At 64.9% G+C, this 57671-nt stretch carries 43 protein-coding genes; 29 read left to right on the forward strand and 14 right to left on the reverse strand.

All coding sequences use genetic code 11. The features are described 5' to 3' along the window. Positions 1-104: 104 nt before the first annotated feature. From surE to gap, 4 genes are all read left to right on the forward strand, one after another. A complete protein-coding gene (surE, locus tag Q4I12_RS04150) occupies positions 105-863 on the forward strand; it encodes a 5'/3'-nucleotidase SurE (RefSeq protein WP_168936060.1) in 759 nt (252 codons plus the stop codon). Between the two features lie 61 nt (positions 864-924). Then, a protein-coding gene (locus tag Q4I12_RS04155; RefSeq protein ID WP_302260694.1) for an IS5 family transposase occupies positions 925-1685 on the forward strand; the annotation gives its coding sequence in 2 pieces (ribosomal slippage) (positions 925-1282 and positions 1282-1685; 762 coding nt in all). Between the two features lie 290 nt (positions 1686-1975). Further along, positions 1976-2902, forward strand: a complete 927-nt coding sequence (gene fba, locus Q4I12_RS04160) for a class II fructose-1,6-bisphosphate aldolase (protein ID WP_168936061.1) — start codon at positions 1976-1978, stop codon at positions 2900-2902. A 69-nt stretch (positions 2903-2971) separates the two neighbouring features. Further along, on the forward strand, positions 2972-3973 hold the full coding sequence (gene gap, locus Q4I12_RS04165) for a type I glyceraldehyde-3-phosphate dehydrogenase (protein ID WP_302260696.1): 1002 nt from the start codon (positions 2972-2974) through the stop codon (positions 3971-3973). Positions 3974-4378: 405 nt separating this feature from the next. Here the strand turns inward: gap and Q4I12_RS04170 are convergent, their stop codons facing one another. From Q4I12_RS04170 to Q4I12_RS04180, 3 genes are all read right to left on the reverse strand, one after another. Then, positions 4379-6682, reverse strand: coding sequence for a hydratase (locus tag Q4I12_RS04170; RefSeq protein ID WP_204674526.1), 2304 nt, complete (start codon positions 6680-6682; stop codon positions 4379-4381). A 428-nt stretch (positions 6683-7110) separates the two neighbouring features. Next, positions 7111-8937, reverse strand: a complete 1827-nt coding sequence (gene glmS / locus Q4I12_RS04175; protein WP_168936065.1) for a glutamine--fructose-6-phosphate transaminase (isomerizing) — start codon at positions 8935-8937, stop codon at positions 7111-7113. 518 nt (positions 8938-9455) lie between these two features. After that, the gene (locus Q4I12_RS04180; RefSeq protein WP_297159422.1) at positions 9456-11408 is read right to left on the reverse strand and encodes a SurA N-terminal domain-containing protein; all 1953 of its coding nucleotides are present in this window, start codon (positions 11406-11408) and stop codon (positions 9456-9458) included. A gap of 153 nt (positions 11409-11561) precedes the next feature. Between Q4I12_RS04180 and larB the strand changes: the two genes are divergently transcribed. The 3 genes from larB to Q4I12_RS04195 all read left to right on the forward strand — a co-directional run bounded on the left by larB (position 11562) and on the right by Q4I12_RS04195 (position 15887). Then, entirely contained in the window at positions 11562-12338 is a 777-nt protein-coding gene (gene larB / locus Q4I12_RS04185; protein ID WP_168936008.1) for a nickel pincer cofactor biosynthesis protein LarB, read from the forward strand. Between the two features lie 335 nt (positions 12339-12673). Next, the gene (locus tag Q4I12_RS04190; protein WP_302260697.1) at positions 12674-13063 is read left to right on the forward strand and encodes a type III secretion system chaperone; all 390 of its coding nucleotides are present in this window, start codon (positions 12674-12676) and stop codon (positions 13061-13063) included. A 283-nt stretch (positions 13064-13346) separates the two neighbouring features. Continuing rightward, positions 13347-15887: an amino acid adenylation domain-containing protein gene (locus Q4I12_RS04195; RefSeq protein WP_302260698.1), complete on the forward strand. Its 2541-nt coding sequence runs from the start codon at positions 13347-13349 to the stop codon at positions 15885-15887. Positions 15888-16169: 282 nt separating this feature from the next. On the opposite strand, the gene Q4I12_RS04200 is transcribed toward Q4I12_RS04195, so the two are convergent. Then, on the reverse strand, positions 16170-17621 hold the full coding sequence (locus Q4I12_RS04200) for a M23 family metallopeptidase (protein ID WP_302260699.1): 1452 nt from the start codon (positions 17619-17621) through the stop codon (positions 16170-16172). A gap of 281 nt (positions 17622-17902) precedes the next feature. On the opposite strand from Q4I12_RS04200, the gene Q4I12_RS04205 reads away from it, so the two are divergent. The 11 genes from Q4I12_RS04205 to fmt all read left to right on the forward strand — a co-directional run bounded on the left by Q4I12_RS04205 (position 17903) and on the right by fmt (position 33814). After that, the gene (locus Q4I12_RS04205; protein WP_302260700.1) at positions 17903-19138 is read left to right on the forward strand and encodes an MFS transporter; all 1236 of its coding nucleotides are present in this window, start codon (positions 17903-17905) and stop codon (positions 19136-19138) included. Positions 19139-19425: 287 nt separating this feature from the next. Next, a complete protein-coding gene (locus tag Q4I12_RS04210) occupies positions 19426-20790 on the forward strand; it encodes a DnaA/Hda family protein (protein WP_302260701.1) in 1365 nt (454 codons plus the stop codon). Positions 20791-20892: 102 nt separating this feature from the next. After that, positions 20893-22047: a DNA polymerase III subunit beta gene (gene dnaN / locus Q4I12_RS04215; protein WP_168936014.1), complete on the forward strand. Its 1155-nt coding sequence runs from the start codon at positions 20893-20895 to the stop codon at positions 22045-22047. Beyond that, entirely contained in the window at positions 22047-24446 is a 2400-nt protein-coding gene (gene gyrB, locus Q4I12_RS04220) for a DNA topoisomerase (ATP-hydrolyzing) subunit B (RefSeq protein ID WP_300645597.1), read from the forward strand. Before dnaN ends, gyrB begins: the two co-directional genes overlap by 1 nt. A gap of 18 nt (positions 24447-24464) precedes the next feature. Continuing rightward, complete coding sequence (locus Q4I12_RS04225) at positions 24465-24776, forward strand: hypothetical protein (protein ID WP_168936016.1); 312 nt, start codon at positions 24465-24467, stop codon at positions 24774-24776. A gap of 104 nt (positions 24777-24880) precedes the next feature. Beyond that, on the forward strand, positions 24881-27436 hold the full coding sequence (gene gyrA, locus Q4I12_RS04230; protein WP_204674512.1) for a DNA gyrase subunit A: 2556 nt from the start codon (positions 24881-24883) through the stop codon (positions 27434-27436). Positions 27437-27768: 332 nt separating this feature from the next. After that, positions 27769-29178 (forward strand): amidophosphoribosyltransferase, encoded by a 1410-nt coding sequence (purF, locus tag Q4I12_RS04235; protein WP_168936018.1) that lies wholly within the window; start codon positions 27769-27771, stop codon positions 29176-29178. Between the two features lie 15 nt (positions 29179-29193). After that, on the forward strand, positions 29194-30465 hold the full coding sequence (gene hisS, locus Q4I12_RS04240; RefSeq protein WP_168936019.1) for a histidine--tRNA ligase: 1272 nt from the start codon (positions 29194-29196) through the stop codon (positions 30463-30465). Then, on the forward strand, positions 30465-32321 hold the full coding sequence (gene aspS, locus Q4I12_RS04245; RefSeq protein WP_168936020.1) for an aspartate--tRNA ligase: 1857 nt from the start codon (positions 30465-30467) through the stop codon (positions 32319-32321). The genes hisS and aspS overlap by 1 nt, the downstream gene beginning before the upstream one ends. Positions 32322-32333: 12 nt before the next feature. Beyond that, positions 32334-32846: a peptide deformylase gene (gene def / locus Q4I12_RS04250; RefSeq protein WP_297137788.1), complete on the forward strand. Its 513-nt coding sequence runs from the start codon at positions 32334-32336 to the stop codon at positions 32844-32846. After that, entirely contained in the window at positions 32825-33814 is a 990-nt protein-coding gene (gene fmt / locus Q4I12_RS04255) for a methionyl-tRNA formyltransferase (RefSeq protein WP_297137789.1), read from the forward strand. Before def ends, fmt begins: the two co-directional genes overlap by 22 nt. Positions 33815-34189: 375 nt before the next feature. Here the strand turns inward: fmt and Q4I12_RS04260 are convergent, their stop codons facing one another. Beyond that, positions 34190-36058 (reverse strand): heavy metal translocating P-type ATPase, encoded by a 1869-nt coding sequence (locus tag Q4I12_RS04260; protein WP_302260706.1) that lies wholly within the window; start codon positions 36056-36058, stop codon positions 34190-34192. 179 nt (positions 36059-36237) lie between these two features. Next, on the reverse strand, positions 36238-36513 hold the full coding sequence (locus Q4I12_RS04265; protein WP_168936177.1) for a metal-sensing transcriptional repressor: 276 nt from the start codon (positions 36511-36513) through the stop codon (positions 36238-36240). 585 nt (positions 36514-37098) lie between these two features. Between Q4I12_RS04265 and Q4I12_RS04270 the strand changes: the two genes are divergently transcribed. Then, entirely contained in the window at positions 37099-37944 is an 846-nt protein-coding gene (locus Q4I12_RS04270; RefSeq protein WP_168936178.1) for a DUF116 domain-containing protein, read from the forward strand. A gap of 5 nt (positions 37945-37949) precedes the next feature. Then, positions 37950-39467: a transcription antitermination factor NusB gene (locus tag Q4I12_RS04275; protein WP_302260710.1), complete on the forward strand. Its 1518-nt coding sequence runs from the start codon at positions 37950-37952 to the stop codon at positions 39465-39467. Between the two features lie 259 nt (positions 39468-39726). Here the strand turns inward: Q4I12_RS04275 and Q4I12_RS04280 are convergent, their stop codons facing one another. Continuing rightward, positions 39727-40740 (reverse strand): ParB/RepB/Spo0J family partition protein, encoded by a 1014-nt coding sequence (locus Q4I12_RS04280; RefSeq protein WP_300705564.1) that lies wholly within the window; start codon positions 40738-40740, stop codon positions 39727-39729. Positions 40741-40820: 80 nt separating this feature from the next. On the opposite strand from Q4I12_RS04280, the gene Q4I12_RS04285 reads away from it, so the two are divergent. Then, the gene (locus Q4I12_RS04285; RefSeq protein WP_302260712.1) at positions 40821-41222 is read left to right on the forward strand and encodes a hypothetical protein; all 402 of its coding nucleotides are present in this window, start codon (positions 40821-40823) and stop codon (positions 41220-41222) included. Positions 41223-41351: 129 nt separating this feature from the next. Here Q4I12_RS04285 and Q4I12_RS04290 read toward each other — a convergent pair whose 3' ends face one another. Next, a complete protein-coding gene (locus Q4I12_RS04290; RefSeq protein WP_168936181.1) occupies positions 41352-42137 on the reverse strand; it encodes a ParA family protein in 786 nt (261 codons plus the stop codon). Between the two features lie 270 nt (positions 42138-42407). On the opposite strand from Q4I12_RS04290, the gene Q4I12_RS04295 reads away from it, so the two are divergent. Then, positions 42408-42809, forward strand: coding sequence for a response regulator (locus Q4I12_RS04295; RefSeq protein ID WP_168936182.1), 402 nt, complete (start codon positions 42408-42410; stop codon positions 42807-42809). A 9-nt stretch (positions 42810-42818) separates the two neighbouring features. Further along, a complete protein-coding gene (locus tag Q4I12_RS04300; RefSeq protein ID WP_302260714.1) occupies positions 42819-43634 on the forward strand; it encodes a DsbA family protein in 816 nt (271 codons plus the stop codon). Between the two features lie 582 nt (positions 43635-44216). Here Q4I12_RS04300 and Q4I12_RS04305 read toward each other — a convergent pair. The 3 genes from Q4I12_RS04305 to Q4I12_RS04315 form a co-directional block, all read right to left on the reverse strand. Then, positions 44217-44699: a C40 family peptidase gene (locus Q4I12_RS04305; protein ID WP_168936184.1), complete on the reverse strand. Its 483-nt coding sequence runs from the start codon at positions 44697-44699 to the stop codon at positions 44217-44219. Between the two features lie 474 nt (positions 44700-45173). Then, positions 45174-46736, reverse strand: a complete 1563-nt coding sequence (locus tag Q4I12_RS04310) for an ammonia-forming cytochrome c nitrite reductase subunit c552 (RefSeq protein ID WP_168936185.1) — start codon at positions 46734-46736, stop codon at positions 45174-45176. Continuing rightward, positions 46729-47196, reverse strand: a complete 468-nt coding sequence (locus Q4I12_RS04315) for a NapC/NirT family cytochrome c (protein WP_006006938.1) — start codon at positions 47194-47196, stop codon at positions 46729-46731. Before Q4I12_RS04315 ends, Q4I12_RS04310 begins: the two co-directional genes overlap by 8 nt. Positions 47197-47507: 311 nt before the next feature. On the opposite strand from Q4I12_RS04315, the gene Q4I12_RS04320 reads away from it, so the two are divergent. From Q4I12_RS04320 to tnpA (Q4I12_RS04340), 5 genes are all read left to right on the forward strand, one after another. Beyond that, positions 47508-49847, forward strand: coding sequence for an ATP-binding protein (locus Q4I12_RS04320; protein WP_302260716.1), 2340 nt, complete (start codon positions 47508-47510; stop codon positions 49845-49847). Between the two features lie 287 nt (positions 49848-50134). Further along, positions 50135-51574: a sigma-54-dependent transcriptional regulator gene (locus tag Q4I12_RS04325; RefSeq protein ID WP_297159552.1), complete on the forward strand. Its 1440-nt coding sequence runs from the start codon at positions 50135-50137 to the stop codon at positions 51572-51574. Between the two features lie 110 nt (positions 51575-51684). Continuing rightward, positions 51685-51945, forward strand: a complete 261-nt coding sequence (locus Q4I12_RS04330; protein WP_006006945.1) for a hypothetical protein — start codon at positions 51685-51687, stop codon at positions 51943-51945. A 407-nt stretch (positions 51946-52352) separates the two neighbouring features. Continuing rightward, positions 52353-52808: an IS200/IS605 family transposase gene (gene tnpA / locus Q4I12_RS04335; protein WP_072333439.1), complete on the forward strand. Its 456-nt coding sequence runs from the start codon at positions 52353-52355 to the stop codon at positions 52806-52808. A 271-nt stretch (positions 52809-53079) separates the two neighbouring features. Further along, positions 53080-53535 carry an IS200/IS605 family transposase gene (gene tnpA, locus Q4I12_RS04340; protein ID WP_072333439.1) on the forward strand — a complete coding sequence of 152 codons (456 nt, stop codon included), beginning with the start codon at positions 53080-53082 and terminating at the stop codon, positions 53533-53535. A gap of 196 nt (positions 53536-53731) precedes the next feature. Here tnpA (Q4I12_RS04340) and Q4I12_RS04345 read toward each other — a convergent pair whose 3' ends face one another. From Q4I12_RS04345 to Q4I12_RS04355, 3 genes are all read right to left on the reverse strand, one after another. After that, entirely contained in the window at positions 53732-54730 is a 999-nt protein-coding gene (locus tag Q4I12_RS04345; RefSeq protein ID WP_302260718.1) for a glycosyltransferase family 2 protein, read from the reverse strand. Between the two features lie 186 nt (positions 54731-54916). Then, positions 54917-55186: a GtrA family protein gene (locus Q4I12_RS04350; RefSeq protein WP_302260720.1), complete on the reverse strand. Its 270-nt coding sequence runs from the start codon at positions 55184-55186 to the stop codon at positions 54917-54919. A gap of 93 nt (positions 55187-55279) precedes the next feature. Continuing rightward, positions 55280-56422, reverse strand: coding sequence for a DegT/DnrJ/EryC1/StrS family aminotransferase (locus Q4I12_RS04355; RefSeq protein ID WP_168935319.1), 1143 nt, complete (start codon positions 56420-56422; stop codon positions 55280-55282). Between the two features lie 281 nt (positions 56423-56703). Between Q4I12_RS04355 and Q4I12_RS04360 the strand changes: the two genes are divergently transcribed. After that, positions 56704-57618: a DMT family transporter gene (locus Q4I12_RS04360; protein WP_040369675.1), complete on the forward strand. Its 915-nt coding sequence runs from the start codon at positions 56704-56706 to the stop codon at positions 57616-57618. The last annotated feature ends 53 nt before the right edge of the window (positions 57619-57671 follow it).

Raw genomic sequence — 57671 nt, forward strand, 5'->3', positions numbered from 1 at the left:
CAAAGGCCGCCTGTCTTGTATGTTCTGAGGTCCCGGGGTATCCCCGCAGGCCCGCGGGGGCCTGTTTATCCATAAAGATTCCCTTGTTTCAGAGGTATTGTCAAATGCGTGTCCTCCTGACCAACGACGACGGCATCCGGGCCGAGGGCCTGCGTGCCATGTACCGGGCCCTGCGCGAAGCCGGGCATACCGTGCATGTGGTGGCCCCCATGCATGAGCAGTCCGGCGTGGGCCATTCCCTGACCTTTTTCGATCCCCTGCGTGCCCACAAGATCGAGGAACCCGACTTCGAAGGTCTGGGCCTGTACGGCACCCCCACGGACTGCGTGAAGCTGGCCCTGGGCAACCTGCTGAAAAAGCGGCCCGACATGGTCATCTCGGGCATCAATGCGGGCAGCAACGTGGGCCCGGACATCCTCTATTCCGGTACCGTGGGCGCCGCCACCGAAGCCGCCCATGAAGACCTGCCCAGCATGGCGCTCTCCTGCGATGCCGGCGGCGGCCACCCGGACATGGATGCCATCGCCCGCCACGCCGTGGAGCTGGCCACGCGCATCGACTGGAAAAAGGTGGCCCACCGCCGCGTCATCAACGTCAACTATCCCCGCGGCCCGCTGTCCGAGGCCAAGGGCCTGCGCATCTGCCCGCAGACCAGCGCCGTGTGGAAGAACGCCTACGCCGAACGCAAGGACCCGCGCGGCGAGCCCTACTGGTGGCTGGAAGGCGAGATCCCGCCGCACACCATCAACGCCGGTTCGGACAAGGACCTGCTCAATCGCGGCTATATCACCGTGACGCCCCTGCGTTTCGAGTTCACGGACCACGAAAGCCTGCGCAGTCTGGAGGACATGCTGCTTTCCTAGATAGTGTCGTCAAATTCAAAAGTATGTTATAATCTCTTCACTTACAATGAGGAGAGACCATATGGCGGCACATCGGAGGCATGATATTTCCGACAAGGTATGGGCAAATATTGAAAAACTTCTTCCCGGTTCCAAAGGCTCTGTCGGTCGTCCTTCCGCCGATAACCGATTGTTTATCAACGCCGTCTTCTGGATACTGAGAACCGGGGCTCCGTGGCGGGATTTACCCCCCGATCTTGGCGACTGGAAAAATACACATCGCCGCTTCTGCCGATGGCGAGATCGGGGAGTTTGGGAGAAAATACTCGAAGCTCTCATTGTCGAACCTGATTTTGAATGGCTCATCATTGATGCCAGTCATTGCAAAGTACATCCCCATGCGGCGGGCGCTGCGGGAGGTAATGAGGCCATGAGCCGCACAAAAGGGGGCTCAACTCAAAAATACATCTGGCCGTGGATGCGCATGGTATGCCGGTCAGAGTTATTGTTACAGAAGGTACCCGAGCTGATTGCAAAGAGGCCTGTGCGTTGATTGACGGGTTGAGTGCCGTGGCACTTTTGGCTGATAGAGGCTACGATACGGAGAGTATTCTCCGCAAAGCAGGTGAATCCGGTTTCCAGGTTGTCATCCCGCCAAAGAGAAGTCGTAAAATATCACGCAACTATGACAGAGAGCTCTACAAAGTCAGGCATCTTGTCGAGAATGCTTTTCTCCATCTCAAGCGCTGGCGGGGAATTGCCACACGATATGCCAAAAGATGTGCATCTTTTCTTGCTGCCGTTCAAATCAGATGTATATCTTTGTGGGCAAACATAATTTGACGACACTATCTAGACAGCATACGGCCCCTGCGGGTGCCGATTTTATGAATTTTTCCACGACCGCCCCAAAGTCATTCCCCTTTGGGGCTTTTTTTTATATAATGAATCGCTTCGTTGCGGCTGCCCCACAACAGACCTTCCGGCATGCATCCCTGCCGGATCAGACGGCGGCCGCCGCTACATCAGACAGGCCGGCCGGACAGGCTTTTTCTGTCCGCCTTCCCATTTTATCCCACACTCGCGCATGGTGCGCGCAGTGTGTCGTATCGCACTTGGTGCAGGAGGAATCCATGCCGCTTATCGGGCCTAAGGAAATGTTCGCCGCCGCCTATGCGGGCCGGTATGCTGTGGGCGCGTTCAACGTCAACAACATGGAAATCGTGCAGGGCATCATGCAGGCCGCCTCGGAGGAAAAATCCCCCGTGATCCTTCAGGTCTCTTCGGGCGCGCGCAGCTATGCCGGGCAGAAATACCTCATGAAGCTGGTGGAAGCCGCCCTGGCCGAGGATCCTTCCGTGCCCGTGGTGGTGCATCTGGACCACGGCTCCAGCTTCGAACTGTGCCGCGACTGTATCGACGGCGGTTTCACCTCCGTGATGATCGACGGCTCGCACCTGCCCTATGAAGAAAACATCGCCCTGACCAAGCAGGTGGTGGAATACGCCCACCCGCGCGGCATCTGGGTGGAAGCCGAACTGGGCAAGCTGGCCGGTGTGGAAGAGCATGTGAGCAATGCCGACCATGTGTACACCGACCCCGACCAGGCCGTGGACTTCGTGGAACGCACGGGCTGCGACTCCCTGGCCGTGGCCATCGGCACCAGCCACGGTGCCTACAAGTTCAAGGGCGAAGCCAAGCTGGACTTCGAACGCCTGGAAGAGATCGGCAAGCGCCTGCCCGGCTATCCGCTGGTGCTGCACGGCGCCTCCAGCGTGCCCCAGGAATTCGTGGAAGCCTGCAACAAGTTCGGCGGCCAGGTGGGCGGCGCCCGCGGCGTGCCGGAAGACATGCTGCGCAAGGCTGCCGGCATGGGCGTGTGCAAGATCAATGTGGATACCGACATCCGTCTGGCCGTGACCGCCTCCATCCGCCAGTATCTGGTGGAACATCCCGAAGCCTTCGACCCCCGCGCGTACCTGAAACCCGCGCGACAGGCCGTCAAGGATATGGTCGCCCACAAGATCCGCAACGTCATGGGATCTTCCGGCAAGGCCTAAACCAGTATCTCACGCCGCCTCCACCGGGGAGGCGGCGTTTTCCATCTCTCTCGCGTGAAGGAGCGCAACATGTCCGTATCTTTGGGGATGAACGGCTTTGGCCGCATCGGTCGTTATCTGCTGCGTCTGCTGGCTGACTCGGAAGACATCCGCATCACCACCATCAACGCCCGCGCCGACAATGCTTCGCTGGCCCACCTTTTCAAATACGACTCGGTGTACGGTATTTTCCCCGGCACCGTCGATCATGACGACAACGGCATCATCATCAACGGCCGTCATATCGAAGTCACCCGTTGCAAGACCGGCGAATGGGAATGGGCCCGCCTTGGCATCGACATCGCCGTGGAGACCACCGGTACCCTGAAAAAGCGCGAGGACGCCGCCCAGCACCTGCAGTGCGGCGCCAAGAAGGTCGTGGTCTCGGCCCCCTGCAAGGAAGCCGACGCCACCATCGTCATGGGCGTCAATGACGACATCTACGATGCCGCCGCCCATACCGTGCTTTCCGCTGCCTCCTGTACCACCAACTGTCTGGCTCCCGTGGCCAAGGTCCTCAACGATGCCTTCGGCATCCGCCACGGCCTGATGACCACCATCCACTCCTACACCATGAGCCAGCGCATCCTGGACGGTTCCCACAAGGACCTGCGCCGTGCCCGTGCCGCCTGCGTGTCCATGATCCCCACCTCCACCGGCGCGGCCAAGGCCCTGGCCCTGGTGGTGCCCGCCCTCAAGGGCAAGCTGGACGGCATGGCCGTGCGCGTGCCCACCCCCGACATCTCCCTGGTGGACCTGACCTGCGAGCTGGAAAAGCCCGCCACCGCAGAAGAGATCAATGCCGCCCTCAAGGCCGCCCATGACGGCGCCCTGCACGACAATATGGGCTACTGCGACGAGCCCCTGGTCTCCATCGACTTCAAGGGCAGCACCCACGGCGGCGTCGTGGACGCCCTGTCCACCCAGGTCATGGACGGCACCATGGCCAAGCTCATCATCTGGTACGACAACGAATCCGGCTTCACCAACCAGCTGGCCCGCCTGCTGCGCAAGGTGGCTGCCAGCCTGTAAGGCTGCCGTACGGTAACGAAGACGACAAGGACGGCCCGCGAGGGCCGTCCTTTTTTCATGCCTGATGGTCTGGAAGGATGTTTGGAGGAAGAGGCTACGCTCCCTCCCACTCTAAAAAACATAGGCGGGAGTTCCCCGTCTCGCAAGGGAGCTCCCGCCGTCGCGGCTGTCAGGCCGGGCAGCCGCAGGGCCGCCGGAGCTGTCCCTTGCCCGTGTTGGCATATGTGTTGGAAGGGCAGGCAAGAAACGCGCCCCGGCGGCAGGATCGAGAGTGCCCTGCGGACGTTCCACCTGATGGAATACAGAAAAATACTTTGGCAAAGAGGGGAGGGCCCCACAAAGAAAAAGGGGCCTCCCGGTGAGGCCCCTTTCCAGATGGCGACGCGGCGGTCTCGTCCCGCAGCGTTAGTTGTGGTTGTAGAAGTTGATGAGGCAGCCGTCCAGAATAATTTGGCGTTCGTCGGCGGTCAGGTCGCCCAGGCGCAGTTCCACGGCCTCCACGGCCCCGGCAGCGCTCACCAGCCAGCCGGTGATGCCGGCGGCATCCTGTTCCACGGCGGTACGGATGCCGGGCAGGACGAAGCAGTCGCCCACGCTGAGCTTCTGCGCCAGAGCGGCATCGGCCAGCAGGGGCAGCATGCCCCAGTTGATGAGGTTGGAACGGTAGCGCTTGGTGGCGTATTCGGCGGCCACGTTGGCCCAGCCGCCCAGCACCTTCTGGCAGGAAGCGGCCTGTTCGCGGGCGGAGCCGTCACCGGGCTTGAGGGCGAAGATGGTGGAACCGATGCCGGTGTCCTTCAGACCGGCGCCCAGCACCGCGGCATAGACCTCAGGCTGCGCGGCCTTGAGGGGGGCCAGCATGCCTTCCAGCTTCGCCAGCAGGGCGGCATCGGCAGGATCGGCCAGACGGGCCTTTTCCATGGCCTGCACGTCCTTGGCGCGGCCCACATAGGCGGGATCCTTGCGCGACAGGGTGAACTCGGAAAGCTTGAGCGGGTTGGAACGCAGGGACGAGGTCTCGCCCGAGGGGATGAGCTCGTCGGTGGTGGTCACGGGGTCGGTGATGACCGAAGCCAGCGGCAGCACCAGGTTCTCCGGCAGGGGGCTCATGGACGGCCAGTCGGCGATGTTGGGGCCGCGCTTGAGTTCCGCGGCGGCATCGGCCTTGCCGAAACCGTTGTAGACGCGGCGCTGGTAGATGCCCGCATCGAAAGTGTAGGTGGTGTCCACGGCCAGCTTGTCCCAATCCAGTTCCGTGGCCGGGGTCAGGCGGCCGCCGTTGGCGGCGGTGGCGGCGATGGAGCGGGCGTCCATGAGGGCCACGGCAGAGATCTGGCCGTTGCCGGGCTTGGAGCCTTCGCGGTTGGGGAAGTTGCGGGTGGAGTGGCGGATGGACAGGGCGCCGTGGGCCGGCGTGTCGCCCGCGCCGAAGCAGGGACCGCAGAAGGCGTTCTTGATGACCGCACCGGCGGCCATGAGCTTGGCAGCGGCGCCGTTGCGCACCAGGGCGATGGCCTGGGGTTCGCTGGCGGGATAGACGGAGAGCGAGAACTCGCCGCAGCCGGTGCTCCGGCCGTCCAGGATGGAGGCGGCCATACAGCAGTTCTCGAACGAACCGCCCGCGCAACCGGCGATGATGCCCTGGTCCACCCAGACGCCGCCGTCATGGATCTTGTCGCGCAGCTTCAGGCCTTCACCGGCCTTGCCGAACTGCTTGCGGGCCTCTTCTTCCACGGCGGCGAACAGCTCGTCGGCATGGCGCACCACTTCGGCCACGGGATAGGCGTTGCTGGGATGGAAGGGCAGGGCCATCATGGGCTCGATGGCGGACAGGTCCACGCGGATGCAGCGGTCGAAGCAGGCGGGCTTGTCGTGACGCAGCTCGGTGTAATCGTCGGCGCGGCCGTGCATGGCCAGGTAATCGCGCACCTTGTCGTCCGTGGTCCAGATGGAGGACAGGCAGGTGGTCTCGGTGGTCATGACGTCGATACCGCAGCGGTATTCCACGGAAAGGCCCGCCACGCCGGGGCCGGCGAATTCCATGACCCGGTTCTTGACGAAGCCGTTCTTGAACACGGCGCCGATGAGGGCGATGGCGATGTCCTGCGGGCCCACGCCGGGACGGGGAGCGTTCTCCAGCCAGACCAGCACCACTTCGGGACGGGCCACGTCATAGGTCTTGCCCAGCAGCTGCTTGACCAGCTCGGGGCCGCCTTCGCCCACGGCCATGGTGCCCAGGGCGCCGTAGCGGGTGTGGCTGTCGGAGCCCAGGATCATCTTGCCGCAACCGGCCATCATTTCACGGGCGTACTGGTGGATGACCGCCAGATGGGGCGGCACGAAGATGCCGCCGTACTTGCGGGCGGCGGTCAGGCCGAAGAGGTGGTCGTCCTCATTGATGGTGCCGCCCACGGCGCACAGGCTGTTGTGGCAGTTGGTGAGCGCGTAGGGCATGGGGAAGCGTTCCAGGCCGCTGGCGCGGGCCGTCTGGATGATGCCCACATAGGTGATGTCGTGCGAGGCCAGGGCGTCAAAACGCAGGCGCAGGGTGGGGTCGTCCCCGGCAGCCGTGTTGTGGGCGGCCAGGATGTTCCAGGCCAGGGTATTTTGACGGGCAGCGGCGCAGTCGATGCCGCGCGCCGCGGCTTCTTCCTGTTCCATCAGGGTGTTGCCCTGCACAATGACCGGTTTGTCGCTCAGTTGGATCATCTTGCTTCCTGCGTAGTCTGTGCTGTGCCGTGATGGCGATAAAAGGCAGGCCCGGCCTTTCCCCGTCCACGGCGACGGGGCGATGCGCAAGCATCCGGCGGGCGTGAAATTTTGCACCAGATACTATGCCACAGGCCAAAATGCTTTGGCAATGCCCGGAAGGGGCGCGCGTTTTTTGGGGTGGGAAGCCCCCCCTTTACTGGCGCGAAAAGGGGCCCTTCCCAAAAAGCCCTCCATCCTCCCCCGAACGCACTCTATCTTGAAGGGTGCCAAGCGGCACCACTCCTATGATTTTTTTGTGCTGAAGGTCCCCAACGGGCCCCACCAGCAAAAAAAGTTCTCTTGAGCTCCAGTGGACGCATGGGGCCAGACGCAAAAAGGACGCCTCACGGCGTCCTTTTTCATATGTCAGGGAAGGAAGAGCGGCCCTATTCCACGGTCACGCTCTTGGCCAGGTTGCGGGGCTGGTCCACGTCCTTGCCCAGATAATCGGCCATCTCGTAGCTGAACAGCTGCATGGCGGGCAGGGCCATGAAACCGGCCAGGGGAGCGGGCAGGGCGGGGATCTCCCAGACATCGTCCACGGCCAGATCCATGCCCGGATTGGTCAGGGCGATGACCTTGCCCTGACGGGCCTGCACTTCCACGATGTTGGATTTCACCTTGGGGAAGAGGGCGTCGTCCAGAGCCAGGGCAAAGGTGGGGAAGGCCGGATCGATGAGGGCGATGGGGCCGTGCTTCATCTCGCCGGCGGCATAACCTTCGGCATGGATGTAGGAAAGCTCCTTGAGCTTGAGCGCCCCTTCCAGGGCCAGCGGGTAGCAGTGGCCGCGGCCCAGATAGAAGAAGTTGCGGGCCTGGGCATAGGCACGGGCCAGCTGGCGGGCCTTCTCGTGCATGGCGGGCAGGGCGGCATCCAGCTGGGAGGGCAGGGATTCCAGCAGGGCGATCTGGCGGGCGCGGGCCGCCGCGTCCATGATGCCCTGACGGCCGCCCCAGTACAGGGCCACCAGCGCCAGCATCAGCATCTGGCTGCACATGGCCTTGGTGGAGGCCACGCTGATCTCGGGCCCGGCCTGGGTGTAGATGACGGCCGAGGACTCGCGGGCGATGGACGACCCCACCACGTTGCACAGGCCCAGCACCGGCACGCCGTGTTCGCGGGCGATGCGCAGAGCGGCCAGGGTATCGGCGGTCTCGCCGCTCTGGCTGATGACCAGCACCATGTCGTCCTTGTCCAGGGGCAGGCTCTCGCGGTAGCGGAACTCGGAAGCGATCTCCAGCTGCACCGGCACCTTGGCCCAGGGCTCGATAAGATGCCGCGCCCAAAGGCCGGAATGGTAGGACGTGCCGCAGGCCACGATATGCAGACGGCGCGGTACGGGCAGGGCGTCCAGCTCGGGCAGGAGCACGGTGTCACGGGCGGCGTTGAGGCGGCCGCTCAGGCCATCCACGATGACCTGGGGCTGCTCGAAGATCTCCTTGAGCATGAAGTGGCGGTAGCCGCCCTTCTGGGCCGCCTGCATGTCCCACTGGATGGTCTGGGGCTCATGCTCCACGGGGGAAAGGTCGGCCAGGCTCAGGATCTCATACTCGGAATTGGTGGCGTGCACGATCTCGCCGTCTTCCAGAAAGACCACCGTGCGCGTGTAGGGCAAAAAGGCCGGGATGTCCGAAGCCACGAAGTGCTCGCCCGTGCCGATGCCGAAGATGAGCGGGGCGGACATGCGCGCGGCCCAGATCTCACCGGGATATTCCCGGCTCATGAGACAGACGGCGTAGGCGCCGTGGGCCCGGCGCAGGGCCGCGGCAAAAGCCTTGAGCAGGTCGGCTTCCTGCTTGTGGCAGTCGGCGATGAGGTTGACCAGCACTTCCGTGTCGGTCTCGGAATGGAAGACATAGCCCTTCTGCAGCAGCTCTTCCTTCAGTTCCTGATAGTTCTCGATGATGCCGTTATGCACGATGGCCAGGCGGCCGTCGTTGGAAGCATGGGGATGGGCATTGCGCTCGGCGGGCACGCCGTGCGTGGCCCAGCGGGTATGGCCCATGGCGCAGGTGGCCATGGAAACAGGCTCCTTGGCCAGCTTTTCCTCAAGGGCGGAAAGCTTGCCCTGGGCACGGGTGATGCACAGCTCGCCGCGCTGCACGCAGGCAACGCCCGCGGAATCATAGCCGCGGTATTCAAGACGCCGCAGGCCTTCGATGACCACAGGCACCGCCGGACGGTGCCCGGCATATCCGATAATGCCACACATGGTGACCTCCTATGCGATAAGGGATGGCGGAGAGGGGAGCTTTTTTGAGGGGGAAGGGAACCTTTTCCTGGCGGAAAAAAGGTTCCCTTCCCCCCTCAAACTCCCCCCATCCTTCCAAAAACCGCTCATATGCTGTTTTGCCCCACAGGGCAATCCCTGCTCCGGGACGTACGGCGCCCGAAAAAATCAGGGAAAAATGCCGCAGGGAACGGCTATTTTGTCAGTAAAGTCCCGGCCCGGCAAGTGCCCCTCAGGAGGGGACGCCGGGAGGGCGGAGACCCGCCCCTTGCATCCCCGGAAAAAGCGTGCTTTTCCCATCCATATGGCCGCCTGGAGACATCTGGTCTGCCTTTCTGTTCCCGCAAGCTAAAAGCCAACCGTCCGCGAGTAGTTATGGTCCCGTGACTTCGGGTCATGCCCGGCAATGTCATACAATAAAAAAGAGGCTGCCCTTGCGGGCAGCCTTTAATAAGCGGGTTTTGGGGGAGGAGGGTTTCCTCCCCCAGCCTTTATCTTTCCTAGATACCGGCGCTTTCCAGCACGCGGCTGTTGTAGACTTCGATCTTGGCCTTCTGCTCCAGCATGCGCATGAAAGTCTGGTACATGCCTTCCACGCGCTTGCGCTGCACCAGCTCGGTGAGCAGGTTCTCCATGCCGGCCCAGCCGTCGGACTTGGGCTGTTCCACGGCGGTCACACGGCAGAGCAGGGCACCGCACTTGCTGCTGTCTTCCTGCTCGTACACGCTGAAGGCCTGGTCGATCCAGGTCTGCGGCGCGGCGCGGAAGATGACCTGGTTCATGGCCGGGTTGGGCACGAAGCCGGCCAGGGCGCCGTCGCGGGTCAGGTCGGCGCTCTGCACGCGGGCGGCGTCTTCAGCGGGCAGCGCGCCGTCGGTCATGGCCTTGCGGATGGCAGTGGCCTTTTCCATGGCGGCCTGCAGGGACTTTTCCGCCACCAGGGCCTTCATGACGCGGTCGCGGGCCTGGTCCAGGCTGGGCGTGGTGGACGGCTCGGAGGTGAGCACCCGCACCACCAGGTAACGGTCACCGGCTTCCAGGGCCGTGTCCACAGGGGAGTTGGCCGGGGCCTTCATCAGGCTGGCCGCCATCTCGTCGCTGATGCCCAGGATCTTCTGCAGTTCGGCCTGGCCCACCAGACCGGTACGTTCGGCCTTGAGCAGGGGCTGTTCCTTGCCGTCGGCATCCTTGTAGCTGCCGGCGCGGGCCGCGCTTTCCTGCAGGGGACGGTTGTTGATGTTGTCACCGATCAGGCTGTCCAGCACGTCGTTGACCTTTTCCACGCCTTCCTGCTTGGCCAGGGTGGCGCGCACTTCGGCTTCCACCTCGGCAAAGGGCTGCACGCTGGCGTCCTTGCGCTCTTCCATCTTGATGATGTGCAGGCCGAACTGGCTGCGCACGGGCTCGGAGATCTGGCCGGGCTGCAGGGCCCAGGCGGCATCTTCGAAAGGCTTCACGGTCTGGCCGCGCTGGATCCAGCCCAGCTCACCGCCGGGGCCGGCGGCATTGGGGCCGTTGTTGGCATTGGCCACGGCGGCAAAGTCGCCCTTTTCCGCCTCGCTGCGGATGCGGACGGCCTTTTCCATGGCCTGCTTCACGGCCGCTTCGGGAGCGTTCTCCGCCAGGGGCACCAGGATGTGGGCCACCTTGACCTGCTCGGGCTGGCGGAAGCGCTGCTTGTTGGCTTCATACCACTTGAGGGCGGCCTCGGCGCTCACGCTCTCGGGGCGCACCAGACCTTCGGGGGCCACGGCCACATATTCCACTTCCACGCGGGGCTGGCTGGCCAGCTCGGCCTTGTGGGCCTCGTACCAGGCGTTGAGCTCTTCCTCGGTGGGCTTCACCGAAGCGGCAAAATCGGCAGCGGGCAGGTACAGGTACTCCACCGTGCGCTGCTGGGTGAGGAAATCATAGTACTTGCGGGCTTCGTCACCGGCGGCCCAGGCGCTGCCGGCCACGGTGCGCATCACCTTGTCACGCAGGATGCTGTCCGCCAGGCCCTGTTCGTATTCGGCCACGCTCATGCGCTGGGCTTCGATGTTGCGCTTGTAGGCCTCGGGATCGAACTTGCCCTGGGCGTCCTGGAACGCGGGCAGCTTGGAGACCACATAATGCATCTCTTCAGGGCTCACGGTCATCCCCACGCGGGCGGCTTCCTGACGGATCAGCTGGGCGCTGATGAGCTCGTTGAGCACCTGACGGCCCAGCTTCTGCTGCACCAGGGCCTCACGGGTCAGGGAGGGATCGTTGCGCATGGCGTATTCGGCGGCCCGCTGATAGGCCTGCTCGAACTGCTGGGCCGTGATGGCCTCACCGTTGACCTTGGCCACCACATTGCTGGAACCGCCGTCGGTCAGGCTGCCGACGCCCCAGAACATGAAGACGAGGATGATGATGGCGAAGGCTACCTTGACGCCAAAGGACTGGGCATTGGAACGGATATAATCAAGCATGGGCACTCCGAAAAAAGGCACGGAATTTATTGCCCGCAAAGATTCGGGCAACGGACAACTATAGGGGCATTCCGGCAGAAACTCAAGAAGAGCGCGGGAACCGGCCCTCCATCCGCTGCTGACAAGCGATGTCCTTTGCCCTATATGCAGGGGATGGATCATACAGCTATCGAAAGCCTGCTGCAGGCCGTGGCCCGGGGGGACATCCCGCCGGAACAGGCCCTGCGGCATCTGGGAGACGCCACTGCGGCCGACAGCCTGCAGGGCCTGCATCTGGATCATGAACGCGCCCTGCGTACCGGCCTGGGCGAGGTCGTCTTCGCCCAGGGCAAGACCGACGGGGCCCTGGTGGGGGCCGTGCGCGGCCTCAGCCTTCGCGGCGCCCCCGTGCTGGTCAGCCGCGCTTCGGAAGCGCAGGGGGCCCTGTTGCAACGCGAATTCCCCGCAGGACGCTACTGGGCGCAATGCCGTCTTTTCTGTCTGGGCGGTGAAGGCCGGGAAGTGCCGGAGCTGGGCCCGCCGTGGCCCGAAAGGGGCGAGATCATGGTGGTCACGGCCGGAGCGGCCGACATCCCCGTGGGCGCCGAAGCCTACGGAGCGCTGCGCTTCTGGGGCCACGACTGCGGCTTCCTCACCGATGTGGGCGTGGCCGGGCTGCACCGCCTTGCCCCGCACATCCGGGATCTGCGCGCCGCCCGCCTCATCATCGCCGTGGCCGGCATGGAAGGCGCCCTGCCCGGCGTGCTGGCCGGGCTGGTGCCCTGCCCGGTGCTGGCCGTCCCCACGTCCGTGGGCTACGGCGTGGGCGCGGGCGGCATGGCCGCCCTCCACAGCATGCTCTGCTCCTGCGTGCCCGGCCTGGCCGTCCTCAATATAGACAACGGTTTCGGCGCCGCGGCCTTCGCAGCCAAACTGCTGCGCCATGCCTGATGCGCACACAGATGTGCACAACAAGCGCAACTATCTGTTTTTAAACGATAATTTTTTAAATTCCGCGCTCTCCGAAAAGAGGGCACCCCCGTATCCCGGGACGGCCCGCAAGGCCGTCCCGGCCGGGCCGCCAACGGCGTTCACGCCAGCGGACGGCCATGACAGCATTTTTCCCACCCCTTTTTCCTCTCTCCTGCGCAGGACGTCCCGAAACACAGCCATGACACGGGCACTGTCCCTGCCGGGAGTGCTGGCACTGTTGATGCATCTGCCCGTACAGACATCACGGACAGGCCGGGCAGGCATCCTTCACATCTTCAACGACCGGAGCAACTATGATACCGCACCAGATGCTGGACGCGCTTTCACGCCAGACCGGGGCCGCCCTGGCATTCAACGGGGACGGTCTGTGCCGCCTGCGCTTCGACGGCCGCTTCATCGTGGACCTTGAAGTCACGGACGACGAGGACGCCATCTATCTGTATGCCCGCCTGGGGACGCTCCCTGCCGGTGAGCAGGGCAGGGAACTGATGGCCCGGATGATGCGGGCCCATTGCCTGGGCCGGGAGAGCGGCAACACGCTTTTCGGCCTGGACGGTGAGGAGATCATGGCCTTTGCCCGCGTGGCGGCGGCCGAAGCCGGGGAAGGGACGCTCTTCACCGCGCTGGAAGATTTTCTGGATGTCCTGGCCCACTGGGCCGATGTGATGCAACAGGGCCGCTAGACGGGAAGGCCCCGCTGCCTGCTGCCGTCTTCCGGCACCATATACCGGGGCGATTTTGGCCGGAGCTCCGCGTCCGGGAGACCTATCTCAGCGGTGACAGCGCCGCAAAGGAACTGTGCGGAACTCCTTGGCCCTGCAGAGCCCCGCACCGGCCCCGTGCCGCACAGGCGACCACAGGGCATCACCGCCGCGGGGAATCCCACGCCCGCCTGCCCGGTCGCGACAGCCGGAGAAGGCCGCCACGCCGCCGCTCACAACCATATTCATAATGAAGGGGGACGCCATGCCAGGACCAGTGCAGGCAACGCAGACACGCTACATCAGTCTCGATACGGATTTCGGCTATGACGCCCTGGGCGGCATGGGCCGCCTTGGCAGGCACAGCATGGAAGTACTGGAGCCGGGCACACGGCAGACCGACCGCATCCCGGGCCCGCCCAAAACGGTGGGGCGCTGGTTCGCCAAGCTGCTGGACAGCCTCACCCCGGCAAGCTGGCGTGCCCAGGGCAAGTTCCGTCGCGGGCTGGAAGACTTCAGCGCCCAGACGGGCAGGATACTGGGCCATCTGCGCAATGCCGCTGCCGGTGCGCCCGACGATCCCCAGCGCCGTGCGGATCTGGAATCGGCCCTGCGGGAGCTGGCCGGACTGCGGCAGGCGGCGCGCCCCATGACCAGCCGGGGCGCGGACTATGCCGAACTGCTCCAGACCCGTGTGCGCCGCAACATGGCCATCCTGCGCGAGGAAGCCCCGCAACGGGCCGTGGAGTTGCGGCAGCTGCAGACGAGCGGCCTGCTGGATGCCGTCATCGCCGACCTCGATGACGGGCAGGCGGACATGGCCGCCGACCTGGCCCTGATCCGGGATGCCCTGCACACCGGCGCGGACGACATGGCCGCCCGGGTGGAGGCTCGGGCCACCGACCTGGGAACGGCTTCCGCCGCACCGGTCGATGACACGCCCCCCGAAACGGCCCCGCACCCCTATCGTTCCCGTTTCAGCCCCGCCGCCCTGCGGGACTTCTTCCTGGGCCGCATCACCTTCAGGGAAGAAGCCCGGCAGGCCTTGCAGGAACGCCAGGCCACCCTGGCCCGTTTCACGGGCGAGGCCCGGGACACCCTGCAAGCGGCCCTGGAAGCCGTGGACGCCGTGCTGCAGGACAGGCTGACGGCTGATGCGGACAGTTTTGCCCACGTCCAGCATCAGGTGGACGAAAAGATGCGCCGGGCCATCCACTGCGCCCTGGACGATGTCTGCGGGCTGGCCCTGCGCCATCTGGATACGCCGGAGAGCCTGGGGCAGGAAGGGCAGGACTTCCGCCGCATCGACGCGGACTTCGTCCGGCAGGAGCTGGCCGCCCTCGAACGCGGCGACCGGCCCGCGAGCGGGGACAGCACCCCGGCGGACACGGTTCGCCCCGATGCGGACCCGTTCCGGCAGGGCATCCGGCAGGCACGCCGGCAGATACGGGACATCTCCCGCCTGTACGGCCAGCTGACGGAAGGTCTGGGCGAACTGGCGCAGCGGGACAGCCGCTGCCGGGCCTGCCTGCTGCTGCACGAGCTGGCCGAAAGCGACCTGCCCCCGGACATGGACCGTCAGGAATGGGGCCGGGCCTGCGACACGCTCATCGAGGCCCTGCGCTCTCCCGCCACGGATGCCTGGGCCGTCAGGGACGCTCTGTCCGTCATCGACCGGAGGACAGGAGATGCCCGGATGCCGGAAGACGTGCGCCGACGCTTCCAGGAAGGGCGGGCCGATCTGCTGCGCCACCTCGAACCGGCCATGGACCGCCCCGTCTTCCAGCTTGCCGGGACCGACCAGGCCGAGAGCCGCCTGGATGCCCTTGAGCAGGCGCGCGCCCTGCATCAGGTGGTGGGCCACGCGGGAGCGCTGTTGCAGCGCGCCCGGCTGCCGCAGGCGGACAGCATCATCTCCCAGGGGCTCCAGATCAGCCGTCTGGCCCTGCGCCTGCGTACCAACGGCCCGCGCGAGCCGGAACACCGGCAGCAGGCCATCACGGAACTGCGCACGTCCGTCGCCCGTTTCATGGCCAACCTGACCCTGGCCCGGATGCAGACGGAGAACCCCACCGTACACAGCGCCCAGCCCGAAGCGCGCGGACTGGATACCGACGGCGCCCGGGAGGGCCTCGACCTGATCCGGCAGAGCGTGGAACGCATCCTTGGCGGTCTGCAGGATCAGGAAGGCGGCGTGGTGGCACGCGCGGCCCTGCAGGACGGCCTGAGGCTGCTGGAAAAGGGCAGGGACGCGGCCGTGGCCTGCGGCAGGCTCCTCGACAACGCCATCCGCAAGGAGACCGGCGTGGCGGAACAGCTGGCCGTCTGCCTGGAATCCGGCCGCGACGATGCCGCCACGGCCCTGCACGGCCTGCTGGAAGGCAGCCGCTGGACCAAGGGCAAGCACGGCGAGGCAAAGGCGGCCATCAATGCCTTTCTGGCAGCCCTGCGCCCCGTGCAGGAAAGCCGGGGGCAAAGCCGGCTGCTGCGCTTCCTCGCCAACCGCCTGTCCGGTGCCTTCACCCCGCACGATGTCTACATGGGCTTCGACGGCAGCATCCACATGCTCATCAATACGGACAGGCAGGGCCTTGGCGGCAGCCGGAAGCTCCAGGGCACCCGCTGGATCACCCTGCCGCCGCCGGACCAGCTCCGGCCGGGCGTCTCCACCGGCGTGCACCGCCTGGACCAGCTGCTGGACGCCGGGGACAACCGCACCACCTTCTACCCGCAGCTCCACCAGCTGCTGACGCGCTATTTCTCCGGCATCCCCTATGATCTCAGCCTTCCCGGAGACGGGCAGTAATCACGTGAAACAGTCCCGGGGGAAGACTTCCTCCCCCGGGCTTCCGCAACAGTTGCGGCTACGGCCCCCTGCTTCAGCAAAAGCCCCTCCACAGGGGCTTTTGCTTTTCAGGAGCGGGACAGGCCCCCTCGGAGAAAGTGCATTTGGAGGGGGATGGAGGGCTTGGGGGGAGGCAACTCCTTTGGGCACTGGTCAAAGGGGGGACTTTCCCCCAAAAAACGAACGCCCCGTGCATGGCACGGGGCGTTCCCATTGGCGTACTGCCCAAAAACATCATGACCGCTACTTGGCGGAAGGCTCCACATCATCCACGGGCACGATGCTGTCCACATCATATTCCAGCAGCGAGGTCTGGCCCAGCAGCAGGGCGCGTTCCTTTTCCACGGTCTTGCGGAAGCGGTCCATGGAGGCCTTGCGCACGCTCTCGCCGCGCGGGTTGATGGCCTTGGCCGGATTGACGAACTTGCCGTTCTGCCGCAGGCGGAAATCCAGATGCGGCCCGGAAGAAAGGCCCGTGCTGCCCACGAAGCCGATGACCTGGCCCTGGCGCACGCGCTGACCGTTGCGCAGGCCGCGGGCATAGCCGGACAGATGGGAATACATGGATTCCAGCCCGGCCGAATGCTTGATGATGACCTGGTTGCCGTAGCCTCCGGCCCAGCTGCGCCGGGTGACCACGCCGTCACCCACGGCCTTGACCGGCGTACCGGTGGGCGCGCCGTAGTCCACGCCCAGATGCGGACGGCTGTAGCCGAGGATGGGATGCTTGCGGTTGTGCGAGAAGCGGGACGTCACGCGGGTGAAGGCCAGCGGCGCCTGCAACAGGGTCTTGCGCAGGTTCTCGCCCTTGGCGTTGTAATGCTGCGGCCGGTTCTTGCCGTCGCGGAACAGATAGGCCTCGTAGGTGGTGCCCGTGTTGGTGAAATGGGCGGCCAGCACGCGGCCATAGCCCTTGTATTCGCCGTCGCGGTAGCGTTTTTCCACCAGCACCTTGAAACTGTCGCCGGGTTGCAGGTCGCGGATGAAGTTGATCTCCGAGCCGAACAGACTGCCCAGGGTCAGGGCCAGCTGCGGGCTTTCGCCGATGTCGGCCACGGCCTGGAAGAGATTGTCGTCGATGGTGGCTTCCACCTGGGCGAGGGTGGTCACATATTCGATGGGCTCCACGCGGGCCACGGGCTCTTCCGCTCCTTCCACCACCAGACGGCGGCTGGCGTCGATCTCGTACTCGAATCGCTTGAGCTGGCCGGAAGCGGGGTCAACCACAATGGTGTAGGGCTGGCCGGTACGGAAGGCCCGCATGGAAAAGACCTGCCGGGCGGCGCTCACATAAGGATGGGATCCGGAAGAGGTGTTGCCCTCGATGATCTTGCTGACGGTATCGCCCTTTTCCACCGTGCCGTGCACCACGGCCTCGCCGTTGATGATCTCGGCCCCTTCGGGCAGGGGCACCGCGGGCTGGGCATCCTGGTCCGTCTCTGCCTCTGCGGCAGTGGCAGCAGTTTCGGGAGCGGCAGGGGCTTTTTCCTGCCCGGCGTCTTCCGTCCCGGTCGCGGGGGCCGTTGCCTCCCCGTCGCGGGCCGGGGCCTCGGCGGCCTGTTCCGTCACGGCCTGGCCGGGAGCCGTATCTGTATCCTCTGAGCTCCAGGGCAGGTGGGCTATGCCCAGCTGTCCGGCCAGCAGGCCAAGGAGGATCACGAGGACGAAAAAGACTGCAAGTCCTGTTTTCTTCATGCGGTACACTCCAAACAGTATGGCATATAGCCTGCGCGCCCGTCAGTTGTCCAGCAAGATGCCCGCCGTCCCCTCCGGACGGGGAACACGGCGCGCACCATGCCCTTCCTGAGGGGTGTTCCTTGTGTCAACATGTGCGTAAATATCATAACATACTGAAAATAAAGATAATAATAAAAACATCCCCTCTTGATTTTCTTGCGCCTGCCGTATAGATGTTGCTCACGCAACAAACAATCATCATCGCAGCAGCGTCACAGGACGCTTTCGTGGGGTTTTCCGTGTCTTTGCATCTTTCCTACAAAAAATGGCTGTTCTTCGTCCTTTCCTCAGCCTATCTGGTGGTCTTCATCCAGAACGTGGCCATCACCGTGGTCACCCCCGACGTCATGCAGGACCTCGGGCTCTCCTCCGGTGACATGGGCCTGCTGGGTTCCGTCTACCTGTATGCCTATGCCCTTACCCAGGTCTTTTCCGGCATCCTCTCCACCCGTTTCGGCCCGCGCCGCCTGCTGAGCTGCCAGTTCTTGGTGGCGGCCCTGGGCGGCTTCCTTTTCGCCACGGCCCACAGTCTGCCCATGGCCGTGGCCGGGCGTCTGCTCAACGGTCTGGGCATGGCCGGGGTCATGTCCTCTTCCTTCACCCTGTTCAGCCGCTGGTTCGCGCCCGAGACCTTCTCCCGGCTCTGCACCCTGTTCTTCATCGCGGGCGGCATGGGCGGCCTGCTGGCCACAACCCCGCTTTCCCTGGCCAACCACTGGGTGGGCTGGCGGCTGGTCTTCCTTGCGCTTTCCGTGCTGACCTGTTCCCTGACCGTCATCATCTATACCGTGGTGCGGGACTGGCCGCCCCATCTGGCGGCCACCTGCAGCGGCATCCGTCTGGCCGACGTGCTGCGTGACGTGGCCGCCATGGCCAAGCAGTCCGACTTCTGGAAGATGGTCGTCTGGTACCTGACCCTGCCGTCGCAGTATTTCGTGTTCCACGGGCTCTGGGGCGCTGTCTACATGGGCGGGACCTTCGGCCTTTCGCCCAGCCTCATCGGCAATATCCTGGCCATGGGCGCCGTGGGCTTCATCGCCGGGACGCCGCTTTTGACCTGGATCAGCGAAAAGCGCCTCAAGTCCCGGCGCAAGGCCATGGTCCTGGCCAGCCTGCTGGCCTGCGTCTCCGGCGCGGCCCTGAGCCTGGGCAGCGCCGGCCTGAGCGTGCCCCTGCTGTTCGTGGTCTCCCTGGGCCTGGGCATCGCGGCCAACGGCCCCTGCCCCGTAGGCTATGCCACCGGCCGGGAACGCTTCGGCAACCGCATGGTGGGCAGCCTGAGCGGCATCCTGGCCTCCTCGGTGTTCGTGGGCGGGGCCCTGCTCCAGCTGATCTCCGGGGCGCTGCTTTCCTTTGCCCAGCAGGCGGGCCTTTCCCAGCCCTGGACATGGGCCTTTGCCCCGCTGGCTCTCCTGGCTGCCGTCAGTGCCCTGGCCGCCTGGCTCCTGCCTGAGACGTTCGTTGATAAAAAATAATAAAAACAATATGTTAATAGAGATACGCACAAAAGTGTCATAAGTGACACAGTTAAGGATCCGGCCCCCGGCAGTCCGTACAGGCAGGCTGCTGGGGGCTTTTGTTTTGCGCTGCCGTATCCCCCCACACAGAAAAAGGCAAAAAGGCTCACCGTCCAAATGCAAGCCTTCCTGACCCATCCGCCGCGCCTGAGAACGAGACGCGGACTTGTTTAGCGGACGTTTTTATGCTATAAAAACATCTTTGCGACGACCGGAAGAAGGTCCCGGATCGCAAGGGGCCGCTCATGACAAATGCACATGTTTCCCTTCAGGATTTTCGCCACCGCCTGCGCCGGCATCTGCTCGGCGGCATCCCCGGTGGCCCGGATGGCGGAGGAGCGCCCTGGCTGGATGGTCTGGTCATGGAATACCTCCCGTCCGGCAATGTGTTGCGGATCACCTTTCCCCATATCTACTTCGCCCGCTGGTTCGCGCCGCACAAAACGGATTTTTCGGCAGCCGTGAAGGCCGCCTGGCCGGACGCCGACGCCCCCCGGCTGGAATATGTCCTGCCCGGGCGGTGCCTGCCCCGGGGCCCGGCGCCGCAAGTGGCCCCGGCCCGCATCCCGGACGCCCTCTTTTTCCATGCCGACGGCAGCAGGGACAAGATGCCGCTGCCGGGCGGCGCCCGCAATGCCTTCCCCCTGGCCATGGCCAGGGCCGTCGCCCTGCGGGAGCCCGGGCACAGCCCCTTCCTGCTCCACGGCGAAAAAGGCACGGGCAAGAGCCATCTGCTGCAGCACATGGCCGCGTCCCTCGCCCGGCAGGGCCTGCGCGTCATCCTGGCCCCGGCGGCCCGTTTTTTTCAGCACTGTCCTCTGGAGGAACAGACGGCCCCCCTGTTCTGGCAACAGGCCGAGGCCCTGTTCCTGGACGATATCCAGACCCTGGGCGGACAGCCCCGTTCCCAGCGCCTGCTGGCGGCCCTGCTGGCGCATCGCCCCGAAAAGGCCCCGGTGGTCCTCGCCCTGGAGGGCGGCCCCGATGCCCTCGGAGCGTGGGAACCCAGCCCCGCCGCCAGCGTCCGGCAACTGTTCTCCGCCGAACTGACCCCGCCGGACATGGAAGCCCGCATGCGTTACCTGCAGCAATGCTGCCGGGAGAACGCCCTGGACCTGCCCCGCGAACATCTGCGCCTCATGGCGCGGCGCGCGGCCCATTTCCACGGCCTGCGTTCTCTGCTGCTCCGGGTCAAGTCCGCCTGGGAAGATGATGCCGCCCGGCATCCCAGCCTGGACGATCTGGAACGTCTGGCCCGTACGGGACCGGTGCAGGCCTGCCATGCCGGCCACGAACAGATCCTGGCCGAGGCCGCACGCTGCTGCGATGCCGCCCCCGCCGACATCACGGGCACGGGACGCCACGCGCGGCTGGTCATGGCCCGGCAGGCCGCCATGTACGTCTGCCGTCGCCATCTGGGCCTCTCCTATCCCGAACTGGGCCGGGCCTTTGGCGGACGCGACCACAGTACCGTCATCCATGCGGTTAAAAAGATTGGAAAAATGCTGGAAAGTAACAAAGATGTGCAACACCTTGTCGCCAGACTGGAGAAATGCGCACATCAGGAACAGCCGGACAGCTCCCCCACGGACGAAGTGTTCGGGGCGTAGACGGGCAGTGCTTAAAGGGATAGTAAAAATTTCAAGTAAAAACAGCCTGTTGCATATGTTCCGCACAAAAGCACAGGCATCAATTATTACAAGGATTCTTTTATGAAACTTTCTGTTAATAAAGAACAGATCATCGAAGGCCTGCAGAAAGCGGCAGCCATCATCCCTGCCAAAGCAGGAGCCGCCTACCTGCGTTCCATCTGGTTGAAGGCCGAGAAGGGCAGCCTGTCCATCATGGCTACGGACGCCAATATCGAATTCACCGGCCGTTATCCTGCCGAAGTGAAGCAGCCCGGCCTCATCGGTGTGCAGGGCCGCGCTTTCGTGGATCTGGTGCGCCAGCTGCCTGCGGGCGTGCTCCAGCTCACGCTGGACGAGAGCACCGGCAACCTGCTGCTGGAACAGGGCCGCCGCACGTACAAGCTGCCTGTGAGCGGGGCCGAGTGGTTCCAGAACTTTTCCGAATTCCCGGCCGAGTCCCCGGTGACCTGGTCGGGCGACTTCCTGCAGGACGTGCTGGATCGTGTGGTCTTCTGCATCAGCGACGACGACGCCACCGACGCCATCACCTGCCTGTACATGAAGCCTTGCGGCAACGGCCGTATCGACGTCTGCGGCCTCAACGGCCACCAGTTCGCCCTGGTCTCCTTCACCCATGACGATCTGGCCGCCCGTCTGCCCGAAGAGGGCGTGCTCATCCAGAAGAAGTACCTGCAGGACATGAAGAAGTGGCTGGGCGTGGACGAGATCGAGCTCAACATCACCGACAAGCGCCTGTACCTGCGTACCCTGGACGGTGCCGAGAGCCTGTCCGTGCCGCGTGCCGGTCATGACTATCCCGACTACACGGTGTTCATGAGCCGTCTGGAAGGCGACGGCGTGAGCCTGCTCACCGTCAACCGCAAGGAAGCCATCGAGGCCCTGGGCCGCATCCAGATCTTCAACACCGACAGCGACCGCTGCGCCTATCTCGACCTGGGCGACAACGAAGTGCGCCTCTCCGCCCAGGGGCAGGACACCGGTTCGGCCAACGAGAGCCTGGAAGTGACCTACCGCGGCGACATCAGCCGCATCGCCTTCCCCACCCGCAACCTCATGGACGTGCTGGGCCACTTCAGTTCGCCCAGCGTGGACATGATCCTGACCGGCGCCGAGGGCCCCTGCGGCATCCGCGGTTCCGAAGACAACGAGTACACGGTCATCATCATGCCCATGAAGATTTCCGAATCCACCTATTATAGCGAGGAAGATGTTTAATGGCTCCTGACATGGCCTCCAGCTACGACGCCTCATCCATTACCATTCTCGAAGGGTTGTCCGCGGTGCGCAAGCGCCCGGCCATGTACATCGGTTCCACCGACGTGCGCGGCCTGCACCATCTGGTGTACGAAGTGGTGGACAACTCCATCGACGAGGCCATGGCCGGCTTCTGCACCCGCATCACCGTCATCCTGCACGCCGACAACAGCGTCACCGTGCGCGACGACGGCCGCGGCATCCCCGTGGACATCCATCCCAAGGAAGGCGTGCCCGCGGTGCAGGTGGTCATGACCAAACTGCACGCCGGCGGCAAGTTCGACAACAACAGCTACAAGGTCTCCGGCGGCCTGCACGGCGTGGGCGTGTCCTGCGTCAACGCCCTGTCCGAGTGGCTGACGGTCACGGTGCGCCGTGACGGCAAGCGCTACCGCCAGCACTATTCCCGCGGCGTGCCGCAGGACCAGCTGACGGTCATCGGCGAGGCCGACGGCCACGGCACCACGGTGCGCTTCCAGCCCGACGAGCAGATCTTCGAGGTGCTGGAATTCTCCTACGACACCCTCAAGAAGCGTTTCGAGGAGCTGGCCTACCTCAACAAGGGCCTGTACATCGAGTGCATCGACGAGCGCACCAGCGAGACCCACGTCTTCCACGCCGAGGGCGGCATCCGCCAGTTCGTGAGCGACCTCAACTCCGGCCAGCAGGGCATCCACCCCATCATCATGGCCGAAGGCGTGGTGGACAATGTGGCCATCGACTTTGCCCTCCAGTACAACGCCGGCTACAAGGAGACCATCCTCACCTTCGCCAACAACATCCATACCAAGGAAGGCGGCACGCATCTGGTGGGCTTCCGTACGGCGCTCACCCGCGCCATCAACGGCTATGTGAAGAACCAGCCCGACCTGACCAAGAAGTTCAAGGGCACGGCCCTGTCGGGCGACGACGTGCGCGAGGGCCTTACGGCCGTCATCAGCGTCAAGCTGCCCCAGCCCCAGTTCGAAGGCCAGACCAAGACCAAGCTCGGCAACAGCGAAGTGGCCGGCATGGTGGCCGGCATGGTCTATGACAGGCTCACGGTCTACTTTGAGGAGAACCCCAAGGACATCCGCCTGATCATCGACAAGGCCGTGGACGCCGCCCGCGCCCGCGACGCCGCCCGCCGCGCCAAGGAACTGGTGCGCCGCAAGGGCGCGCTCTCGGACAATTCCCTGCCCGGCAAGCTGGCCGACTGCCAGAGCAAGGACCCCGCGGAATCCGAACTGTTCATCGTGGAAGGTGACTCCGCAGGCGGCTCCGCCAAGCAGGGCCGCAACCCGCGCAACCAGGCCATCCTGCCCCTGCGCGGCAAGATCCTGAACACCGAGCGCACCCGCTTCGACAAGATGCTGGCCAACAAGGAAGTGAAGGCCCTCATCACGGCCATGGGCGCGGGCATCGGCGAAGAGGACACCGACCTCGACAAGCTGCGCTACCACAAGATCATCATCATGACGGACGCCGACGTGGACGGCGCCCACATCCGCACCCTGCTGCTGACCTTCTTCTTCCGGCAGTATCAGGAGATGGTGGAGAAGGGCTACGTCTACATCGCGCAGCCGCCCCTGTACCGTGTGCACAACGCGCGCATGGAAAAGTTCATCAAGGACGACGCCGAGCTCAACGAGTTCCTGCTCAACCGCGTGAGCGAGGACGTGACCGTGGTGGCCGCCAACGGGCGGGAATACACGGGCAGCGACCTGATCCGCCTCATGGAGACCATCGAGAAGATCGAGCTGCGCGTGGCCGATGCCGAGAGCACCGGCATGCCGCGTCCCCTGTTCCTGGCCCTGGCCACCTATCCCCGCGCCGTGGACCGCGAGCTGCTGGAAGCCCGCGATGCCGACTTCCTGGCCTGGCTGGAGAAGCACGAATACGCCCTGAGCCTGGAACGGGAACACAGCGAGGACGAGGACGAAGGCCGCGTGTTCGCCGTGTTCGAGAACACGGGCAGCCACCACACCCGCCGGGGCATGGAGTTCTTTGCCTCCCGCCTGTACCGGCAGACCTGGCAGCTGTTCAACGACCTGCGCGAGCAGTGCGGCGAGCTGAGCTTCAGCCTGCGCCGCAAGGACAGCAGCAGCCAGGCCGGCGACGTGTTCGACCTGATGCAGATGACCCTGGACGAGGCCCGCAAGGGCATCAACATCCAGCGCTACAAGGGTCTTGGTGAAATGAACCCCGAACAGCTCTGGGTGACCACCATGAACCCCGAGAACCGCGTGCTGCTGCAGGTCTCGGTGGAGGACGCCAACGAGGCTTCGGACGCCTTCGAGGAACTCATGGGCGACCGGGTGGAGCCCCGCCGCGAGTTCATCGAACGCAACGCCCTGAGCGTGCAGGATCTGGACATCTAGCTGCCGGAGGGACGACGCATGCAGGATACCGGCAAGGAAAAGAAGAGCTGCTTCGGCTGCTCCGTCATCGCCGTCTGCGGCTGGCTGGTCTGCGCGGCCATGTGCCTGTGGCTGACCATCTCGCTGGAAGGCTACCCCAAGGCCTACAGCCTGGCCTATCCGGCAGCCATGGCGGTGCTGTTCAGCAACATCTTCGTCTTCATCTTCACCAGCTCCCGCTGCGCGGGGGACGTGCGCCGTCTCCTGCCCGCCGTGATCCGTGTCTGCTTCGGTGAGGGGACCATGCTGCTGCTGGTCTGGCTCTGGGGCAGGTACTGGCTGGCTGCCTGAGGACGTTTCCCGGCGGGGCCGCCCGGCGGCTCCCCCGGTACGACATCCTTTGAGAAAGAACACGGGACCCGCTCCCGACCTGATATTTTACCTGCGAGGCAAACGTGTCTGAACAGAACAGCGGCATACAGCAGCCGCAAGTCAGCATTGAGAAGGAACTCCGCAAGTCCTATCTGGAGTATTCCCTTTCGGTCATCATCGGGCGCGCCATCCCCGACGCGCGCGACGGCCTCAAGCCCGTGCACCGGCGCATCATGTACGCCCAGTACGAGCTGGCCAACAGTTACAACCGTCCGCACAAGAAATCGGCGCGCATCGTCGGTGACGTCATCGGTAAGTATCACCCCCACGGCGACAGCGCCGTGTACGATGCCCTGGTGCGTCTGGCCCAGGATTTCTCCATGCGCGATCCGCTGGTGGACGGGCAGGGCAATTTCGGTTCCATCGACGGCGACGCCGCGGCCGCCATGCGTTACACGGAAGTGCGCATGTCGCGTCTGGCCAGCGAGTTCCTGGCCGACATCGACAAGGAGACCGTGGACTTCCGGCCCAACTACGACAACACCCTGCAGGAGCCCTCGGTGCTGCCCACCAAGGTGCCCAACCTGCTGCTCAACGGTTCGTCGGGCATCGCCGTGGGCATGGCCACCAACATCCCGCCCCACAACCTGGGCGAGCTGTGCGACGCCCTGCAGATGCTGCTGGACGATCCCCAGTGCACCATCTCGGACCTCATGGAAGTGGTCAAGGGCCCGGACTTCCCCACGCGCGGCTTCGTCTACGCGGGCAAGGGCCTGTCCGATGCCTACCACACCGGTCGCGGCACCGTGAAAGTGCGCGGCCGTCTGGAAGTGGAAGAACGCAAGAAGGGCCTGCAGGCCATCGTCATCCGCGAGATCCCCTTCGGCCTCAACAAGTCCTCGCTGGTGGAGAAGATCGCCGGTCTGGTCAATGACCACAAGATCGACGGCATCTCCGACCTGCGCGACGAATCCGACCGCAAGGGCATCCGCGTGGTCATCGACCTGAAGCGCGGCACCATCCCGGACATCGTCATCAACAGCCTGTACAAGTACACGCCGCTGGAGACCAGTTTCGGCATCAACATGCTGGCCGTTGTGGACAACCGTCCCGTGCTGCTCAACCTCAAGACGGCCCTGTCCTGCTTTGTGGACCACCGTCGCGAGGTGGTCATCCGCCGCACCCGCTACGACCTGCAGAAGGCCGAGGCCCGCGCCCACATCCTGGAAGGTCTGCGCATCGCCATCGACCACATCGACGAAGTGGTGGCCCTGATCCGCGCCTCCGCCAGCCCGGACGAGGCCCGCGCCGGCCTCATGCAGCGTTTCGAGCTCACCGAGGTGCAGGCCCGCGCCATCCTGGACATGCGCCTGCAGCGCCTGACCGGCCTGCAGCGTGAAGAGCTCATGGCCGAATACCGCGAACTGCTGGAAAAGATCGAGTTCTTCAAGTCCGTGCTGGAGAACCCCGAAGTGCTGCGCTCCGAGCTCAAGCGCGAGATCCGCGAGATCCGCGAGACCTTCGCCACGCCGCGCCGTACCGAGGTGCTCACCGACGCCCTGGGCGGCATCGACATCGAGGACCTCATCCCCGACGAGGAAGTGGTCATCACCCTGTCGCGCCGCGGCTACATGAAGCGCACCAGCCTGGAGAACTACCAGCAGCAGAAGCGCGGCGGCAAGGGCATCGCGGCCCTGCATACCTCCGATGACGACTATGTGCAGGAGTTTTTGACCACCACCAACCACCAGTACCTGTGCCTGTTCACCAACAAGGGCCGCATGCACCAGCTCAAGGTGCATCAGGTGCCCGAGGGCAGCCGCACGGCCAAGGGCGTGCACATCAACAACCTGCTGCCCCTGGAAGAAGGGGAGTGGGTCACCACGGTGCTGGCCGTGCGCGAGTTCGCCGAGGACAAGTACTTCCTCTTCGTGACCAAGCGCGGCATGGTCAAGCGTTCCTCGGCCTCGCTCTACGCGCGCTGCCGCAAGAGCGGCCTCATGGCCGTGGGCCTGCGCGAGGACGACGAGCTGGTGGTGGTGCGGCCCATCCGTGAGGACAGCCACATCGTGCTGGCCACGGCCGACGGCTACTCCATCCGCTTCGCCTGCAAGGACGTGCGTCCCATGGGCCGCGTGGCCACGGGCGTCAAGGGCATCGCCCTGCGCCGTCAGGACGTGGTGGTGGCCGGCGTCATCCTCAAGGAGAACGACCAGACCACGGAGATCATGTCCATTTCCGCCAACGGCTTCGGCAAGCGCACCCGCGTGGACCTCTACCGCCTGCAGTCGCGCGGCGGCAAGGGCATCATCAACTTCAAGGTCACGTCCAAGACCGGTCCCGTGGTGGGCGCCATGCCCGTGCGTGACAACGACGGCCTCATCATGCTGACCTCGGCCAACAAGGTGGTGCGCATCGGCGTGGAAGACGTGCGCAGCAAGGGCCGGGCCACCATGGGCGTCATGCTGGTGCGCCTGGACGAAGGCGCGCATGTGGTGGGCTTCGACCGCGTGGACGAAGGCGGCCAGACCGGCAGCCGCATGGACGACCTGGAGGACGATGACGACGCGCCCGAAAGCGCGGCGGCACCTCTGGAGAGCGCTCCGGCGGAAGCGGGAGCCGATGACGGCAACGAATAGATACGCGGCGCGGCGCCCCTGGGGACGCCGCGCCCTTTGGTTCCGGTCCCCGGCAGCTGCCGGGCCGGACCCGGGCAGGCACGGGACCGGGGAGACCCGGCCGTGCATCCCTTCTTTCCCTGTCCGGGGCAGAGCAGGAGTCAGGGGAGGAACGGCGCGGGCGCGGACTTGCATTGCGCGGCCCGCCGTTATATGACACGCCCTTTGTACCGCCGTGCGCTGGTCGGCCGCCTTGCCTGCAAGGCGGGCCCCGGAGCGGTGAGAGGGAAGACGGTCCCGCCGCAGGGCGGAGGAGACAACAACGCATTTTGCGCTGGCAGTGAGGAAACGCTATGATTCGCCACGAGTGTGGTCTTTTGGGTATCTACGGTCATGAGGAAGCGGCGCGACTGACCTATTTCGGTCTGTACGCCCAGCAGCATCGCGGACAGGAAAGCGCGGGCATCGTCACCATCGACGAGAAAGGCCTGCTGCACGAGCACAAAGGCATGGGCCTGGTGCCCGATGTCTTCGCCGAAGCCAACCTGCAGGCCCTGCCGGGCACCATCTCTCTGGGCCATGTGCGTTACTCCACCACGGGCCGTTCCGCGGCGCGCAACGCCCAGCCCTTCGTGGCCCACTACAAGGGGCTGGACATCGCCATCGCCCACAACGGCAACCTGGTGAACACCATGGAGCTGCGCGAGGAGCTGGAGAACGACGGCGCCATCTTCAGCACCACCAACGATACCGAAGTTTTCATGCACCTCATCGTGCGCGCCCTGCGCGAGCATGACCTGGTGGACGCCATCCGCGAAGCCTGTGCCCGCGTGCGCGGCGCCTACTGCCTGCTGGTCTACGCCGGCGGCACCATGGTGGCCGTGCGCGACCCCCACGGTTTCCATCCCCTGGCCCTGGGCCGTCTGGACGGCGCGCCGGTGCTGGCCTCCGAGACCTGTGCCTTCGACCTGCTGGAAGCCGACTACGAGCGTCCCATCCAGCCCGGCGAGATGCTGATCATGGACGGCAAGGGCGAACACAGCGAACAGCTGCGCGGCCCCCTGCCGGAACGTCCCCGCCAGTGCATCTTTGAACTGGTCTACTTTGCCCGCCCCGACTCCTTCGTCTTCGGCGAGCAGGTCTACCAGTGCCGCAAGCAGATGGGCTGGCAGCTGGCCCACGAGTCCACCCCCGACGTGGACTTCATCATGCCCTTCCCCGATTCCGGCGTCTATTCGGCCGTGGGCTTCGCCCAGTGCGCCGAGCTGCCCTATGAGCACGCCATGATCCGTAACCACTACGTGGGTCGTACCTTCATCCAGCCCACGCAGAGCATGCGCAACTTCGGCGTGCGCGTGAAGATCAACCCCGTGCGCTCCATGATCGAAGGCAAGAAGATCTGCATCGTGGACGACTCCATCGTGCGCGGCACCACCATGATCACCCGCGTCAAGAAGCTGCGCGAGCTGGGCGCCAAGGAAGTGCATATCCGCATCAGCTGCCCGCCGGTGAAGTTCCCCTGCTTCTACGGCATCGACTTCGCCTCGCGCGGCGAGCTCATCGCGGCCAAGTACAGCCTGCCCGAGATCACCAAGATGCTGGACGTGGATTCCCTGCATTACCTGAGCATCGACGGCCTGCTGCGCTCCGTCATGCAGTCCGACAGCTACTGCCTGGCCTGCTTCGACGGCAATTATCCCGTGCCCTGCCGCGAGTCGGGCAAACTCCGTCTGGAATGCGGCGGCTGCTGCGGCAGCCGTTAGTCCGAGGTTTTTCACATGGCTGTTATCGCTAATCGTATCAAGGGCTTCGCGGACATGTATCCGCCGCAGAGCTCGCTGTTCACCCGCATGGAGAATACCGCGCGCGAGATCTTCAGCCGTTACGGCTTCGTGGAGCTGCGCACCCCCGTGCTGGAATACACCGACCTGTTCAAGCGCTCCATCGGCGAAGAGACCGACGTGGTGCAGAAAGAGATGTTCACCTTCCCGGACCGCAAGGGCCGCATGATGACCATGCGCCCCGAAGCCACGGCCGGCGTCATGCGCGCCTATGTGGAAGATGCCCGCTACAGCCGCGAGTCCGTGAGCCGTCTGTTCACCACCGGCCCCATGTTCCGTTACGAGCGTCCCCAGAAGGGCCGCATGCGCCAGTTCCACCAGATCAACTGCGAATGCCTGGGCTCCCATAGCCCCTACGCCGACGCGGACCTGATCATCATGCTCACGCGCTTCCTCACCGCGCTGGGCCTCAAGGATCTGACGCTCAAGCTCAACTCCCTGGGCTGCGCCCACTGCCGCCCGCTGTTCAAGCAGGCCCTGGTGGACTATCTGCACCGCCAGGACTGCTGTGACCAGCTGTGCGAGGACTGCACCCGCCGTATGGAGACCAACCCCCTGCGCGTGCTGGACTGCAAGCAGGAAAAATGCCGCTGCGTCACCGACGAAGCGCCCCGCCTGCTGGACTACAACTGCCCCGAGTGCAAGGAACACTTCGACACCGTGCTGCGTCTGCTGGACGCCGCCGGGGTCAAGTACGAGATCGACCACCGTCTGGTGCGCGGTCTGGACTACTATTGCCGCACCACCTTCGAGGTGGTAAGCGGAAGCATCGGTGCGCAGGCCGCCGTGGCCGGTGGCGGCCGTTATGACGGCCTGGTCAAGAGCGTGGGCGGCCCCGACGTGCCCGGCGTGGGCTTTGCCTGCGGCATGGAACGCCTGGCCCTCATGCTCGGGGACGAAGAAGCCCCCCGCCCGGATTTCTATGCCGTGGCCATGGACGCGCAGAGCCGTGACCTGAGCTTCGGCCTGGTGCAGCGCCTGCGCGGCCTGGGCCTCAAGGGCGAGATGAATTTCAGCGATGCCGGTTTCAAGGGCCTGATGCGTCAGGCGGGCAAGTCCAATGCCCGTTTCTGCTGCATCATGGGCCCCGATGAAGCGGCCGCCGGCGCCGTGGTCGTCAAAGACATGGACAGCGGTGAGCAGCAGACCCTGTCCCTGGATGCCGCGGCGGACTTCCTTGCTGCCAATTCTGACAATGGGAAAAAATAATGACTGAACAGACGCAAAGCCTGGACGTGCAGCAGGAACACCAGAAGTTCATCGAAGACCTCGGCGACTGGACCCGCAGCCACACTTGCGGCCAGCTGACCCTGGACAACGATGGACAGACGGTCTGCCTCATGGGCTGGGTGCAATACCGCCGCGACCACGGCGGCCTCATCTTCGTGGACCTGCGTGACCGTGAAGGCCTGACCCAGGTCGTTTTCAGCCCCGATATCGCTCCCGCCGCGCACGAGAACGCGCACATCCTGCGTTCCGAGTACGTGCTGGCCATCAAGGGCGTGGTGCGTCCCCGTCCCGAGGGCATGACCAACCCCAATCTGGTCACCGGTGCCATCGAAGTGGTGGTGCATGAGTGGAAGCTGCTCAACACCTCCAAGACCCCGCCCTTCGCCATCGAAGAACGCTGCGACGCCGGTGAGAACCTGCGCCTGGCCTGGCGTTATCTGGACCTGCGCCGTCCGCGCATGCAGGCCAACCTGCGTCTGCGCCACAAGGTGGCCCAGGCCATCCGCCGCCAGCTGGACGACGACGGCTTCCTGGAAGTGGAGACCCCGGTGCTCACCAAGTCCACGCCCGAAGGCGCCCGCGACTTCCTGGTGCCCAGCCGTCTCAACCCCGGCCAGTTCTACGCCCTGCCGCAGTCGCCCCAGCTGTTCAAGCAGCTGCTCATGGTGGGCGGTTTCGACCGCTACTTCCAGATCGTGCGCTGCTTCCGTGACGAAGACCTGCGTGCCGACCGCCAGCCCGAATTCACCCAGGTGGATATCGAGATGAGCTTCGTGGACGAGGAAAAGGTCATGACCATGGCCGAAAACCTCATGGCCCGCGTGTTCCACGACGTCATGGGCATGGACATCCCCCGTCCCTTCCCGCGCATGAAGTATGAAGAAGCCATGCGCCGCTACGGTGTGGACAAGCCCGATACCCGCTTCGGTCTGGAGCTGGTGGACATCACCGACATCGTGCGCGGTTCCGGCTTCAAGCTCTTTGCCCAGGCCAAGCTGGTCAAGGCCATGAAGGTGCCCGGCGGCGAATCCATGACCCGCAAGGAGATCGACGCCTACACCGAGTTCGTCAAGATCTACGGCGCCATGGGCCTGGCCTGGATCAAGATCAAGGAAAACGAGTGGCAGTCGCCCATCGCCAAGTTCCTGTCCGAAGAAGAACGCGCCGGCATCCGTGAGGCCCTGGACCTCCAGGTGGGCGACATCGTCTTCTTCCAGGCCGGCGAGCCCGCCATGGTCAACGCCGCCCTGGGCAACCTGCGCGTGCACCTGGGCAACCAGCTGGGCCTGATCCCCGAGAACACCTTCAACTTCCTGTGGGTGACGGAATTCCCGCTGTTCGAATACAGCGAGGAAGAAAAGCGCTACGTGGCCTGCCACCATCCCTTCACCTCGCCCGCGCCCGGGCATCTGGAGATCATGAACAGCGACCCGGCCCGCGCCCTGGCCCGTGCCTACGACATGGTGCTCAACGGCAACGAAGTGGGCGGCGGTTCCATCCGCATCCACTCCGCCGAAGTGCAGCGCCACATGTTCCAGGCCCTGGGCTTCACGCCCGAGCAGGCCGAGGCCCAGTTCGGCTTCCTCATCCAGGCCCTGGAGCACGGTGCGCCGCCGCACGGTGGTCTGGCCTTTGGTCTGGACCGTCTGGTCATGCTGCTTTCCGGTGCGTCCAGCATCCGCGACGTCATCGCCTTCCCCAAGACCCAGAAGGCCACCTGCCTGATGACCGAGGCACCCTCCACGGTGTCCGCGCGTCAGCTGCGTGAACTGGGTCTGCGCCTGCGCGAGACCGACAAGGAAGCCGCCAAACCCGCCGAGAACGCCCAGGCCTAGCGGGAGGATGCCATGATTCTGGATATTGTGACCTATCCTGCTGCCAGCCTGAAGGAAAAATGCGTGCCCGTGACGGAGATCACCGACGAGATCCGCCAGCTGGCCGCCGACATGCTGGAGACCATGTACGAGGCCCCCGGCGTGGGGCTGGCCGCCCCGCAGGTGGGCCGTAATATCCGCATGCTGGTCATGGACCCCGCCGCGCAGGACGAGGAGAAGCAGCCCCGGGTCGTCATCAACCCCGAACTGACCCTGAGCGAGGACACCGTGCTCAGCCGTCAGGAAGGCTGCCTCTCCGTGCCCCTCAACTACCGGGCCGACGTGCAGCGCGCCGAGCGCGTGCACCTGCGTTACATGGATCTGGACGGCAAGATCGTGGAAGAGAATCTGGAAGGATTCCCGGCCATCGTCATCCAGCATGAGGCCGACCATCTGGACGGCACCCTCTTCATCGACCGCATCGGCCGTCTGCGCCGTTCCCTGTACGACACCCGGGTGAAGAAATGGCTCAAACGCAAAGGATAGTCTTCATGGGGACTCCGGACCTGGCCGCCGCCGTGCTGCGGCGGCTGGTCCGGTGGCCCGGCGGCGACGTGGTGGCCGTCTACACCCAGCCTGACCGGCCGGCTGGCCGGGGCCACAAGCTGACGCCCTCGCCGGTGAAAAAGCTGGCCCTGGAGCTGGGCCTGCCCGTGCACCAGCCCCTGAACTTCCGTCAGGAAGGCGCGGTGGACGAGCTGGCCTCCCTCAAGCCCGACCTGCTGGTGGTGGCCGCCTACGGCCTCATCCTGCCGCAGGCCGTGCTGGACATCCCCACGGTGGACACCCTCAACGTGCACACCTCCCTGCTGCCGCGTTACCGCGGCGCCGCGCCCATCCAGCGCGCCGTCATGGAAAACTGGCAGCCCGGTGACGTGACGGGCGTGTCCATCATGCGCATCGTGCCCGCCCTCGACGCCGGGCCGGTCTACGCCCAGTGCGAGGTGCCCATCGGCGAGCATACGGCGGGCAGCCTGCATGACGCCCTGGCCGAAGCCGGGGGCGAGCTGCTGCTCACGGTGCTGGACCAGCTCCGCGACGGCAGCGCCCAGCCTCGGGAACAGGACGAGAGCCGCGTCACCTACGCCGCCAAGCTGGCCAAGGAAGACGGCTATATCGACTGGGCCCGTCCGGCCGCCGAGGTCCACGCCCGCATCCGCGGCGTGACGCCCTGGCCCGGTGCGCGTCTCCAGGCCCGTTTCGACGGGCAGGACGAGCTGCTGCCCCTGCTGCTCCAGCCCGGTCGCGTGGACGAGCCCTGCGACGGTGTGCAGCCCGGCAGCCTGCGTACGGACAAGAAAGGCCTGTGCGTGGCCTGTGCCGATCGCTGGTACCGCCTGCTGGTGGTGCGCCCCCAGGGCCGCAAGGACATGGAGGCCGCGGCCTTCGTCAACGGCCATCTGCGCCCGGCCCAGCATGGCGTGTGCGGCATGGCCGTGCCTTTTGGCGAGTAGATATTTTTTGTGGGGGAAGGGGCGTTTTTTGTAAAAACCGCCCCTTCCCTCACGCCCCCAACCCTGAAAAAACGTTATCCAGGTGACGTCACCCGTCCCCGTCGTTGACCGGCGGGCAGTGACAGCGCACATGGACCGAAAAGAGAGAGGAAAGGCCGCTCCGTCAGGAGCGGCCTTTCTGTTTTTTCTGCGGGTGACTGTTGGTTTTGGCAGTCTCTGGATTTGGGGAGTGGATCGTCAGTGCGAGATACGGCATCCCCTGGAGCATATTTTCCTGAATAAAACGCGCTGAGGAAGGGATGGGGGGCAGGGGGAAGGGGAACCCCTCTCGCGTTGGCAGAGGGGTTCCCCTTCCCCTGAAAAACAGTGCCGGTCCTACCTTCCGGCCTCCTTGTGGCGCCAGTTCAGGAGCAGGGCCGAATTGATGATGACCAGCACCGAACCGGCGTTGTGGACGAGAGCGCCCAGCACCGGCGAGAGCAGGCCGCCCATGGCCAGGAAGATGGCCGCGAAATTGAGGATCATGGAGAAGGACAGATTGAGGGTGATGGTGCGCATCATGCGCCGGGACAGGGCGAAGATGTGCGGCAGTTCCTTGATGTCGTCATGCACCAGGGCCATGTCGGCGGCGTCCACGGCGATGTCGCTGCCGATGCCGCCCATGGCCACGCCCACGAAGGCCTTTTTCAGGGCGGGGGCGTCATTGATGCCGTCACCGATCATGCAGACGGGCCGCTCCTGACGCTGGCTGTCCGCGATCCATTCCAGCTTGTCGGCGGGCAGGCAGTTGGCGCGCACACCGTCCAGGGCCAGGCCCGCGCTGACGCTGCGGGCGGCGGCCTCGTTGTCGCCGGTCAGCAGCATGGTGGACACGCCCGCGTCCCGCAGACCCTGCAGGGTGGCGGCAGCCGTGTTGCGCAGGCTGTCGGCCAGGGCGATGAAACCGGCAAAATGGCCGTCCAAGGCCACATAGACAAGACTCTGGCCCGCATCCAGGGCGCGCTGCGCTTCTTCCTTGTCCGTGGGGGACAGGGCGATGCCGTTATCCTGCAACAGGGCAGCGTTGCCCGCCAGCAGCGCATGGCCGTCCACACGAGCGGAGACACCGCGCCCGGGCAGCATGCGGAAATCCTCGGCTTCGGGGATGTCCCGCGTGCCCGCGTCCCGCACGATGGCCTTGCCCAGCGGGTGTTCGGAGCGCCGCTCCGCGGCGGCGGTCAGAAGGTGCAGCTGCTGCGGCGCGAGTTCGGGCAGGGCGCTGTGCACATGGGCCACGCCGGGAGTGCCCCGGGTGAGGGTGCCGGTCTTGTCGAAGGCCACGACCCTGACGCGGGCCAGACGCTCCAGCGCGTCCCCTTCCTTGACCAGGACGCCGTGGCGGGTGGCATTGCCGATGGCGGCCATGATGGCCGTGGGCGTGGCCAGCACCAGGGCGCAGGGACAGAAGACCACCAGGATGGTCACGGCGCGCAGCACTTCGCCGGTCACGATCCAGGTGCCCGCAGCGGCGGTCAGGGCCGTGACCACGATCCAGGTGGCCCAGCGGTCGGCCAGGCTCACGATACGGGCCTTGCCCGCGTCGGCGGACTGCACCAGGCGGATCATGCGCTGCAGGGAGCTGTCCTCGCCCACCTTGACGGCGCGCATGTCGAAGGCCCCGAACTGGTTCACCGTGCCGCTGGACACCGTATCGCCGGGGCCCTTGTCCACGGGCAGGGACTCGCCGGTCATGACCGACTGGTCGATGGCCGTCTGGCCGCTGACGATGATGCCGTCCACCGGTATGGTCTCGCCGGGCAGCACGCGCAGCAGGTCGTCCACGCGTACCTCTTCGGCGGGGATGATGCTCTCGGCCGTGCCGTCCAGGCGCCGGGCCGTGCGCGGGGTCAGATGCACCAGCCGCTCGATGCCCGCCCGGGCCTTGGCCACGGTGCGTTCCTCCAGCAGGGCGCCCAGCTGCATGATGAAGGCCACCTCACCGGCGGCGAAGATCTCGCCGATAATGACGGACGCCAGCAGGGCCAGCGAGACCAGCACGTCGGCCTTGATGTCGAAGCGCGTGAACAGGCCTTCGGCGCCTTCCTTGATGATGGGCACGCCGCACAGCAGCACGGCCAGCCAGGCCGGATCCACAGGACCGGGGACAACTTCCAGAAAACTCAGCAGCAGGGCCACTGCCGAGATACCCAGGGCCAGTGCCTGCCGGGGTTCTTCCCTGAGCCATTCCTTGACGTCTGCCAGCATGGGGCCTCCTTGTCTGTCCGGGGGCGTCATGGGCATCCACAGGTCCGGCATGTGCGGAAGGCTCTGCGGCGGATGTGCGCGGGGACAGGCGGGGTGGAAATGTATTGGATCGGCCCTCAAGATACCTATAGGGGTATAGGTAGTCAAGCAGGGGACAAAAAAAAGCCGGGCAGGCCCGGCTAGCTGCGACGGGAAAAATGTTCCACGGCCTTGGCAAAGGCCGCGATGGTGGCGTCGGCATCCCCGTGTTCGATGCCGTCGCGCACGCAGTGCTGCAAATGGCCTTCCAGCACGATCTGGCCCACCCGGTGCAGGGCGCCCTTGACCGCGTTGATCTGGATGAGGATGTCCTCGCAGGGCACGTCCTTGTCGATCATCTGGTCGATGGCCTGCAACTGGCCCATGAGCTTCTTCATCCGGCGGTGCAGGTTCTCCGCATCCATGCATTGTCTCATACGTCCTCCTTTCAGGGCAGGGGACATTATTGCGGGCCGTCTGTCAAGAGGAGGGCGGATACGGGGAGGGGGCAGGCCAGGTTCCGGCGCCTGTCCATCTGCCGTCTTCCTGCCGTCCGCGTCCCGAAGCCATCGTGTCCATGCGGACGGGCAGGGGGCGCAGCAGGGCGACCTTTTCCGGTGGAGAGTCCTACACCGGGCCGGGAAGTATCCCGCACCCTCTGCAGGCATGAGCCGGAAAGGGCGCATCCGTCGTGCCTGCTCACAAAGGGGAGAGCTCCAGCTCCAGGGGGACAGGTACGATGGCTGTGGTGAAAAGGAGGGGGCAGGCACAGGCAGTCTTCCTGCCGGGAGGGAAGGCAAGGGGCATCTGTTGTCCCGGCGGGCTTTGGTGTAGGATGGCAGCGCTGTGACCATGACGACAAGTCCGTCCGGTGTGTCCTGAAGGCCCCTGTCATGGCGGGCCATATGAGCGCTTTTCTTTCTTTTTTTGATGCCCGGCATGGCTGATGAACAAAAATGCCGTACAGGGCATCTGTGGGCCATTTCGGCCGTGTGGCCGTTTTTGGCCTTCACTGGAGTCCTATGCTACGAAAGTCTCCCTATTCCCTGCCCGCCAGTCAGTACGGCGGCGGGCGCAAGCGCATCTTCATCGGCCTGATGCTGGCCTCCTGCTGCGTGGCCTGTCTGGCTCTGGCCTTCTTCCTCATCCTGCCCTGGTCGGACTATGGCCAGACCCTCACCTGGCTGCCGCTGCTGTGCATGCTGGTGGGCGGGGCAGGCATCCTGGCCCTGATCTGGATGTGCGGCACGCTGGTCTGGCATGTCTACACGGGGCGCTATCTCCCCGGGGTGAGCAGCGTGCGCCATGTGACCATCCGCCTGTTCTTCCCGCTCATGGAGCTGCTGGCCAAGGTGGTGCGCATGGAGCGCAAGCGGGTGCGGCATTCCTTCATCAAGGTCAACAACGAACTGGTGCTGGCCGACCGCCCGCGCGTGCGGCCGGAGCGGCTGCTCCTGCTGCTGCCGCACTGCATCCAGCGCAGCGCCTGCCCGCACCGTCTCAACCATAATGTGGACCTATGCCGCCGTTGCGGACAATGCCCCGTGGGCGGCCTGCTGCAGCTGCGGGACCGTTACGGTTTCCATCTGGCGCTGGCCACCGGCGGGACCATCGCCCGGCGCATCGTGGTCCAGACGCGGCCCCGCATGATCATCGCCGTGGCCTGCGAACGGGACCTCACCTCCGGCATCCAGGACAGCTACCCCTTGCCGGTCTTCGGCATCCTCAACCAGCGCCCCTGCGGCCCCTGTCTGGACACGCTGGTGTCCCTTGCGGCCGTGGAGGGGGCCGTGCGCCTGTTCCTCGGGCTTGAGGACAGCGCGGAGACCGGAGATAACGCTAAAAATAATCATTTTATTTCAAAGTGATACCTATGATAGGAACAAAAAGGAAAGCAGGCCGGGATACGGCCGGTCAGGCCTTTGCCGCTGAAGGCAACGGCCATTTTACGGAAAGCCGCCGTCTGCGGCAGCTCCCGCCCGCGGCCCCGGCCCTGGCCCTGCGGGCCCTGTGTCTGCTGGACAGCGCCTTCAGTGCGGGCTGCACCATCCAGGCGGCCCTGCAGCAGGTGCTGGAAGACACGGCCCGGCGGCAGGAAGGCGGTCTGGCCGAGCGTGACCGGCATCTGGCGGCGGAGCTGGCTTACGGTACCCTGCGCATGGAGAACCGTCTGGCCTTCGTGCTGGGCAAGGTGCTGCGGCAGCCGCTCAAGCTGCCCCTGCCGTTGCGGCGGTTGCTGGCCGTGGCGGCCTACGGCCTGCTGTTCCTGGATCGTCTGCCTGCCCATGCCGTCCTGCATACGGCCGTGGATCTGGCCCGGCAGCTCTACGGGCCGGGGCTGGCCAAGGTGGTCAACGGCAGCCTGCGTTCCGTGCAGCGCTTGGGCGATTCCGTCCGGACGCCGGATTTCTATGCCGGACCTGCGGATGAAGAAACGTTTTTTGCCGAGGATGCGGCCGCGGCCCGCAAGTTGCGCAGCCTTGCCCTGCCGGAAGCAGAACTGCGGCTGGCCCGCTTCCATGCCGTGCCGCGCTGGCTGGTGGCCCTGTGGCAACAGGCCTACGGTGACGAGGCTTGCCGGGCCCTGCTGGCCCGTTCCGGGGCGCGCCCCTGGCAGGCGCTGCGCGTCAATGCCTCGCGTCCCCAGGCTGCGACCCTGAAACAGGCCTTGCTGGCCTGTGTCCCGGCGGACGGTCCCGCGCCGCAGGCCGTGGGGCGCTGGGGCGTGGCCTTCGCGCCCGGGCAGACGCCTGCCGCCGTGCAGGGCGAGGCGCTTGCCCGTCTGCTGGAGCAGGGGGCCCTTTCGCAGCAGGCGGCGGCCTCGCAGGAAGTGATGGCCGCGCTGGGGCTGGAAGACTGGCTGGGCCGTGGCTGGCCCGTATGGGATGCCTGTGCCGGTTACGGCGGCAAGAGCGTGCAATTGCTGGAGCAGGGCGGTGACGTGCGCCTGTGCACGGACCGCAGCTTCTCCCGTCTGCGGCAGGTGCCGGGGCATTGCCGCCGTCTGGGCCTTGCGTTGCCGCATCTGGCCCTGGCCGATGCTTCCCGGCCGCCCGTCGTCCGCTGGCAGGGCGGCATCATCGCCGATGTGCCGTGCAGCGGCCTGGGCGTGCTGGCCCGCCGTCCCGATCTGCGGCGTCGTCCCCGGACGGCCCTTGCCGAGCACGCCGACCTGCAACGGGCCATCCTCAAGGCTCTGGCCGCACGTCTGGAGCCCGGCGCCGAGCTGGCCTACATCACCTGTACCCTGCATCCGCTGGAGAACGAGCAGGCCGTGGACTGGCTGCTGGCGGAAGACAGCGGCCTGGAGCGCCTTGTGCAATGGCAGACGCCCCACGATCACCCCTGGCTGGAAGGCATGTTCGCCGCCCGCCTGCGGCGGCGTGGGTAGGGGAGAAGATGCTTGAGGGGGCACGGTGTATCCTGACCGGATACACCGTGCCCCCTGTTGTTTTTTGTCACTCTGGTGGAAAGAGTTCCTGACCATTTTTACAGGGAGGGGATCACCGTCTTTCAGACAACGGCGGGGACCCTCCGGCCAGACCGGAAGAAAGGTTTTTTCAGGGATGGGGAGAGCGCGAGAGGGGAAGGGGCAGTTTTTACAAAAAACGCCCCTTCCCCTCTCGCCATTATATTTCTTTCCCTCCCGGCTACTGTCGGGGGGTCTTGGCATCCACCGGGGCCGCGATGGCTTCCCCGGCGGGCTCGTCTTCAGGGATGTGGCAGTGCAGGCGGTTCAGCAGGGCTTCCAGCTCCTGGGGGCTGGTGTAGCGCAGGGTGATGCGGCCGCTTTCCATATCGCCGCTGACGCGGGCCTTGCAGGGCAGGGCGGCGCAGAGGCTTTTTTGCAGGGCGGCGATCTGGGGCAGCTTTTTGCGCTTGCAGGGGGCGGGCCGCTGCGGGGCGGCTTCGCTGGCGGCGGTCCAGGGCAGGCGCTGTTCCTCGCGCCAGAGGGCCACGGCCTCTTCGGCCTGGCGCACGCTCAGGGACTCGCTGATGATATGGCTGCGCAGCACTTCGGCGGCGGCCAGGGCGCGCTCGTCATTGCCCAGGGCCAGCAGGCAGCGGGCATGACCGGCGCTGAGGCGGCCGTGATGGAGATCGTCCTGCGCGGCGGGCGAAAGCTGGAGCAGGCGCAGGGCATTGGCGATGGCCGGGCGGCTCTTGCCCAGGCGGGCGGCCAGGGCCTCCTGCGTCAGCTTGAGGGTCTCGCGCAGCTGCTGCAGTGCCTGGGCCTCTTCCATGGGATTGAGGTCTTCGCGCTGCAGGTTCTCGATAAGGGCGGCGGCCATGACTTCGGCATCGCTCATCTCGCGCACGTGCACGGGCACCTGCCCGAGGCCCGCCTGACGGGCGGCCCGCCAGCGGCGTTCTCCGGCCACGATCTGGTAGTGGCCGGGCCTGTCGGCCAGGGGGCGCACCAGCAGGGGCTGGATGATGCCCTGTTCGCGGATGGAGGCCGCCAGTTCGGCCAGGGATTCGGCGTCGAAGGTCTGGCGGGGCTGGCTGGGATTGGCATGCAGATGGGACAGGGGCAGCAGGGTGGGGCTGTGTTCCGTGCCCGTCTCTTTTTCCGGCGAATCGTTCTTTTCCTGCCGGGCGGCGCCCATATCCGTACGGCGCAACAGGGCGTCCAGGCCGCGGCCGAGACCTTTGCTACTCATGCTCTCTCCTTGACATCATGCCGTGCTGGCGGCACTTTTTACGACAGTGATTGCCCCAAAACTTTTGACCAGAGGAAACCATGTCCAACAAGCATCTTCTGTACCTGACCGACCGTCAGGGAAATCTGGAAGGGGTGCAGCTTTCTGCCGCCCTGTGGTCGCATTGCGAGGCGGCCGTCGTCAAGGCCCTGAAGGCCATGGAGCCCCCCCTGGAGCACCTGAACGACGAGCCCGTGGCTGATTTCGAGCGACTGCTCCAGTTCTGGGATTTCCGTTATCCGTACAGCCCCGAGGTCACCTGTCCGCATTGCGGCGCCCATACCGCCGACTGGCGCGACGACCCCGCGCATCCGTTCCATCTGACCACGGCCAATCTGGGCGGCCTGCTGGTCTTCCGTTGCAAGAGCTGCCAGTCCACGGTGCGCCAGAAGCATTTCCGCGACCACATGGCCGTGGAATGCACGCCGTACAATCCTGACTAGTTTTGCCGGCGGTGCTTCCCGTTGCCGCTGTTTTTTGCCGGGCTTTGCCCGGCTTTTTTTATGCCCGCCTCTCGGGCATGACGGCGGGGCTTTCCGGCTTTTCAGGAAGACCGGCCGTCATGTGTTTTTTTAGCGCGGCTGCGGCATGCGGGCGGGATCGCGCAGGGCCACTTCCTTGGCAAGGTTGAGGTAGGCGTCGGCGCCCTTGGACTTGATGTCGTAGTGGATGATGGACTTGCCGTGGCTGGGGGCTTCGGAAAGGCGCACGTTGCGCGGGATGACCGTCTCGAAGAGGTGGTCGGGGAAGCAGCGCTGCACTTCGTCGCGCACTTCGCGGGTCAGGCGGTTGCGGGCATCGTACATGGTCAGCACCACGCCCAGCAGGTTCAGTTTGGGATTGAGGCGTTTTTTGACCAGTTCGAAGGTCTGCAGCAGTTTGACGATACCTTCCAGGGCGAAAAACTCGCACTGCAGGGGGATGAGCAGTTCCTGCGAGGCGCAGAGGGAGTTGAGGGTCAGCAGGCCCAGGGACGGCGGGCAGTCGATGATGATGTAATCGTACTCCGTGCCCAGCGGTTCGAGGCAGTCGCGCAGGTAGAACTCGCGGGCCATCTTATCCACCAGTTCCAGTTCCACGGCCACCAGGTTGGTGCTGGCGGGCAGCACGTCGAGGAAGGGCGTGCGGGTGCTGCTGATGCTCTCGTGGATGTTCTCCGGCGTATAGAAGGTGGAGTAGAGGTCGTGATGCAGGTCTTCCTGGGCGATACCGATACCGCTGGTGCTGTTGGCCTGGGGGTCACAGTCCACCAGCAGCACGCGCTTTTCCATGACGGCCAGTGCGGCGGAAAGGTTGATGGCGGTGGTCGTCTTGCCGACGCCGCCTTTTTGGTTGGCTATGGAAATGATGCGCGCCATGCTGTCCTCCGGGCTGTGTTTCACGGGAAACAGGGGGAGCTGTTTCACGGGAAACAAACAAAAAAGTGAGGCCCCTCTGCCGGGGCCGCCATCTGCGGAACAAAATAAAGAAAAGCCCGGCAAATGGGAAGACGTGAACCGTCCGTGACAAAAAAATGCCGGTATGTCCGGCGGCATCGCTGTCCCCGCCATCGCCCGGGGCAGGGGTTCTTGCCCCGGATTCCGTTTCTGGCTAAAATCAGCGCCGCATTGCAACAAGGAGTTGGTTCCATGGCTGATACGCGCATTCTTCTGGTGGATGACGAAAAGGAAGTGACGGCCCTGCTGGCCAAGCGTCTTGTACGGCGCGGCTACCAGTGTGACACGGCGGCGGACGGCCTGCAGGCCGTGGAAGCCATGCGCGAACAGCCTTTTCCCATCGTCGTCATGGATGTGAAGATGCCCAATATGGACGGCATCGCCGCCCTCAAGATCATCGTGGAGCAGTGGCCCACCGCCCAGGTGATCCTGCTTTCCGGCCATGCGGACATGCAGCTTGCCGTGCAGGCCATGAGCGAAGGCGCTTTCGGCTACCTGATGAAACCTGTCGATTTTGATGAACTCCTGTTCAAAATCGAAGATGCCGCCATGCAGAGCCGGCTTGAAGGGCCGGAAAGCGACATGGCGCGATAGGATATTTGCATGAAGAAACTGTTCCGTCCTCTGGTGCTGGGCGGTATCCTTTTGCTGGCGGTGGGCCTGGCCCCCGTCATGGATACGACTCCCGCCCGTGCCGCCACCGTCACCGACGCCAACCTGAAGCAGATGCTGGAGGATCTGCTGCGCGAACATCCCGAGATCGTCCTGGACGTGCTGCGCTCCCACAGCGAAGACGTGCTGGACATCGCCCAGGCGGGCGCCAATGCGCGCCGCAAGGCCGCCCTGGAAGCCCAGTGGCACAAGGAAGTGAAGAACACTCCCCAAAAGCAGATCTCGCTGTCGGGCCGCCCGGTCAAGGGCAATGCGGCGGCGCCGGTGCGCATCGTGGCCTTTTCGGACTTCACCTGCCACTATTGCCAGCAGGCCACCCATGTGCTGGACGAGATCATGAAGAAATACGGCAAGAACGTCAGCCTGGTCTACAAGCACATGCCGCTGGACGAGCAGGGCCCCGGCATGCTGGCCGCCCGCTACTTCGTGGCCGTGGCCGCGCAGAGCGAGAGCAAGGCCTGGAAGTTCTATGACGCCATGTACGCCGACCGCGACCGCCTGCTGCTGGAAGGCCAGAAGTTCGTGGACGATGTCTGCGACAAGCTGGGCCTGGACAAGGACCGCCTGAAAAAGGACGCCGCCAGCGACAAGACGGCCCGGATCATCGCCCAGGATCTGGACGATGCCAAAAAGCTGAAGATCGACGGCACGCCCTGCTTCCTGGTCAATGGCCTGATGGTGCGGGGCGCACTGTCCGAACCCCTGTTCGAAGCGGCCGTGGACATCGCTCTGGAAGCGGCACGCTAACATCTGATCGTGACCGTACGAAGACCGGCTGCGGGATGCCCCGTATGCCGGTCTTTTTTTTTATGGCTTCGGGCCGGGCCGAAGACGGGATGGGCCTGCCGGGACGGAGGCGCGGGAAGGATGGCAGTGCCCGTTGTGCGGTGGAGTCTTTTGGCCGGGCTGTCCGGGGGCGGGCATCCGTCCGGAAAGCAGGGGGACTATCGGGACGGTCCGAAGGTCCGTTCTTGTTGAAAAGGACAGCGCGTGCCGCTGACGTCCGTCATGTGTGCGGGATGGTCCGGCAGGAAAGGAAGAGACCGCCGATGCGAGGGGGCGGACAAGGCAAAGGACAGCCCGGAGGCTGCCCTTTATGTGAAGGCCGGGCGTGGCGAAACGCCCGTCAAGATTAGCTGGAATAAAAAGTGGAAATCTCACTGCAACGCTACGTCAAAAAACTCCTGATGGCAAGATGCCAGCCCCTGCGCCCGCAGAGGAAAAAGGCCGGTATGCGGGAAAGGGCGGCCTGTCGGGCCGGATGTCTGGAAAAAAGGCACAAAAAAAGCGCGGTCGCCCGCGCTTTTTTCGTCCTTTCCTGCAAAGGGATCAGATGACGATGCGGCGTACCGCGATGAGCCTGTTGCCCCAGTAGGGCTGCATGTTCTCCCGGCGTACGGTCTTGCCGCGGCTGGGGCTGTGGATGAAGGTATTGTTGCCGGCATAGATGCCGGTATGCAGGCCGCGGGGGCCGCTGCTGGTCCTGAAGACCATGATGTCGCCGGGCCGGGGCGAGCTCTTGGGCACGGCATATCCGGCCCGCGCCTGATCCACGGTCACACGCGGGACCTTGAGGCCGTTCTGGCGGTAGGCCCACCAGATGAGGCCCGAGCAGTCGAAACCGCGGGAGGGAGAGGCCCCGCCCATGCGGTATTGCTTGCCTTCCTGGCTGGAGGCCGTGCGTACGATGTTCTGGGCCCGCTGGGGATTGTTGTAGCCGGGATCGTCCGGCTGGAACATGGCACAGCCCGATGCGCTGCCCAGGATCAGGGCCAGGAAAAATATCTGAAAAAGACGGCGATAGGTTCTCATGATCCGCTCTGCCTGAAAGTTTGAAAGTCACGGCGTGGAGATGCCGTCGGAAAAACTGTTTTCCAGATGCAAAGCAAATACCGGGCCAAAAAGACTCACCTTAGGGTGCTTTTATAAATATCAAGCAAAAACAGATAGATGTCGTTTAAAGGAACAGTATGCCAGCTCATAGGAACAGACAAAAATCTGTCATCCTTTTCGCATGAAAGAGGGCGGGCGTCAAAGTTTCCACGCCGCCGGAGCCGCCGTGCGGCTGCTGTGGCAGGGGCCTAAAAAAAGGGGGCCCCTTGCGGGGCCCCGGGGGTGGAGGATGAGGCATGGCCGGGCGGGACCGGGCCGTTGCGGGAAAGGTCGGGGAGGGGGAGGGGAATCCCCTCCCCGATGCGGCCCGTGGGCCGTGCCCGCGCTGCTGTTTTCCTCAGGACGAGGCGGGACCGGCAGGGCCGCCGATCCCGTTTCAGGGCTGTCGAGGCCCTAGCGGGCGCTCAGTTCCTGACCGTCCCACACCTGTTCGGCCTTGGGCAGCACGGGCAGGAGCTGCGTCCAGGGATGCTGCTTCAGGAAATCGGCATCCTGCTGCAGCTTGCGGCTCATGTTCAGGATGGGCGGCACGATCTGCTTGATGTCCCCGGCCAGGGCGGGGCTGATGCTGTAGCCGGTGGCCTGTTCGGCCAGGGCCACGGCCTTGTGGCTGAACTCCATGGAGCTCATGAGGGTGTCCAGGGCCTTGGCGGGGTTATGGAAGCCCACGCTGTTCTCGGCGGACACATAGTCCCAGTAGAGCTGGCCCTTGCGGACCATCTCGCGGGCCTCGGCCATCAGGCTGTCATAATTGGCGGCGCGCTGTTCGGCGGGCACCGCGTTGGCCAGGCGCACGGCCTCGTGGGCGCGCACGGATTCTTCCTGGGCCTTGAGCAGCTGCCTGAAGGTCTTCTCCTGGGTGTAGAGCACGCGGCCGCGCAGGTAGTCGGCGGTCTTGTCGGCATGGCACTGGCGGCAGGCGCGCAGCTCGGGGTCCTTGAGCGGCGAGGTCATCCAGTGGCTGGAGACCTTCTTGCCGTCCACGCGCTGGTAGGGCATGTGGCAGTCCGCGCAGGAGACGCCGGCGGCGCCGTGGGTGCCGTCGATGAAGGTCTCGTACTCGGGATGCTGCATCTTGATCATGGGCACCTTGGAGGCCGCATGCACCCAGTCGGTGAAGGGCCCGCTGCTGCCGTCGGCCTGCTTGGGCCCGTGGCTCTTGTAGTATTCATACATGTCGCCGGGGCCGAAGCCCTTGTCCCAGGGGAAGACGGGACGGCCCGCGGGCCCGTTGTCCTTGTGGGTGAAGTAGTATTCCACATGGCACTGGGCACAGACCAGGGTGCGCTTCTCGTTGCGGGAGAGCTTGTCCCAGTCCTTGCCGGAACGCTTCAGCCAGTCCTTGAGCGGTTCGGAGTAGGGGCGCAGCTCCATGGTGGCCGGATCGTGGCAGTTGCTGCAGCCGATGGTCTCGTCCATCTCGCTGATGGCGTCCTTGCCGCGGAAGGTGTTCACGTCCTTGGTCCAGAAGGCGTCACCGTACTTGCCGATCCATTCCATCATCTTGGGGGTCTTGCAGTTCCAGCAGGTGGCGGGCAGACCGCCCTTTTCCCCGTAGCGGTTGATGCGGTCGATGTTGACGAAGTCCTTGACGGCATAGGTGTGGCCGCGGGCCTCGTTGTATTCGTACATGAAGGGATAGCCCAGCCAGAGGTTCTTCAGGTAGGGCTGGGCGTGCTTGTAGCCCTTGGGCAGGGGATTCACGTCGTCGTTCTTGTGGAACGGCACCGAGCCCTTGTACTCGGTCATGACGGACGTCTCGTTGTTTTTCTGGTACGAGGCGTACTGATGCGGGAAGGCCTCCTTGTAGGCCGAGATGCGGGTCTCGCCCGCGGGCAGGCCGGTCTTGTATTCCGGGGCCTTCAGTTCGGTGTCCACGTCCTGGCAGCCGCCCAGCAGGGGCAGCGCCAGCAGGGCCGCGGCCGCAAGGGTGAGGCCGAAGAGTCGATTAGTCATAAGCAACCGTCCTTGTGCTGATGGGCTTGTGGCGCATGTGGGCCATATTGCGGTGGCAGTCCACGCAATAGGGCTTGGCATCCATGCTGGCCACTTCGCTGTTGGTGGCAAAGTGGCAGGCCTTGCAATTTTCGTTGACCACGTCGCGGGTGCGCGCGCTGAGCGGGCGGGGGATGTCCTTGCCGGACACGTTGCCCATGAAGTCGCGCAGCCCTTCCTGTGCCTTGAACGGCAGCTTGGCCAGCAGGTTGTGCGGGGCGTGGCATTCGTTGCAGGCGAGCTTGGCATGCGTGGACAGCTTGTGCGTCACGGCGGCCTCCTGCATGATGTGGCAGCTGGCGCAGAACGGACGCTGGTCCGTCGAGACCATGGCAAAAGCCATCACGGCCAGCAGTGCCGCGCCCGCCGCCAGACCACCCAGAAAGACTTTGAGCCAGGGTCCTGTGCGGGGTGTACCCATAAAGAGCCTCCTTCGTTGATATCGCCTCCTGTCCCGCACCAAGGGGCAGGGATGACGATCTGAGCATGACGCCGGTCCCCTCCGGCGTTTGTTCCAAAAAGAGCAAGGGCCGTGCCAGTTTGGCCGCTGTGAGCACGTTCACATTTTTCCTTGTTTTATCAGCCTATTATTGGATCGAAGATTTTCTGTTTTCGGCGGGGCCTTGTGATTTTCAGGAAAAAAAGACAGATTTTCAGAAAAATATGACAACTCCGGCCCTGCTTCCGCCGTCGGGACAGCCCGGCGTGTCCGAACGGGCCGACGGAGGAACCATGTCCGACCCCGAGCGCGTACCGCCGTCCGGCGGGCCCGGACACTGGCGGCGCTGGCTGTTGCCCGTGCTGGCCAGTGCCGCCTGGCTGGTCCTGACCTTTTGCCTGTACCGCCATGCCGTGCAGGGCGAGCAGGCCCACCTGCTGGAGCTCTGCCATACCCGCCTGGCGGCCACGGCCCACCAGCTCATGGATGCCCGTGACTGGAACGCGGGCCACGGGGGCGTCTATGTGCCCCTGAGCGCCTACGGCGAGCCCAATCCCTGGCTGCCGGAAAAGGACAGGACCCTGCAGACCGCCGACGGGCGGACGCTGGTGCTCATGAATCCCGCCTACATGAGCCGCCAGATGGCCGAACGCCTCACCGAGCCCGGCTTCCGTCTGGCCATCGTGGGCCAGGCCCCCCTGCGGCCGGGCAACCGGGCCGATGACTGGGAACGGCGGATACTGGCCACGGCCACGCAGGGCGGGCAGGTCTTCTTCAGCGGGGAGGACTGCCTGCCGCAGGGTCGTCTGCGCCTGCTCAGGACACTGGCCGCACAGGAAAGCTGTCTGCGCTGCCATCAGGGCCACAAGGAAGGGGACATGCTGGGCGGTATCAGCATCAGCATGGATGCCGCCGCCTATGTGCGGGATCTGGAGCGGAAGCAGCGGGAGCTGGGCCTGCTGTACGGTCTGCTGGCCCTGACCGGGGTGCTGGCCGTGGGCGGCATCACCAGCAACCTGACCTTGCGGCGTCTGCAGGCCGAGGAGAAGAGCCGCCTCAAGAGTGCCTTCATGGGGCGTCTCAGTCACGACATGCGTACCCCGCTGGCGGCCATGCTGGGCATGAGCGATCTGCTCGACCGTCAGGACTGCGGGACGGAGCAGCGGCATACGGCCCTGGCCTATCTGCGCCGGGCCTGCGGGGCCCTTCTGGAGATGGTGGACGACATCACCGACCATGCTTCTCTGGAACAGGGGGACGTGCGTTTGCGCTGCCGGACCTTCGACCTGCCCGCCTGCCTGCGGGCCTGCGCTGATCTGTACAGACCGGCGGCGGAGGGCAAGGGGCTGGAGCTGTTGCTGCATCTGGCGCCGCATCTGCCCCGGCAGGTCCGTGGCGACGGTTTCCGCCTGCGGCAGGCCCTGGGCAATCTGGTGAGCAATGCCGTCAAATTCACGGAACGGGGCCGCGTAGACGTGGAGGCAGGCGGAGGACGCCTGGCTTCCGGCGTGTTCCTGCTGCGGCTGGACGTCCGGGACAGCGGGCCCGGGCTGGAGCCCGGCGAGGAAAGGACGGTCTTTGAAAGTTTTTGCCGGGGCAGCGCCGCCGGCGGCAAGCCGGGCACCGGTCTGGGGCTGAACATCGTACGCACCATCGCCCGCCGCATGGGCGGGGACGTGCAGGTGCGTTCCTGTCCCGGACAGGGCTGCACGTTCACGCTGGAAGTGCGTCTGGAGATCGTGGAGGGCGGTCCCGGCCCCAAGTCCGGGCCCCCGTGTCCGGCGGAAGAGGGCATTGCGGCTCCGGCCTCTGCGGCGGGCCCCTTGCAGGGCCTGCGCGTGCTGGTGGCCGAGGATGACGCCGCGGGCCGTTATCTGCTCGAAGTGCGCTTGCGGGAGCAGGGCTGCACCGTGGGCCTTGCCGCGGACGGGGAACAGGTCCTGGACATGCTGGCCGCCGCACCGTGGGACGTCATCCTGCTGGATGCCGGTATGCCGCGCATGGACGGCCTGACCGTGCTGGAGCGCATCCGTACCGGACAGAGCGCCGCGTCCCGGCAGCAGGCGGTGATCGTCCATTCCGCCGGTCTGGCCCCCGGCGAGGAGGCGCGCTTCCGGGCGCTGGGCGTACGGGCCCTGCTGGACAAGCCGGTACCCCCGGCCATGCTGCTGGCCGCATTGCGGGACGTGCCCCGTGGCTGTCCCGGCGACGGTCAGGCGGGGCCGACGCCCTGTGGTGCGGAGGCCGAGGCCCCCGTCATCTGGGACAGGGCGGCCGCACTGGCGGCCGCGGATCAGGACGAGGAGCTGCTGCATACCCTGGTCACGGCCTTGCGGGACGACCTGCCGCGTCTGGAGGCAACTCTGGAAGCCGGCCGAAAACTGGCCGCCGATCCCGCGGTCCCGGCGGCCCGGACGGCGGAGGCCCTGCGCCGGGCGGCCCATGCCCTGAAGAATTCCGCGGCCACGCTCTGTTTTGAGGAGCTTCGTCTCAGGGCGGCGGCTCTGGAGCAGGCGGCCCGGCAGGTGCTGGCGGGCACGCCGGAGAACGCGGCGGGGCTGGGATCTTTGGCGGCGGCCTGTGCCGGGGCTCTGGCGCGTGCCGAAGAAGCTCTGCGGCGGGACAACGGCTGATGCCCCGTCTTCGCGGCGGACCATGCCGCCGTGCCCGTATGCGGGCGGATGGACGGCAGCCGTGGCAGGCGGATAGCTGCCCGGCCGTCCTTCCGGTCGACGGGGCTCTGGTGCCGGGAACGCCGCAGGAAGGACGACGAAGGCCGAAAAGCTTTTGTATCCGGCATCAGCCGGAGAGCGCAGGAAAAAGGGAACGATATACCGGGCAGCAGGCGCGCCCCTGCGCCGCGCCCGGGGATGGCCACAGGGGCAGCTCCGGGACCGCAGGCCCGGGCAGGGAGGCAAGGATGGCCCGTGTGCTGGTAGTGGATGACGAGAACCTGATGCGCACCATGGTGGAGGTGGCCTGCCGCCGTCTGGGGCACGAGGCCCTGTGCGCGGCCACCTTGGCCGAGGGACGGCGTCTGGCGGCCGCGGGCGTGGACGTCATCCTTCTGGACATGCTCCTGCCCGACGGCAACGGTCTGGATGCGCAGCAGGAGCTGGCGGCCCTGCCCGACGCGCCGGACATCGTGGTCATCACGGGCCACGGCGACGGCGATGCGGCGGAAAAAGCCCTGCGCGGCGGTGTCTGGGATTTTCTCATGAAGCCGGTGCGGGTGCGCGATGTGGAAGAGACCCTGAGCCATGTGCTGGAGGCCCGGGACAGGCGGCGCTCGCGCCGGGGCCTGGAACTGGAGCCGGGTCAGGTGGCGGGGAGCGGCCCGGCCATGCAGGCGGCGCTGGCCCAGCTGGAACAGGCGGCGCACAGCGACGTCAACGTCCTGCTGCTGGGCGAGACCGGCGTGGGCAAGGAGCTGTTCGCCCGCACCCTGTACCGCAACAGCCATCGGGCCTCGCGGCCTTTCGTGGCCGTGGACTGCGCCTCCCTGCCGGAAACGCTGGTGGAGAGCCATCTGTTCGGCCATGCCCGGGGGGCCTTCACCGGCGCGGAGCGGGCCAGCGAGGGCCTGTTGCGGGCGGCGCATCAGGGCACGCTCTTCCTGGACGAGGTGGGCGATCTGCCGCAGGGCATACAGAGGGCTTTTTTGCGGGCGCTGGAGCTGCGCCGCTTCCGTCCTGTGGGAGAGGTGCGCGAGGTGGAGAGCGATTTCCGCCTGGTGGCGGCCACCAATCAGGATCTGGAGGCCATGAGCGAGGACGGGCGCTTCCGCAAGGATCTGCTTTACCGCCTGCAGGGCATGACCATCGTGATCCCGCCCCTGCGCCGGCGCCGGGACGAGATCCCCCTGCTGGCACGGCAGGCGGTCATCCGCTGCTGCCGCCGCAACGGCATGGAGGAGAAGGAGCTTTCCCCCCTGCTGCTGGAGATGCTGGCCGAATACGACTGGCCGGGCAATGTGCGCGAGCTGTTCCATACGCTGGAGCGGGCCTGTCTGGCGGCGGAACAGGCGTCCCTGCTGTTGCCCGCGCACCTCGCCACCGGCCTGCGCGTGGCCGTGGCCCGCAGCCGGGCCGGGAAGGGACGCGTGGCGGGCGATGTGCCCGGCGGCAGGGAGGTCTGTCCCCCGCTGGCCGAAGCCGGGGCCTGTAGCGTGCCCGACCTGCCTCCCATGCCGGAAACGGGGCGGGCCTTTCCTTCGTTGCGCAGCTGGCGGCATGAGGCGGAGCGGCACTATGTGGCCCGGGTACGGGCGCTGTGCGGCGACGATGCCCGGGCCGCCGCACGCATGGCCGGTGTCTCTCGCGGGCACTGGTACGAACTGCTGAAAAAATACGGTTTCTAGGCCCGCAGGGTGCTGCCTGAAAAGCGCGCAAAGGCTTGCGGCAGGCCGGGAAAGCGGATACAAGGGGAGAAGGGACATTTCCCAGCTTTGTGAGAAAGGATTACCTAGGCATGAGCAATCCCATTACCGTGAAAGGCTATGTCTGTTCTGTGCCCCGTGCCGCCGATGCGCGGCAGGCCAGTGTGGCTGTGGTGCAGGACGATGTGGAATATCGCATCATCCCTCGTGGCGCCGGTGCCGATCTGGCCGACGAGGTGAGCGCCCTGGTGGAAGTGACCGGCCTGCTGGAGCAGGTGGACGAGGTCAACTACATCCAGGTCCGCGGCTATACGCTGGTGGACGATACTTCTTCCTGGGACGACGACGAATAGCGCTTTCACGGAACGCACGCCGGACCGGTACTGACGCCGGCGGCGGACGTTGCCGCGCTGTTTCCCGGTTACCGCAGGACGGCATGGCCGTCATGTCCACTGCACGTCAGGCGTGCAGGTCTGGGCGTGCGTCCCCGGGAACGTCCTTCGGGACCTGATATGAGGCGAGGCATGCAGGGCATGCCCCGTCTGTTGTCGCACGATATGTGGAGACGGCGGGAACGCATCACGCGTTCCCGCCGTCTTTTTTATTTATGGGCTTTAGCCTGTTGAGCGCCTGACAGGCGCGAAACAAAAAACCACCCGCTATGCGGGTGGAGACAATACGTTATACACACAAAAACACCTTTCCGCTACGATGAAGTTGTTCAAGCCCATCGCAACATTAACGGAAAGGTGTTTTTGTTATGGGAACCAAGGCTCATAGCCTAGCGCATACGAAATGGTTGTGCAAGTATCATATCGTCTTTACTCCAAAATATAGAAGAAAAATAATCTTCGCACAGCTCCGTGAAAGTATAAAAGAAATTCTGCAATGCCTCTGCAAATATAAAGGGGTTGAGATTCTGGAAGGGCATCTGATGCCGGATCATGTCCACATGCTGGTGTCCATTCCTCCTAAAATCAGTGTGGCAAATTTCATGGGCTACCTGAAAGGGAAAAGTTCGTTGATGATATTCGATAAGCACGCAAACCTTAAATATAAGTTTGGCAACAGAAAATTTTGGGCCGAAGGATATTATGTCAGTACGGTGGGGCTTAATGAGGCAACGATCAAAAAATATATCCAGGATCAGGAACGTCACGACATTATGAGAGACAAGCTGACATCACGCGAATATCAAGACCCCTTTAAGGGGTAGCCAAGGCGGCAAGGGCACTGGGCTTGAACAGCGTGAAAGCCAGCGTCTTTAGGCGCAGCCGGTAACAGGCCCTTACAGGGCCAGAGCAAACCACCCGCTTTGCGGGTGGTTCTGATTTATGGGCTTTAGCCTGTTGAGCGCCTGACAGGCGCGAAACAAAAAACCACCCGCTATGCGGGTGGAGACAATACGTTATACACACAAAAACACCTTTCCGCTACGATGAAGTTGTTCAAGCCCATCGCAACATTAACGGAAAGGTGTTTTTGTTATGGGAACCAAGGCTCATAGCCTAGCGCATACGAAATGGTTGTGCAAGTATCATATCGTCTTTACTCCAAAATATAGAAGAAAAATAATCTTCGCACAGCTCCGTGAAAGTATAAAAGAAATTCTGCAATGCCTCTGCAAATATAAAGGGGTTGAGATTCTGGAAGGGCATCTGATGCCGGATCATGTCCACATGCTGGTGTCCATTCCTCCTAAAATCAGTGTGGCAAATTTCATGGGCTACCTGAAAGGGAAAAGTTCGTTGATGATATTCGATAAGCACGCAAACCTTAAATATAAGTTTGGCAACAGAAAATTTTGGGCCGAAGGATATTATGTCAGTACGGTGGGGCTTAATGAGGCAACGATCAAAAAATATATCCAGGATCAGGAACGTCACGACATTATGAGAGACAAGCTGACATCACGCGAATATCAAGACCCCTTTAAGGGGTAGCCAAGGCGGCAAGGGCACTGGGCTTGAACAGCGTGAAAGCCAGCGTCTTTAGGCGCAGCCGGTAACAGGCCCTTACAGGGCCAGAGCAAACCACCCGCTTTGCGGGTGGTTCTGATGGGCATCAGCCTGTTGGGCGCCACGGCCCGAAACGAAAGACCACCCGCCGTGCGGGTGGTCTTGATGTATCCAATATCCCCTAGCGGCGGCGGATCACGGAGGGCAGGGCAAAATACAGACGCGCGGCCAGGTCGAAGCAGGCCCCGGGCAGATAGCTGGCCCACCAGAACAGGCGGTATTTGCGCGAGCCGTCACGCCAGGGCCGGATGACGGCGCGGGCCTCGCTGCCGCGCCCTTCGCGCCACAGGCTCACGGCCTTCTGGAAGGCGGCGCGGCGCGTCAGCAGGCTGACGAGCCCGGGATGCGCCGCATCATAGCCGGGCCAGAGGCGGCGGTGCTTTTCCAGGATGTACAGGGTCTCGTCCGCGAACTGGCCGAACTTGCGGAAGGTGGTGTTGTTGCCGTGCACCCGCCACAGGGTCAGGGGCGCGTCCACATGATCCAGTTCCCAGTCATGGGCCACGCGGTAGAAGATATCGGCCTCCTCGCAAACATTGAGGCTCTCGTCGAACCAGACCGGCGCGCCTCCCTCACGGGCGGGCGGGCAGACCACGCTGTCCAGGGCCGCGCGGGAGAGCATGGCCGAGGACATGGAGATCCACTGCCGTTCCATGAGAGCGGCAAAGGCCTTGCCGCGCTGGGGGCGGGACTCGGCGAACAGGCGCTTCAGCACATGTTTGCCGTCGAAGATCTCGGTATCGGTGCTGACCAGGCCCACATGCGGATCGGCTTCGAAGCAGGCCACCTGACGGGCCAGCTTTTCGGGCCGCCACAGGTCGTCGCAGTCCAGAAAGGCCACATAGCGGCCCCGGCTCCGGGCGATGGCCAGATTGCGGGCCGCGCCCAGGGGCACGGTCTCTTCGCCGCGAAAATAGCGCAGGCGGCCGGCCAGCCCGGCATGGCCCCGGGCTATCTGCGGGCTGCTGTCCGTGGAGCCGTTGTCCCAGAAGATGACCTCGAAATCGGTGAAGGTCTGGGCGGCCAGGCTGTCCAGGGTCTCCTGCAGATGTTCGGAGCTGTTCAGGCAGTTCATGATGACGGAGACCACGGGGGCCTCGGACATGGGGACATGATGCATGGATGTACCTCGCGATGACGGGGACGACAGGTTCATGGAGCGTACGGGCCGGAAGACCCAGAGGCGGCACAGCAGATAGAGGAAGAGCGGGGCCGCCAGGGAGGCGGCAGGCAGGGCCAGACCGTGGGGGACGCCGCACCAGCCGAGCCCCCGGGCGAACAGGTCGCCCAGCCAGAGGCCCGCGCCCTACACCAGGACGAAGCGGGGCAGCATGCGGGCATGGTCGCCGCTCCTGATGCCGAACGTCCAGAAACAGTGCCCGGCATAGGCGGCCAGCAGGGCCAGCAGCCCGGCAAGGCCATGGGCCGCCGGGGCGGGCCAGCGGGCCCAGCTGACGAGCAGATGGCCCGCCCAGAGATAGCAGAGGGTGGCGCTGCTGCCCACCATGCCGAAACGGAGCAGGGAACGGGACAGCAGGCTGCGGGCAAAGGCCGTGGTCTCGGACAGTATCGTCATGGCATGTTTGGGTGGCATGCGCCGGGCATGGCCCCGTACCGGCAGGGGCCGGACGGGCGGAGCCGCCTGCGGCGGCTCCGTTATCGGGAAAGGTCAGGCCAGGGTTGCCGTGATGACGTCGCAGATGTGTTCCACATCGGCGGCGCTCAGGCCGGGATGCATGGGCAGGGTCACCAGTTCGCCGTAAAGCTGCTCCGTCACGGGCAGGGGCAGGGAGCCCGGAGCGGGACGGAACAGGCTCAGCAGATGATTGGGCTTGTAGTGGACGCCCACAGGGATGCCCGCGGCGGTGAGGGCGGCCTTGAGCTCGTCCTTGCGGCCGTTGAGCACGCGCACGCAGACGATGTGCGGCACTACGAAGTCCTGCGGGTCGGCCTGCAGGAGGCGCAGGCCGTCCAGCCCCGCCAGACGCTGCCGGTAGATGTCGCCCAGGGCGCGGCGGGCCGGGATGAATTCCCCGTCCAGACGCGAGAGCTGCACGCGGCCGATGGCGGCCATGATGTTGCTCATGTGGAAGCGCCAGCCGATGCGCTTCACGTCCGGGTCCCAGGTGCGGGTACCGGCAAAGCGGGATCGGGTGTCGCCTTCCACGGAGAGCAGGCGGGCGTCGGCGGCATAGCCGGCTTCCGTGGCATTGAAGAAGACGGCGCAGCCGCCTTCGCCGGAGGTGATGTTCTTGATGCCGTCAAAGCTGAAACAGACCACGTCCCCGAAGCTGCCGATCTTGCGGCCGTGGTGCAGGCAGCCGAAGGCATGGGCGGCGTCTTCGATGACGCGCAGGCCGTGTTCTTTGGCGAAGGCATGGACCTCGTCCAGGTGCCAGGGGTTGCTGGCGTAGTGGACGGGCATGATGGCCAGCGTGTCGGGCGTGATGCGGCGGGCGGCGTCCTTGAGGTCGATGGTGCCGGTCTCGGCCAGCACGTCACAGGCCACGGGCTCGCAACCGGCGGCCTCGATGGCCTGGAAGGAGGCCACGAAGGTCAGGGACGGCACCAGGATCTGCGGCTTGCGGGCGGCATCGCGCGGGGCGATGGCGTCCACGGCCAGGGTCAGGGCGGCGGTGCCCGTGTTGGTGGTCACCACCTGTTCGGGCGCCACGCCCAGATAGGCGGCCAGTTCCTGTTCGAACAGGCAGGTCTCGTGTCCCATGCCCAGATAACCGTCTTCGACGATGACGCGCCGGACGGCTTCGGCCTCGGCTTCGCCCACGATGGAACGGGAAAGACGCATGCTCATGGCATCTCCTCATGTTTCATGGAAAAGTACCGGGCAGAGGCAGCCCGGAACTTTGCAATACGCTCTATCGTACGGCTGGGCAAGCAAGGTGTGGGGGACTTTTGTGCACGGTACGGGGCGGCAGGGCGGGCAGCCGTTCCGGGGCGGCACCCTGCGGTATGTGTGCGGACTGGCTGCTCTTTCGCTCGACCTTTTGCCCTGGCTTTGGCATGCTGCTGCGACGCACGGAGGCCCGGACCGGCCGCGCCTCCGGCCCCGGCTACCGAGGAGGAGATATCGTCATGTGGGTTCGCATCTGGCCGCATCTGGCCCTGCTGCTGGCCATGGTTTTCTGGAGCACGTCCTATGTGGCCCTGCGCATCGCGCTCAGCGCGCTGGATCCGTTCACGGTCATGGCCGGGCGCATGGGCGTGGCCACATTGCTGTTCCTGCCGCTGTGGGGCGGGCTGCTGCGCGACCTGCGCCGCAAGGGGCAGTGGCGCTGGCTCCTGCTCATGGCCTTTGCCGAGCCCTGCTGCTACTTTTTGCTGGAGACCCGCGCCCTGTGCCTGACCACGGCCTCGCAGGCGGGCATGATCATCTCGCTGCTGCCGCTCATCACCGCCGTGGTGGCCTGGCGCCTGCTGGGCGAGCGGGTCAGCCTGCGCGGCTGGATAGGCTTTGCCCTGGCCGTGGCCGGGGTGGTCTGGCTCTCCCTGCAGTCGGCCGTGGACGAGACCGCCACGGCGCCCGTGCTGGGCAATTTCTTCGAGGGGCTGGCCATGGTCTGCGCCGCCCTGTATACCGTGCTGGCCCGGCGTCTTTCCGCCGCCTATTCGCCCTTGCAGATCACGGCCGTGCAGTCCTTCGTGGGCATGAGCTTTTTTGCCGGGCTGCTGGCGCTGGCGCCCCTGGACTACACGCCCGTGCTGCTGCATGTGGAAGTGCCGGACTGGGCCCCTTGGGCCAGTGTGGTCTATCTGGGCGGGGTGGTCTCGCTGGGGGGCTACGGCCTGTACAACGTGGGGGTCAGCCGTCTTTCCGCCGCCGGTGCCGCCGCCTACACCAACCTTATCCCCATCCTGACCCTGGCCAGCGGCGTCATCCTGCTGCGCGAGGTCTTCCTGCCCGGCCAGTACATGGCCTCGGTGCTGGTGGTGGCCGGGGTGCTGCTCAGCCAGTGGGGAGGCCAGAAAGGCCGGCGCGAGGATAGTTAGGGGCTGTGCGGATTTTTGGGGAAGATGTCCGGCAGGTTCGGAAATATAAAAAA

The organism is Desulfovibrio piger (genome assembly GCF_951793255.1).
In the GTDB taxonomy this organism is placed as follows: domain Bacteria; phylum Desulfobacterota; class Desulfovibrionia; order Desulfovibrionales; family Desulfovibrionaceae; genus Desulfovibrio.

Bases quoted from the DNA above. Each gene is read 5' to 3' on its own strand.
- surE (WP_168936060.1), top strand. From the start codon at position 105: ATGCGTGTCCTCCTGACCAACGACGACGGCATCCGGGCCGAGGGCCTG.
- fba (WP_168936061.1), top strand. From the start codon at position 1,976: ATGCCGCTTATCGGGCCTAAGGAAATGTTCGCCGCCGCCTATGCGGGC.
- gap (WP_302260696.1), top strand. From the start codon at position 2,972: ATGTCCGTATCTTTGGGGATGAACGGCTTTGGCCGCATCGGTCGTTAT.
- Q4I12_RS04170 (WP_204674526.1), bottom strand. From the start codon at position 6,682: ATGATCCAACTGAGCGACAAACCGGTCATTGTGCAGGGCAACACCCTG.
- glmS (WP_168936065.1), bottom strand. From the start codon at position 8,937: ATGTGTGGCATTATCGGATATGCCGGGCACCGTCCGGCGGTGCCTGTG.
- Q4I12_RS04180 (WP_297159422.1), bottom strand. From the start codon at position 11,408: ATGCTTGATTATATCCGTTCCAATGCCCAGTCCTTTGGCGTCAAGGTA.
- larB (WP_168936008.1), top strand. From the start codon at position 11,562: ATGGATCATACAGCTATCGAAAGCCTGCTGCAGGCCGTGGCCCGGGGG.
- Q4I12_RS04190 (WP_302260697.1), top strand. From the start codon at position 12,674: ATGATACCGCACCAGATGCTGGACGCGCTTTCACGCCAGACCGGGGCC.
- Q4I12_RS04195 (WP_302260698.1), top strand. From the start codon at position 13,347: ATGCCAGGACCAGTGCAGGCAACGCAGACACGCTACATCAGTCTCGAT.
- Q4I12_RS04200 (WP_302260699.1), bottom strand. From the start codon at position 17,621: ATGAAGAAAACAGGACTTGCAGTCTTTTTCGTCCTCGTGATCCTCCTT.
- Q4I12_RS04210 (WP_302260701.1), top strand. From the start codon at position 19,426: ATGACAAATGCACATGTTTCCCTTCAGGATTTTCGCCACCGCCTGCGC.
- dnaN (WP_168936014.1), top strand. From the start codon at position 20,893: ATGAAACTTTCTGTTAATAAAGAACAGATCATCGAAGGCCTGCAGAAA.
- gyrB (WP_300645597.1), top strand. From the start codon at position 22,047: ATGGCTCCTGACATGGCCTCCAGCTACGACGCCTCATCCATTACCATT.
- Q4I12_RS04225 (WP_168936016.1), top strand. From the start codon at position 24,465: ATGCAGGATACCGGCAAGGAAAAGAAGAGCTGCTTCGGCTGCTCCGTC.
- purF (WP_168936018.1), top strand. From the start codon at position 27,769: ATGATTCGCCACGAGTGTGGTCTTTTGGGTATCTACGGTCATGAGGAA.
- hisS (WP_168936019.1), top strand. From the start codon at position 29,194: ATGGCTGTTATCGCTAATCGTATCAAGGGCTTCGCGGACATGTATCCG.
- aspS (WP_168936020.1), top strand. From the start codon at position 30,465: ATGACTGAACAGACGCAAAGCCTGGACGTGCAGCAGGAACACCAGAAG.
- def (WP_297137788.1), top strand. From the start codon at position 32,334: ATGATTCTGGATATTGTGACCTATCCTGCTGCCAGCCTGAAGGAAAAA.
- fmt (WP_297137789.1), top strand. From the start codon at position 32,825: ATGGCTCAAACGCAAAGGATAGTCTTCATGGGGACTCCGGACCTGGCC.
- Q4I12_RS04260 (WP_302260706.1), bottom strand. From the start codon at position 36,058: ATGCTGGCAGACGTCAAGGAATGGCTCAGGGAAGAACCCCGGCAGGCA.
- Q4I12_RS04265 (WP_168936177.1), bottom strand. From the start codon at position 36,513: ATGAGACAATGCATGGATGCGGAGAACCTGCACCGCCGGATGAAGAAG.
- Q4I12_RS04270 (WP_168936178.1), top strand. From the start codon at position 37,099: ATGCTACGAAAGTCTCCCTATTCCCTGCCCGCCAGTCAGTACGGCGGC.
- Q4I12_RS04275 (WP_302260710.1), top strand. From the start codon at position 37,950: ATGATAGGAACAAAAAGGAAAGCAGGCCGGGATACGGCCGGTCAGGCC.
- Q4I12_RS04280 (WP_300705564.1), bottom strand. From the start codon at position 40,740: ATGAGTAGCAAAGGTCTCGGCCGCGGCCTGGACGCCCTGTTGCGCCGT.
- Q4I12_RS04285 (WP_302260712.1), top strand. From the start codon at position 40,821: ATGTCCAACAAGCATCTTCTGTACCTGACCGACCGTCAGGGAAATCTG.
- Q4I12_RS04290 (WP_168936181.1), bottom strand. From the start codon at position 42,137: ATGGCGCGCATCATTTCCATAGCCAACCAAAAAGGCGGCGTCGGCAAG.
- Q4I12_RS04295 (WP_168936182.1), top strand. From the start codon at position 42,408: ATGGCTGATACGCGCATTCTTCTGGTGGATGACGAAAAGGAAGTGACG.
- Q4I12_RS04300 (WP_302260714.1), top strand. From the start codon at position 42,819: ATGAAGAAACTGTTCCGTCCTCTGGTGCTGGGCGGTATCCTTTTGCTG.
- Q4I12_RS04305 (WP_168936184.1), bottom strand. From the start codon at position 44,699: ATGAGAACCTATCGCCGTCTTTTTCAGATATTTTTCCTGGCCCTGATC.
- Q4I12_RS04310 (WP_168936185.1), bottom strand. From the start codon at position 46,736: ATGACTAATCGACTCTTCGGCCTCACCCTTGCGGCCGCGGCCCTGCTG.
- Q4I12_RS04315 (WP_006006938.1), bottom strand. From the start codon at position 47,196: ATGGGTACACCCCGCACAGGACCCTGGCTCAAAGTCTTTCTGGGTGGT.
- Q4I12_RS04320 (WP_302260716.1), top strand. From the start codon at position 47,508: ATGTCCGACCCCGAGCGCGTACCGCCGTCCGGCGGGCCCGGACACTGG.
- Q4I12_RS04325 (WP_297159552.1), top strand. From the start codon at position 50,135: ATGGCCCGTGTGCTGGTAGTGGATGACGAGAACCTGATGCGCACCATG.
- Q4I12_RS04330 (WP_006006945.1), top strand. From the start codon at position 51,685: ATGAGCAATCCCATTACCGTGAAAGGCTATGTCTGTTCTGTGCCCCGT.
- tnpA (WP_072333439.1), top strand. From the start codon at position 52,353: ATGGGAACCAAGGCTCATAGCCTAGCGCATACGAAATGGTTGTGCAAG.
- tnpA (WP_072333439.1), top strand. From the start codon at position 53,080: ATGGGAACCAAGGCTCATAGCCTAGCGCATACGAAATGGTTGTGCAAG.
- Q4I12_RS04345 (WP_302260718.1), bottom strand. From the start codon at position 54,730: ATGCATCATGTCCCCATGTCCGAGGCCCCCGTGGTCTCCGTCATCATG.
- Q4I12_RS04350 (WP_302260720.1), bottom strand. From the start codon at position 55,186: ATGACGATACTGTCCGAGACCACGGCCTTTGCCCGCAGCCTGCTGTCC.
- Q4I12_RS04355 (WP_168935319.1), bottom strand. From the start codon at position 56,422: ATGAGCATGCGTCTTTCCCGTTCCATCGTGGGCGAAGCCGAGGCCGAA.
- Q4I12_RS04360 (WP_040369675.1), top strand. From the start codon at position 56,704: ATGTGGGTTCGCATCTGGCCGCATCTGGCCCTGCTGCTGGCCATGGTT.